The organism is Lysinibacillus sp. NPDC097279 (assembly GCF_044761745.1).
In the GTDB taxonomy this organism is placed as follows: domain Bacteria; phylum Bacillota; class Bacilli; order Bacillales_A; family Planococcaceae; genus Lysinibacillus.
Genome location: NZ_JBIWDA010000003.1, coordinates 117,135 through 174,805, shown reverse-complemented (window position 1 = coordinate 174,805; position 57,671 = coordinate 117,135). Strand labels below are relative to the sequence as shown.

General features: G+C 36.9%; 47 protein-coding genes and 1 riboswitch. Of the genes, 13 read left to right on the top strand and 34 right to left on the bottom strand.

The window, feature by feature from the left end:
- Positions 1–2: 2 nt before the first annotated feature.
- The 4 genes from ACIQ1H_RS14595 to ACIQ1H_RS14580 all read right to left on the bottom strand — a co-directional run bounded on the left by ACIQ1H_RS14595 (position 3) and on the right by ACIQ1H_RS14580 (position 5,837).
- Entirely contained in the window at positions 3–869 is an 867-nt protein-coding gene (locus ACIQ1H_RS14595; protein ID WP_402889701.1) for a GNAT family N-acetyltransferase, read from the bottom strand.
- 444 nt (positions 870–1,313) lie between these two features.
- Positions 1,314–3,146: an ABC transporter ATP-binding protein gene (locus ACIQ1H_RS14590; protein WP_402889699.1), complete on the bottom strand. Its 1,833-nt coding sequence runs from the start codon at positions 3,144–3,146 to the stop codon at positions 1,314–1,316.
- Positions 3,146–4,867, bottom strand: a complete 1,722-nt coding sequence (locus ACIQ1H_RS14585) for an ABC transporter ATP-binding protein (protein WP_402889697.1) — start codon at positions 4,865–4,867, stop codon at positions 3,146–3,148. The genes ACIQ1H_RS14590 and ACIQ1H_RS14585 overlap by 1 nt, the downstream gene beginning before the upstream one ends.
- A gap of 76 nt (positions 4,868–4,943) precedes the next feature.
- Positions 4,944–5,837 (bottom strand): DMT family transporter, encoded by an 894-nt coding sequence (locus tag ACIQ1H_RS14580; RefSeq protein ID WP_173478735.1) that lies wholly within the window; start codon positions 5,835–5,837, stop codon positions 4,944–4,946.
- 186 nt (positions 5,838–6,023) lie between these two features.
- Between ACIQ1H_RS14580 and ACIQ1H_RS14575 the strand changes: the two genes are divergently transcribed.
- Positions 6,024–8,045 (top strand): bifunctional diguanylate cyclase/phosphodiesterase, encoded by a 2,022-nt coding sequence (locus ACIQ1H_RS14575; protein WP_173478736.1) that lies wholly within the window; start codon positions 6,024–6,026, stop codon positions 8,043–8,045.
- An 89-nt stretch (positions 8,046–8,134) separates the two neighbouring features.
- Here the strand turns inward: ACIQ1H_RS14575 and ACIQ1H_RS14570 are convergent, their stop codons facing one another.
- Both ACIQ1H_RS14570 and ACIQ1H_RS14565 read right to left on the bottom strand, forming a co-directional pair.
- Positions 8,135–8,602 (bottom strand): threonine/serine exporter family protein, encoded by a 468-nt coding sequence (locus ACIQ1H_RS14570; protein ID WP_402889695.1) that lies wholly within the window; start codon positions 8,600–8,602, stop codon positions 8,135–8,137.
- A 12-nt stretch (positions 8,603–8,614) separates the two neighbouring features.
- Positions 8,615–9,367 (bottom strand): threonine/serine exporter family protein, encoded by a 753-nt coding sequence (locus ACIQ1H_RS14565; RefSeq protein WP_173478738.1) that lies wholly within the window; start codon positions 9,365–9,367, stop codon positions 8,615–8,617.
- 371 nt (positions 9,368–9,738) lie between these two features.
- On the opposite strand from ACIQ1H_RS14565, the gene ACIQ1H_RS14560 reads away from it, so the two are divergent.
- Entirely contained in the window at positions 9,739–11,145 is a 1,407-nt protein-coding gene (locus tag ACIQ1H_RS14560) for a polysaccharide deacetylase family protein (RefSeq protein WP_217270280.1), read from the top strand.
- A 119-nt stretch (positions 11,146–11,264) separates the two neighbouring features.
- Here ACIQ1H_RS14560 and ACIQ1H_RS14555 read toward each other — a convergent pair whose 3' ends face one another.
- From ACIQ1H_RS14555 to ACIQ1H_RS14530, 6 genes are all read right to left on the bottom strand, one after another.
- Positions 11,265–13,364: a beta-propeller domain-containing protein gene (locus tag ACIQ1H_RS14555; RefSeq protein WP_402889692.1), complete on the bottom strand. Its 2,100-nt coding sequence runs from the start codon at positions 13,362–13,364 to the stop codon at positions 11,265–11,267.
- A 219-nt stretch (positions 13,365–13,583) separates the two neighbouring features.
- A complete protein-coding gene (locus ACIQ1H_RS14550; RefSeq protein WP_402890031.1) occupies positions 13,584–14,042 on the bottom strand; it encodes an SRPBCC domain-containing protein in 459 nt (152 codons plus the stop codon).
- Between the two features lie 70 nt (positions 14,043–14,112).
- On the bottom strand, positions 14,113–15,087 hold the full coding sequence (locus tag ACIQ1H_RS14545) for a helix-turn-helix transcriptional regulator (protein WP_337980024.1): 975 nt from the start codon (positions 15,085–15,087) through the stop codon (positions 14,113–14,115).
- 327 nt (positions 15,088–15,414) lie between these two features.
- Positions 15,415–16,608 carry an acyl-CoA dehydrogenase family protein gene (locus tag ACIQ1H_RS14540; protein WP_402889690.1) on the bottom strand — a complete coding sequence of 398 codons (1,194 nt, stop codon included), beginning with the start codon at positions 16,606–16,608 and terminating at the stop codon, positions 15,415–15,417.
- Between the two features lie 9 nt (positions 16,609–16,617).
- Complete coding sequence (locus ACIQ1H_RS14535) at positions 16,618–17,790, bottom strand: saccharopine dehydrogenase family protein (protein WP_402890029.1); 1,173 nt, start codon at positions 17,788–17,790, stop codon at positions 16,618–16,620.
- 26 nt (positions 17,791–17,816) lie between these two features.
- Positions 17,817–19,295 (bottom strand): aldehyde dehydrogenase family protein, encoded by a 1,479-nt coding sequence (locus ACIQ1H_RS14530; RefSeq protein WP_402889689.1) that lies wholly within the window; start codon positions 19,293–19,295, stop codon positions 17,817–17,819.
- Positions 19,296–19,733: 438 nt separating this feature from the next.
- Here ACIQ1H_RS14530 and ACIQ1H_RS14525 point away from each other — a divergent pair, with 438 nt between their 5' ends.
- Entirely contained in the window at positions 19,734–20,534 is an 801-nt protein-coding gene (locus ACIQ1H_RS14525) for a TIGR00266 family protein (protein ID WP_173478742.1), read from the top strand.
- Between the two features lie 248 nt (positions 20,535–20,782).
- On the opposite strand, the gene ACIQ1H_RS14520 is transcribed toward ACIQ1H_RS14525, so the two are convergent.
- From ACIQ1H_RS14520 to ACIQ1H_RS14490, 7 genes are all read right to left on the bottom strand, one after another.
- Complete coding sequence (locus tag ACIQ1H_RS14520; RefSeq protein WP_402889687.1) at positions 20,783–22,558, bottom strand: aminopeptidase P family protein; 1,776 nt, start codon at positions 22,556–22,558, stop codon at positions 20,783–20,785.
- Positions 22,548–23,663 (bottom strand): ethanolamine utilization protein EutH, encoded by a 1,116-nt coding sequence (eutH, locus tag ACIQ1H_RS14515; RefSeq protein ID WP_402889686.1) that lies wholly within the window; start codon positions 23,661–23,663, stop codon positions 22,548–22,550. Before eutH ends, ACIQ1H_RS14520 begins: the two co-directional genes overlap by 11 nt.
- Positions 23,664–23,700: 37 nt before the next feature.
- Positions 23,701–24,276 (bottom strand): helix-turn-helix domain-containing protein, encoded by a 576-nt coding sequence (locus ACIQ1H_RS14510; protein WP_402889684.1) that lies wholly within the window; start codon positions 24,274–24,276, stop codon positions 23,701–23,703.
- Positions 24,277–24,510: 234 nt separating this feature from the next.
- Positions 24,511–25,473, bottom strand: coding sequence for a 2-hydroxyacid dehydrogenase (locus ACIQ1H_RS14505; protein ID WP_402889682.1), 963 nt, complete (start codon positions 25,471–25,473; stop codon positions 24,511–24,513).
- 389 nt (positions 25,474–25,862) lie between these two features.
- On the bottom strand, positions 25,863–27,155 hold the full coding sequence (locus ACIQ1H_RS14500; protein WP_402889680.1) for a protoglobin domain-containing protein: 1,293 nt from the start codon (positions 27,153–27,155) through the stop codon (positions 25,863–25,865).
- Positions 27,156–27,450: 295 nt separating this feature from the next.
- Complete coding sequence (locus ACIQ1H_RS14495; RefSeq protein WP_139860048.1) at positions 27,451–28,284, bottom strand: undecaprenyl-diphosphate phosphatase; 834 nt, start codon at positions 28,282–28,284, stop codon at positions 27,451–27,453.
- Positions 28,285–28,585: 301 nt separating this feature from the next.
- Positions 28,586–29,665 (bottom strand): metallophosphoesterase, encoded by a 1,080-nt coding sequence (locus ACIQ1H_RS14490; RefSeq protein ID WP_402889678.1) that lies wholly within the window; start codon positions 29,663–29,665, stop codon positions 28,586–28,588.
- Between the two features lie 159 nt (positions 29,666–29,824).
- Here ACIQ1H_RS14490 and ACIQ1H_RS14485 point away from each other — a divergent pair, with 159 nt between their 5' ends.
- A complete protein-coding gene (locus ACIQ1H_RS14485) occupies positions 29,825–30,973 on the top strand; it encodes an acyl-CoA dehydrogenase family protein (RefSeq protein WP_402889677.1) in 1,149 nt (382 codons plus the stop codon).
- 313 nt (positions 30,974–31,286) lie between these two features.
- On the opposite strand, the gene ACIQ1H_RS14480 is transcribed toward ACIQ1H_RS14485, so the two are convergent.
- The 4 genes from ACIQ1H_RS14480 to ACIQ1H_RS14465 all read right to left on the bottom strand — a co-directional run bounded on the left by ACIQ1H_RS14480 (position 31,287) and on the right by ACIQ1H_RS14465 (position 35,275).
- A complete protein-coding gene (locus tag ACIQ1H_RS14480; protein WP_402889676.1) occupies positions 31,287–33,473 on the bottom strand; it encodes a histidine kinase dimerization/phospho-acceptor domain-containing protein in 2,187 nt (728 codons plus the stop codon).
- A gap of 15 nt (positions 33,474–33,488) precedes the next feature.
- Positions 33,489–33,644 (bottom strand): hypothetical protein, encoded by a 156-nt coding sequence (locus ACIQ1H_RS14475; RefSeq protein WP_173478747.1) that lies wholly within the window; start codon positions 33,642–33,644, stop codon positions 33,489–33,491.
- Complete coding sequence (locus ACIQ1H_RS14470) at positions 33,622–34,314, bottom strand: response regulator transcription factor (RefSeq protein WP_139859503.1); 693 nt, start codon at positions 34,312–34,314, stop codon at positions 33,622–33,624. The genes ACIQ1H_RS14475 and ACIQ1H_RS14470 overlap by 23 nt, the downstream gene beginning before the upstream one ends.
- A gap of 103 nt (positions 34,315–34,417) precedes the next feature.
- Entirely contained in the window at positions 34,418–35,275 is an 858-nt protein-coding gene (locus ACIQ1H_RS14465; protein ID WP_402889675.1) for a DMT family transporter, read from the bottom strand.
- Positions 35,276–35,432: 157 nt separating this feature from the next.
- Here ACIQ1H_RS14465 and ACIQ1H_RS14460 point away from each other — a divergent pair, with 157 nt between their 5' ends.
- Complete coding sequence (locus ACIQ1H_RS14460; protein ID WP_337980032.1) at positions 35,433–35,663, top strand: MerR family transcriptional regulator; 231 nt, start codon at positions 35,433–35,435, stop codon at positions 35,661–35,663.
- 62 nt (positions 35,664–35,725) lie between these two features.
- Here the strand turns inward: ACIQ1H_RS14460 and ACIQ1H_RS14455 are convergent, their stop codons facing one another.
- The 3 genes from ACIQ1H_RS14455 to ACIQ1H_RS14445 form a co-directional block, all read right to left on the bottom strand.
- Entirely contained in the window at positions 35,726–36,712 is a 987-nt protein-coding gene (locus ACIQ1H_RS14455) for a homoserine dehydrogenase (protein ID WP_173478748.1), read from the bottom strand.
- 408 nt (positions 36,713–37,120) lie between these two features.
- Positions 37,121–37,507, bottom strand: a complete 387-nt coding sequence (locus ACIQ1H_RS14450) for a hypothetical protein (protein ID WP_402889673.1) — start codon at positions 37,505–37,507, stop codon at positions 37,121–37,123.
- A gap of 407 nt (positions 37,508–37,914) precedes the next feature.
- The gene (locus ACIQ1H_RS14445; RefSeq protein ID WP_402889672.1) at positions 37,915–39,216 is read right to left on the bottom strand and encodes an O-acetylhomoserine aminocarboxypropyltransferase/cysteine synthase family protein; all 1,302 of its coding nucleotides are present in this window, start codon (positions 39,214–39,216) and stop codon (positions 37,915–37,917) included.
- Between the two features lie 113 nt (positions 39,217–39,329).
- Positions 39,330–39,444: riboswitch (SAM riboswitch) on the bottom strand.
- 162 nt (positions 39,445–39,606) lie between these two features.
- Here ACIQ1H_RS14445 and ACIQ1H_RS14440 point away from each other — a divergent pair.
- A complete protein-coding gene (locus tag ACIQ1H_RS14440) occupies positions 39,607–40,248 on the top strand; it encodes a glycerol-3-phosphate acyltransferase (RefSeq protein WP_173478751.1) in 642 nt (213 codons plus the stop codon).
- Between the two features lie 165 nt (positions 40,249–40,413).
- Here the strand turns inward: ACIQ1H_RS14440 and scpC are convergent, their stop codons facing one another.
- Positions 40,414–41,934, bottom strand: coding sequence for a succinyl-CoA:acetate CoA-transferase ScpC (gene scpC, locus ACIQ1H_RS14435; RefSeq protein WP_402889670.1), 1,521 nt, complete (start codon positions 41,932–41,934; stop codon positions 40,414–40,416).
- A 304-nt stretch (positions 41,935–42,238) separates the two neighbouring features.
- Here scpC and chrR point away from each other — a divergent pair, with 304 nt between their 5' ends.
- Both chrR and ACIQ1H_RS14425 read left to right on the top strand, forming a co-directional pair.
- Positions 42,239–42,970 (top strand): class II chromate reductase ChrR, encoded by a 732-nt coding sequence (gene chrR, locus ACIQ1H_RS14430; protein WP_402889668.1) that lies wholly within the window; start codon positions 42,239–42,241, stop codon positions 42,968–42,970.
- A 201-nt stretch (positions 42,971–43,171) separates the two neighbouring features.
- The gene (locus tag ACIQ1H_RS14425) at positions 43,172–43,597 is read left to right on the top strand and encodes a hypothetical protein (RefSeq protein ID WP_402889667.1); all 426 of its coding nucleotides are present in this window, start codon (positions 43,172–43,174) and stop codon (positions 43,595–43,597) included.
- 47 nt (positions 43,598–43,644) lie between these two features.
- Here ACIQ1H_RS14425 and ACIQ1H_RS14420 read toward each other — a convergent pair whose 3' ends face one another.
- Entirely contained in the window at positions 43,645–45,324 is a 1,680-nt protein-coding gene (locus tag ACIQ1H_RS14420; protein WP_173478755.1) for a hypothetical protein, read from the bottom strand.
- Between the two features lie 191 nt (positions 45,325–45,515).
- Between ACIQ1H_RS14420 and ACIQ1H_RS14415 the strand changes: the two genes are divergently transcribed.
- The 3 genes from ACIQ1H_RS14415 to ACIQ1H_RS14405 all read left to right on the top strand — a co-directional run bounded on the left by ACIQ1H_RS14415 (position 45,516) and on the right by ACIQ1H_RS14405 (position 48,761).
- On the top strand, positions 45,516–46,166 hold the full coding sequence (locus ACIQ1H_RS14415; protein WP_402889665.1) for a lysoplasmalogenase: 651 nt from the start codon (positions 45,516–45,518) through the stop codon (positions 46,164–46,166).
- Positions 46,167–46,236: 70 nt separating this feature from the next.
- Positions 46,237–47,466 (top strand): peptidase T, encoded by a 1,230-nt coding sequence (gene pepT / locus ACIQ1H_RS14410; RefSeq protein WP_402889663.1) that lies wholly within the window; start codon positions 46,237–46,239, stop codon positions 47,464–47,466.
- A gap of 320 nt (positions 47,467–47,786) precedes the next feature.
- Positions 47,787–48,761 carry a DMT family transporter gene (locus tag ACIQ1H_RS14405; RefSeq protein WP_173478758.1) on the top strand — a complete coding sequence of 325 codons (975 nt, stop codon included), beginning with the start codon at positions 47,787–47,789 and terminating at the stop codon, positions 48,759–48,761.
- A 253-nt stretch (positions 48,762–49,014) separates the two neighbouring features.
- Here the strand turns inward: ACIQ1H_RS14405 and ACIQ1H_RS14400 are convergent, their stop codons facing one another.
- Positions 49,015–49,446, bottom strand: coding sequence for a DUF4395 domain-containing protein (locus ACIQ1H_RS14400; RefSeq protein WP_173478759.1), 432 nt, complete (start codon positions 49,444–49,446; stop codon positions 49,015–49,017).
- Between the two features lie 117 nt (positions 49,447–49,563).
- On the opposite strand from ACIQ1H_RS14400, the gene ACIQ1H_RS14395 reads away from it, so the two are divergent.
- Positions 49,564–50,274: a Fe-S oxidoreductase gene (locus ACIQ1H_RS14395; RefSeq protein ID WP_402889661.1), complete on the top strand. Its 711-nt coding sequence runs from the start codon at positions 49,564–49,566 to the stop codon at positions 50,272–50,274.
- Between the two features lie 65 nt (positions 50,275–50,339).
- On the opposite strand, the gene ACIQ1H_RS14390 is transcribed toward ACIQ1H_RS14395, so the two are convergent.
- Entirely contained in the window at positions 50,340–51,020 is a 681-nt protein-coding gene (locus ACIQ1H_RS14390) for a GNAT family N-acetyltransferase (RefSeq protein ID WP_402889659.1), read from the bottom strand.
- Positions 51,021–51,032: 12 nt separating this feature from the next.
- Positions 51,033–52,145 carry a mandelate racemase/muconate lactonizing enzyme family protein gene (locus tag ACIQ1H_RS14385; RefSeq protein ID WP_402889657.1) on the bottom strand — a complete coding sequence of 371 codons (1,113 nt, stop codon included), beginning with the start codon at positions 52,143–52,145 and terminating at the stop codon, positions 51,033–51,035.
- Between the two features lie 77 nt (positions 52,146–52,222).
- Here ACIQ1H_RS14385 and ACIQ1H_RS14380 point away from each other — a divergent pair, with 77 nt between their 5' ends.
- Positions 52,223–53,467, top strand: a complete 1,245-nt coding sequence (locus ACIQ1H_RS14380; RefSeq protein WP_402889655.1) for a hypothetical protein — start codon at positions 52,223–52,225, stop codon at positions 53,465–53,467.
- Between the two features lie 175 nt (positions 53,468–53,642).
- Here the strand turns inward: ACIQ1H_RS14380 and nhaC are convergent, their stop codons facing one another.
- The 3 genes from nhaC to ACIQ1H_RS14365 all read right to left on the bottom strand — a co-directional run bounded on the left by nhaC (position 53,643) and on the right by ACIQ1H_RS14365 (position 56,873).
- Positions 53,643–55,091, bottom strand: a complete 1,449-nt coding sequence (nhaC, locus tag ACIQ1H_RS14375) for a Na+/H+ antiporter NhaC (RefSeq protein ID WP_402889653.1) — start codon at positions 55,089–55,091, stop codon at positions 53,643–53,645.
- 278 nt (positions 55,092–55,369) lie between these two features.
- A complete protein-coding gene (locus ACIQ1H_RS14370) occupies positions 55,370–56,485 on the bottom strand; it encodes an amidohydrolase (RefSeq protein WP_402889651.1) in 1,116 nt (371 codons plus the stop codon).
- A 244-nt stretch (positions 56,486–56,729) separates the two neighbouring features.
- Complete coding sequence (locus tag ACIQ1H_RS14365) at positions 56,730–56,873, bottom strand: hypothetical protein (protein WP_173478765.1); 144 nt, start codon at positions 56,871–56,873, stop codon at positions 56,730–56,732.
- Between the last annotated feature and the right edge of the window lie 798 nt (positions 56,874–57,671).

Below are 57,671 nucleotides of genomic sequence, written 5' to 3'. Positions count from 1 at the left end.
ATTTAATTTTTTACATAATAGTCTAGTTGCTGCGCTTTCATAAATCCTGCTTTCTCATAAATCGAAATAGCTTTTCTATTTTCAATTTCTACATCAAGCATGACAAATTTAGCGCTCTGTTTACTTGCATAGTCTTTCGAAAAGGACAATAGAGCTGTACCGATACCTTGTCTTTGATATTGTGGATGAACTGCAAGCGCTGTCACCCATTGAATTTCATTTTCCTTCACTGTAGCTACCGTACCTACAACTTGCCCGTCTTTATGTGCTATCCATAATTTTCGACCATTCGTTGACGTATTAAAGGCAATTAGCTCCTCAGATTCTGATGGCAAATCACCAAACGCCTCACTATAAATAGCAATCAATTCAGTCTGTTCCCCTGCAAATGGGGCAATATGAATATCATTTCGTAGTTCAACTGACTCCGCTTTCGTTTCCAGCGTCGCTTCTGAAAAACTATATGAATAACCACACTGTTCGATAAATCTATGTCCAAAAGGAGATCCATCAATAACTACTGCTAATTGACCTTCTGCACCTCGATCTTGTAGTCCAGCTTGTAATACATTCACTAATGCTGTCCCAACTCCCTTTTGACGATAAGCTGGTGTCACGACTAAAGACCATTCATAAGTATGTAGCCCTATTAAATCAATTGCACTTGCAGCGCCAACTAATTCATCATTGTCATCTTCATATGCAAGCACCATAAAACCTTTCGAGTCGAAAGAGCCTGCTAATGGAATATTCATAATTGTTTCATATACACGATAATCATTTAAGGTTGCTTCTTCGCATAATATTTTTAATTCATTCAGTGTTTCCCTATCTAGTGGGAATGACACTGTAATTACTGAAATGTTCATTGTTTACTCCGTTCTTAAACCAGACTATTGCCCTATTGTAGCAAGAAAGAAAATAAACTGGCAACAAATTATAATATCCGTTTCTAATAATCAGCAATTTTACTTCCAATACAGAAAAAATAGTTAGATTTATACTACTATTGTTGATAAAAGTAAATGAAATTTACTAGAGACCATTAGTTAGAAATCATTATACGGCATGTCTATATTTTAACAAGTAATAAGTAAATTACAATAAATATTATACCATAATTTCTAATAAATTACATTATTTAAAAGATGGAACAATTACATTTGAATCATAAGATTTTTCAATACATTTTCTACTATTATGAGTAGAACGCATCAAATTGCCACATTGTACTTATAATTCAACTGTGTTTTCCTTGAAAAGGATAAAAGGCATCAAGAATAAACTTTCTTGATGCCTTTATATTCCACAGCTTAGTCTTCTAAATGATGTGTCGAAGAGTTTAGCATTTGGGCATAAATGCCCCCAGACTCAATTAACTCATGCTGTAAACCAGCTTCAACGAGCTCACCCTTTTGCATTACTAAAATAACATCCGCATTGTGTACAGTGTTCAATCGATGTGCAATGACAAAGCTTGTTCGTCCTTGCATTAGCCTATCGAGCGCCTCTTGGATTGCTAATTCTGTTACTGTATCAATGCTGCTTGTTGCTTCATCAAGCAATAAAATTTTCGGATTTGCAATGAGGGCACGCGCAATTGAAAGTAATTGTTTTTGTCCTTGGGAAATCTCAACCCCATCTGCTGTAAGAACAGTGTTATAACCATCCTTTAGTTTCATAATAAAATCATGGGCATTGGCAAGCTGCGCTGCTTCAATTATTTCATCATCACTAGCATCTAAACGTCCATAACGGATGTTCTCCATTACTGTTGTTTCGAACAAAAATGGATCCTGTAACACAAAGGCCATTTGTGAACGAAGTGCCTTGCGGTCAATTTGCTGTACATTTACACCATCAAATAGCACATTGCCCTTTGTCACCTCATAAAACCTAGCAATTAGCTGTAAAATAGTTGTTTTCCCAGCACCAGTTGCACCTACCAATGCAACAGTTTGCCCTGGCTCTATCGTAAAATTAATATCCTTTAATGTGTAAGACTCCTGTGCAGTATCATACTTGAAAAACACATGTTGAAATGTTACTTGCCCTAATAATGTATGATTTTTCGCAGCAGGCATTTCCTTTTCAGGCTCTTCATCCAGTAGAGCAAATACGCGTTCAGCCCCTGCTACGGCTGATAATACGGTATTAAATTGATTTGCCAAATCATTTAATGGTCGTGTAAATTGGCGAGCATATTCTGTAAAAATAACAATTACCCCAATTGATACATGACCATATAGCGCCAGTACCCCACCAATACCCGCAACAATTGTAAAGCTCATATTATTTAAAAAGTTCATGACCTTTGGTATATACCCCGAGTAAGTTTGTGCCCAAAAGCCTGTATTTTTTAAACGTAAACTTTTATCACGAAATTCCGCTTTAACTCGTTCTTCCTGTGAAAAAGCTTTTACAATTCGTTGTCCTGATATTGTTTCTTCAATCATGCCGTTTAGCGCTCCAATAGCTGCTTGCTGTTCCTTAAATAACGGAGCCGTTCGACGGGTAATCCAGCGCATTGCCCAAAACATAATTGGAATAATTGTCATCGTTAAGATTGTTAACAACGGACTCAAGCTCAGCATAATGATAATCGTGCCACCAAGTGTTAAAACACTTGAAAATACTTGTATAAAAGAGCTATTCAAAGTCGAGCTCACTGCTTCAATATCATTTGTCATCCGACTCATTAATTCGCCATGTTGCCGTCTATCAAAATATGAGATCGGCAGCTTTTGAAAATGGGCAAAAACACTTGTGCGCAGTCGATAAATCGTTTGTTGGGCAATCCCAATCATCCAAAAGTTTTGCAAAAATAAAGCGACTGCTAAAAGTAAATAAACGCCAATAAGCAACAGCACTTTACTGCCTAACCCGTTAAGCTCACCATGCATAACATATATATCAATGATTTTGCCTATTAAATATGGTCCTAGAAGTGCCAAAATTGAGCTGGCCATTACGAGTAACAGTACAACGATTAAAAGCATCCGTTGTTCATCAACAATCTTCCATAAACGCCACAGTGTACTTTTCCAATCTGCTGCACGTGGTCCTTTCTTTTTCTTTACGACCTGCTTTACATCATCCTTCGATAAAATCGGCTCATAGCCAAAAGGTTTTTGGAAAAACCCCATTATTCCACCTCCTGTTGGGAGATTGCGATTTTTTTATACAGATCAGAAGTTTGCAGAAGCTCTTCATGTGACCCATAACCGACCACTTCACCTGCATCAATTAACAAAATCTGATCTGCACCTTTAGCTGTCCGAATTTTTTGTGTAACAACGAGCATTGTAGCTCTTTCCTCACTAAGTGCATCCCACAGTGCCTGCTCTGTTTTAACATCAAGTGCACTAGTACTATCATCCAGCATCAATATATGTCCTTTTCTTAACAGTGCTCTAGCGATGGATAATCGTTGTTTTTGACCGCCTGATAAATTCACACCCTTTTGCCCTACTCGGGTATCATAACCACTTGGGAAATCTTCCACAGATGCATGGATTTGTGCCTGCATCGCTGCATTTAGCACTTCGTCCATTGCGGCCTCTGTATCGCCCCACCGAACATTGTCAGCAATGCTTCCTGTAAATAATAACGACTGCTGTGGAACGTAACCTATAATGTCACGTAGCTCTTGCAGGTCCCATTGCTGCACATCTTTTCCTTCGACAAAGATCTGTCCTTCCGTCACATCATAAAAGCGAGGAATAAGCTGTAGTAATGTCGATTTACCAGCCCCCGTAGCTCCCATGATGGCTAATTTTTCACCAGATTTCACTTGAAAAGTGACATTGGACAGTACAGCAGTTTCTGTACCTGGGTAGTGGAAGCTAACATTTTTAAATGCTAATTCGCCTAATTTCAGGGCGCTAGATGCACCTTCTTTAGAGGAAGAAGTAATTTCTACTTCATTGTCAACAGCAAGCACCTCTGTCATACGTTCTGCTGATGCTTTTGCACGTGCATAAAAAATTATAATAAAAGCGAACATTGAAAATGAACCTGTAATACGCATTGCATAATTGACGATAGCTACAATATCGCCAAGAGGTGTCGTACCTGCAGCAACTTGCTTTGTGCCGAACCAAAGTACTGCCAATAAACTCATGTTCATGACAAACAATAATACAGGCATAATATACTCCATCGTACGCAGAGCCTTGACAGTATCAATTTTTAATCTTGAAGCAACCTGCTCAAAGCGCGAAGCCTCATACGCCCCACGTAAATAGGCCTTCACTAGACGCATCGCTTGCAAATTTTCTTGAAGTACACGATTTAAACGGTCTACACGCTTTTGGACTCGTCCAAAATATGCCACACCTTTTGCTACCATAAAAATAAGGAATACTAAAATGATTGGTGCACCAATCACTAAAAACAGTGCTAGCTTTGCATTGACAACAAAAGCCATGATAATGCTCCCAATAACAGCTAGTGGTGCGCGGAGCATAATTCGAAGGCTCATAAACAGCACTGTTTGAACTTGCGTTACATCATTTGTTAGACGGGTAATAAGCGAAGCTGTAGAAAACTTTTGATATGTAGCCAATGTAAAGGATTGAATTTTGTCAAACAAAGCATTGCGCAAATCAAAGGCAAAGCTTTGCGCAGTATGCGATGAAAAATAAGAATTGACTACGCCTGATATAAAGGCAATAAAAGATAAAACTAGTAATATGACTCCCCATTGAATAATCATGTCATTGTTTTGACCACGAACACCATCATCAATAATTTTGGCCATAATAAGTGGCTGAACAAGCTCTACAAATAATTCAATTAACATCAAACATAATGCAAAAATCGCAGTCCACTTATAGGGCTTTACATAAGAAAAAATTACTTTCACATTCTCTCCCCCCTTATTTGAGAAGAACTATCATTTACATTTAATGTAGTTATAATAACCTATACAAATAATAATTTTATGCTTTTTCACCAGCAATAGATAGCCACGTTACACATACAAGCATAACGAAAACTCCCACTAATTGCCACAACCCTAACGATGTGCCAAACACAATTACTGAAATCACCATCGCCGTTAACGGTTCAATACTTGATAAGATACTCGTCTCTACAGCTGTAATATACTTCATGCTACTTAAAAATAGAATAAATGCTAAAGTACCTGTAAATATTAATGCCATCATTAGTCCTGTAATTTTTAAATCTGTAAAGACAATCCATTGATTGGATTGCCATACACGACTTATTATACCTAGTGTTATACCACCAATGAACATTCCCCATCCTACAACAAGTAACACATTCCATTCCTTCATAAGACGTGCTGGATATAGGGTGTAAAATGCAAATGTTAATCCAACCGCTACTCCCCATAATAAGGCTTTATTACTAACTAATAAAGAATCAAATGAAGCATTCGTTAGTAGCAGGAACAATCCTATTAATGTGCCAATAATACCTAACACTTGATATTTAGGGGGCCATTTCTTTAAACTAAGAGAGACATAAGCAACAACAAATATCGGGGCTAAAAATTGCAGTAACGTAGCTAATACAGCATTACTTTCATTTATAGCTCCGACAAAGGCATATTGTACTCCGAGCATCCCTACGATACCAAAGATGATGAGCTGCCTACTCCAAAGCTTTTGTTGCCAAATACAAAAAATATCTTTACCTGTTAACAACAAATATGTAAGTAAGAAAATACCTGCTACAGACAATCGAATTGTCAGCATAAAAGAAACTGTCAATGCTGTATGATTAAGTAACCATTCCATTAATGGTCCAGTTGCCCCCCATAGCATCGCTCCAGAGATAATAAAAAGTATACCTTTTAATCGTTCCATCCAATTCCCGCTTCCTATATACGTACTAAAAATTGTTATTTTTCTTCAAAACTTTTCTTTTATCTCACTAGAAAAGTCCTATCTTTTCCGATTATCAAATATTTACAAATATATTCATAATGACTAATTCCCGATAATTCTCTATAATATTAGTATATATTGATTACCCAAGGAGATCGAATAATCATGAGTCTTAAGCACAAATCATTTACGATAGATGAGCATTATATAAATTCACTTCCTTTTCCTGCAATTGTCATAACACAAAATGGACAAGCAACTATTTCGGGAAAACACGCTGAAGAATTATTTGGTTTTTCAGTCAATGACATTACAGGACATACTACTCCATCCATACATGAAAATCTACTAAGAAATCTTTCAAAAGAGACGTTTCAATCGATTTTACAAAATGAAGAAAGTACATATATAGATCAGGTTCAGGTTTACACCCAATCCAATGAAGAAATCACTACGGCCATGCTGGCTAAGCCATACTTTGAACAAGGTGAACATCTTATTCTTATTATGTTTATGTTACCAGAGTTAATGATTAATTCGGTTTCAAACAGCAGTACTTATGTAGACTTAAAGCAAGGTTTAGACTCTACATTTATGACCGTAACACTTGATCGTGACGGATTTATTTTAGAATGTAATGCTGAGTTTTTAAAAATTAGTCAATGGACACCAAAGCGCGTTATCGGTAAAACGTTCTGGCAATTATTCCCCGAAAATGAAGCAAGCGAAAAAATCACAAATACGATTTGGCGTAATTTAAACAATGGCAATACATGGCAAGGTGAAATTGAAAAAGTTACGAAAACAGGTCAGTCATATTGGGTACTTCTTACAGCTATCCCAACGTTTAATTTAGAGGTAAATGAGCAACAATTTATTTTAATTGAAAAGGATATTACAAAGTCTAAGACGATTCAGCATCAGCTTGAGAAAATTGCGTATATAGATACAGAAACAGGCTTAATGAATGCTCATCGACTGGAAAAAGTAATTTCTAAAATGATCGAGGAAGAAAAACACTTCTCCTTCGTCTATTTAAGTATCGATAAATTTTACACATTAAAAGAACTACATGATCAACAAATAAATCAAAGTCTTATTATTGAATTTACAAATCGTATTAAAATGTACTTCCAGGACAGTACAATGGCACGTATAAATGAAAATGATTTCGTTGTCATTACACCTTTAAGTGAATGGTTTATTCAAGGATTCTTGTCCTATTTACAACAGCATCCGATTTATAGCAGCAATATTGCCGTTCCTATTTCCATTAGTGGAGGAATTACACGCTTCCCTGAGGACCAGACGACCTTCTCTCAACTGATGAAAGCGTCTATTGCAACAATTACATCGGTGCGCGAAGCTGGTGGCGACAAAATTGTGTCACTTTCAAAAGCAACACATAAAGCTTTAAATCGTAAAGCCTTAATTGAAAAACGTCTACTACAAGCACTAGATCAGAAAAACTTAAAAGTACTTTATCAACCACAAGTTGATGTATACACGGGTAAAATTACCGCTGTAGAGGCTTTAGTTCGTTGGGAAGATGAAGTCATTGGCGTAGTTTCACCAGATGAGCTTATTCCAATTGCTGAAGAAACAGGGCTTATTAACAATATTGGTTCGTTTATGCTTGAGAAGGCTTGCGAACAAGCGCTTATTTGGAAAAAGGCTGGTCTAAATTTAAAAGTGGCAATTAACTCTTCTGTCCGCGAATTCCGTGATAAAAACATGGCCAAGTCAATTCTTGAAATGCTGGCAAAAACGAATTGTCCAGCAAACCTTATTCAAATTGAAATTACAGAGAAATTTGCATTAGAAGCTGAAGCAGCGACCTTTATTACACAACAAATGCGCAAGCTTGAAAATGAAGGCATCGCTTTTGTCTTAGATGATTTCGGTACAGGTTATGGTTCATTCCGCTATATGCAAATTTTACCGATTGATACATTAAAAATTGATAAAGCATTTACTAGTTCGTTATTAAAATCCGAAAAATCACAAAAGCTTATGCATGGTATGATACAGTTGGGCAAATCCATGGAGCTAAAAGTGGTAGCTGAGGGTGTTGAAACAGCTGAGCAAGCTGATTTGTTAATTACTTACGGTTGCGATACGATTCAAGGCTTTTATATTAGCAAACCTGTTACACCCGAAGAAATTGAAGCATTACTTGTAAAATAAGAGATACGATAAAGAGCTGTTCCTAAGGATATAATCCCTTACGGAGCAGCTCTTTTTTATCGCTTTTTATCATATAAAGTCAATAGCATTTATTTTCTGTAAGTCTTTTGCAACTTTAACTTGCTCGACCGTACAGCCCGAAACACAAATTGCATTAATACTTCTGCAAACACTAGGCCCATAACAATGGCGCCTGTAATTAAAAACGCCTTCAGCCCATACTGTAAGCCTTGTAAATAATCGTCTTCGACTACATTTCGCATTGCATTGTAAGCCATCCCCCCTGGTACAAGAGGAATTATTCCCGCAACAATAAAGATAATCATTGGCATTTTAAAACGTCGGGCATATAAGTGCGCAACAATCGCAATGACAAATGAGCTAAAAAACGAAGCGTCTACAACATCCATTCCGTGCTCTGTTAATAAATAATAAATCATCCAGCCAATGACGCCTACAAAACCACAATGAAACAAGGTTTTTCTAGGAACATTAAAAATAATCGCAATGCCGGCTGTTGAAAAAAAGCTCACGATTAATTGTACGAATATATCCATTTTTTCCGCCTCCTAAAACGATAGGATGACGGCAATTGCAGAGCCGATAGCAAAAGCCGTTAAAAACGCCTCTGCTCCTTTTGCCATCCCTGACATAAAATGACCCGCCATTAAATCCCTTACCGCATTGGTAATTAAAATACCTGGCACTAGTGGCATAACAGAGCTAATGATAATTTTATCAATTTCTGTACCGTAGTGAAATTTCACCGCAAAAAAAGCAATAGTACCAATAATTAACGAAGCTGTGAACTCAGAGAAAAACTTCACTTTTGTTAAATGGTTCATTAAAATAAGAGTAAGAAACCCTAACCCTCCTGCTATAAATGCCGCAGGGAAATCAGACCATCCACCCTTAAACATAATTAGAAAACAGCCACTCGCAAGTGCTGCTGCAAATACTTGTATATACATTGGCAAAAAATAATTTGTTTTTTGTATCGTCTTTAGCTCGTCATAAGCGTCTTCTAATGATATTATGTGAGATGTGAGTCTACGAGATACTGAATTTACCATGGATATTTTTTGTAAATCAGTAACCCTACTGGAAATCGAAGTGATTCTCGTCGGCTGTGTCTTGCCTAACGAAAAAATGATCCCTGTAGGTGTAGCATAACATTGCGCATCTAGCATATTTTGAGATTGTGCCATACGTAACATCGTATCTTCTACACGATATGTTTCTGCACCACTTTCAATCATAATTCGCCCTGCAAGTAACAAGCAGTCAATAGTAAATTCATTATCCACTTCATGTGATAGCATTCCAGTTATCTACCTCCTTCAAAAGGTTCCTTGCATATAGTAACGAACTGCAAATAAAAACTCAACCAAAAATCTTCGATATTATCAATTATATTTTGGAATAATTGTATCTGTCGCTAAATGATACAATGCCTTCACTTCAAAATCCATTTATTAATCGAATTTAATTGAGCTTTAACCTGTAAAATCAGTTTGCAAGATGGACTATTTATAAGTTATTTGCATGGTGGTTATAAAAAACTGTTACATATTCAATTTTTTATTATATTTCTATTTAATTGTAAAAAATATTTGTAGATTTCTATAACTTTTCCTATGACTCGTACGTCTGATTTTATAGAAGAATAATTATAGAAAGGAGCGGGCCCCCATTGATAGAGGAACGCAGAAAAAGACGCCGCCCAATAATTGATTTATTGTTAATTGGGCTCATTGTTACATTAATATCCATCATCCTTGTTATTATACTATCTAAGGATGAATTTAAATTCCAAAAAATCAGTGCCTCGAAAGACACAAATAGTGAATCTAATTTATCCACAGAAAACTCTGCGTTTCCTGGCATACGTATTGTATCTGACGTTTCTAAAGACAAACGTTCACCTTTTGCCGTTCACTATCCACAAACAGAAAATAAAGTTTTTAACGAGACCGTACTACAATATATTACGGAGGCTAAAGACAACTATCTGTCATCTATGAAAAAAAATAAAGATAAAAAGGCGCAAGGTGAACTTACTATAAATTTAGAGACCTTCCCATATCACGAGCATTACTATTCATTTGTCTTGACGAAAATGCTGTATTTAGGCGGAGCAAATCATGTCGTTTCAACAAAAACATTTTTCTATAATAACGAGACAGGTGAGCAAATTAATATACAAACGTTATTACAAAACGATAACAATAACTTATCAACTTTAGCGGCCTATGTTCGCAAAGACTTACAACAAAATCTTCAGTTAAAAGAAATGCTAAATGAAGAAGAGCTACTTAAAGTAACGGAGCCAAAATGGGAAAACTTTAATCGCTTTGCCATTGTCGATGATTCGATACACTTTTACTTTGACGAGTATGAAATCGCAAGTGGATCAGCAGGTGCACCTATAGTGAAACTTTCCCTTTCACTTATCAATCCATTGTTAGCATCTGAATTCCAAATTGCTATGGAGACAATGGAACCGACAAACCCTCCTGTACCCCCAGGAGATCCAAACGTTAAACGTATTGCGTTAACATTTGACGACGGTCCACATCCAAAAGTAACCGAACAAATTTTAAATACGCTCGATAAATACCATGCTAAAGCTACATTCTTTATGCTTGGCAGTCGTGTGAAGCATTATCCTGATATCGCTAGGGATGTTCTCGCACGTGGACATGAAGTTGGCAATCATACATGGAACCATCCTGTATTGACAAAAATGCCGTTAGAACAAGTATTAAAAGAATATACATCTACCGCTAATGAAATTGAATTAGCAATTAATCAGGGCGCAACCGTTTTTAGACCACCATATGGAGCGACTAATGATGAAATTAACGAAAAAATACCAGTTCCTGTAGTACTTTGGAGCATTGATACATTAGACTGGAAACATCGTAACTCACAATTATTATTGACGTACATTAAAAGTAATTTGCACAATAACTCCATCGTTTTAATGCATGATATTCATCAATCGACAGCAGATGGACTGGATGCTGTACTCGCGTATTTACAAGGTGAAGGCTATGAATTTGTGACAGTGTCTGAAATCCTCCCTTATCGTCAATAGCAAGAATAGAAAAAGTGTTAGATTGATTTGGTCAATCTAACACTTTTTGCTATGTCATTCACGTTGATGTCCGCTACGACGGTGCTTTCTGCACGACACCGTATGCCATGCCTTCGCTTTTATTTAATCGTTAACGCATCTAACGGTTTGAAATCTTTTAGTGAGTAACTCTTTACTTCATTGCGTGCAATTGTATACAAAGTGTCCTCGACGTAAACTACACGTTGGACGTTCTGCTCCCAATTTTCATATGGCTCACCAGCGGTTTTATGAATAATATTCCCTTTTAGTGCAATGCCCTTCTCCGCTGTTATTTCATAAATTTGTGCACCTTGGCCTTGGTAAACGACTTCATCGCCCTTCCCTTCCTCATAAAGCACAACAGGGAAGCCGAAATAGTTAAGTTCTTTATTGCGGAATAATGCTTTAGGGTTGTATTGTACGTCTGAATAAGAGCCTTTCCCTCCGATTTTTACAGTAGATTGCTCTTTTGGATTTTTAAAATCTGTTACATCGAATAACGACATTTTCATATTAGTCGTTACCGTGAAATTACGCTTCGTATAAGAATCAAAGCGTTCCTCTGTATCATAACCAATCCCAATTAAGTGTGTATCATCTAACGGATGTAAATAGTTGCTAAACCCTGGAATTTTTAATTCACCTAGCACTGTTGGCTTTTTCGGATTGGCTACATCGATAACAAAAAGTGGATCTACTTGTTTAAATGTTACGACATAAGCTTTCTCTCCCATAAAGCGTGCTGAATACACTTTTTCTCCTGGTGCCAAATCCTTTACTGCACCAATTTCCTTTAAGCTTTTATCTAAAATAAACAGATGATTTCGGGAAATATTTTTCTCATCCCACATATTTCCTTCTGTCGTTACGATGCGGAAATTCCCCTCGTACTCATCCATTGAATATTGATTTAACACAGAACCTTTAACTTCACTTGTACCAACAAAGCTCAAGGCTGTTCCATCTAAGTCCCATTTAAACACCTGTGTATTACTTGATAAAGGCATCCAGATTCTATCCATAATACCGCCAAGTGGCACTGGTTGATTGCCATCATAAATTGGTGTAGTTAAATATAGTGCATCTTCTGACATATAAAGTCCACTGCTACCGCCTAAATATCCTTTTGTGTTAGCAGTAGTTTTGGCCCCATTTTTTAAATCGATTGCCGTAATTAAACTATATGTGCCATCCATTGTATTTGGTAAAATCGAAATCTTATCAAGTGATAAACTTTTGTATTCCTTACTTTCAACACTATCATACATTATTGGCTTTAAATCATGTGTTCCTTCTTCTTGAAGAATCCAATAATTCGGATGCATATTACCGATTAAATACAGCGTATCATTTGTAATACGCATATCCTGTAAATAGCCCTCCTGAGCGACTTCACGTATGAATTTTGGATTTTTCGGATTAGTAATATCATAAAAAATTGCCGTCGACATGCTTGTGCCTGATTTTTCAATATAGTCTTCTCCGATAGCAATTAATACATTATCGTATAATGCTAGCTTCACAATATATTGAGATTCCTTTTGTTTAATTGTCGTTGCTAGCTTCAAGCTTTTAGGATTATTTGCATCCACAACCGTTATACTTTGGTCTTTTACAGCGTAAATAAAGCCATCTTTTACAACGACTATATCGCCCTCTTCGACACCTTCAACTTGGTTGTTTGTCGTAGAAGAATCATTAGCTGAAGATGCGCTATCTTTACTACTTGAAGTACTCTCTTCAAGGATGCCCATTTCTGGCGCCTTACTACCATTTGCAATTATGGCTTCAAAATATTGCTGTAGTTCTTTTTCAGTTTTTACTGCCTCTAGTTTTTCAATAACGGTAAATGCAATATCATGAGATGTTGTTTTAAGCGTACTATAAGCGAATGCTGCTTTATCTACATGTAATCGATAACTGCCTGGAGAAAGTTTACTAACGATCAGTGATTTTTTATCTTCTCCCAACGTAATTGTTGCTGTTACCGTTTGCCCCGCTTCATCGGTAACGTAGACAAATTCATCCGTAATATTTGTTGATTTTAATGCTTGTGTAAAGGATGCTGTCCAACTTTGCGTTGACATAATTGTACTCGTTGCTTTCGCATGCGCTTCTGGGGAAACGATAAATGTGAAGACCCCTGGCAAAACAGCTAAAACGACGATAATCAATATGGCTAGCCATTTACCTCTCATTATTTTCCACTCCTTCATATACTTGTTTTATAATTAGACTACTAAAGTGTTATAAAGTTACATTTAAAGAAAAAATTTTATAAAAAAATAAAAGCGATACATTGAAACAAAACTTCGAGGAGCATGTCGGTAAATAAAAATAATCCATTTTGATAAAAATATTATCAAAATGGATTATTTATTAATGGTTGCTAATAAGGACTGTCCTTCCTTCTCCTCTTATAAACCTTCACCAAAATCTAGCGTGCTACCTGTTTCTACTAAAGTTTTTGTATTACTTAAAATCATCCACCAAGCTATGTCACTGTTGTCATAGGAGGCATCGCCTTCTTTCCATTGGTCATGAATAAGCGTCAATTTTGTGCATGATCCAACAGGCTCTAAAAGATAAGAAATTCTTGATTCCAATGCTTTATTTTCCTTTACATAAGACTTTCCAGGATAGTGAGTAAAACGCAGTAACCGATTTGGTTCATATTCCAATACGTTGCCGTATACATGTATTGTTTTATCTCCATCTACACCTGGACCGACATATTCCAAAAGGTCACCAACTTGAAATGTAGAGTTAATGACAGAACCATAATAAATTTGTTTTGTACCTTCTGGAGAGATAAGTGCTTTCCAAACTTCCTCAGGTGTACCTGCAATAAAAAATTGATATTTTAAATCATTCATCATTTTTATACCTCCTAATAATTTTGTTTTGAACATTTACAGTATAAAAAAACTTCACTGACAACTACGGTCAGTGAAGTGAAGTATTTTGATAATGCTTGAATATCTCAAAGCTAATAGTTGCCAATTGTTCCTGTAATAAAGTTGGCTCCAAAATAGTAAGTGATTTACCATAAGGGAGAAGAAAGTAAGGTACAAAACTATGAATGGACTCTTTATCAACCTTAAAAAGAGCCTGATTATTTTTTCGTTCTATTAAAGCATGATTGAATAACCAATGCTGACATAAATCATCTAGCACATGTGCATTACCTTCGATACGGACTGAAACGAGTTTATCAAGCTGATTCGAATCAGGTAAAAGGTCTTTTAAAAAGTAAGAACGTGCGGAGAATCCAAAAGGCCGATCAAATTTTTGATCTGTTTTGGACAATGATTGAATACGATCCATTCTAAAACTCCTCACTTCTTTCCGCAAATGGCAATAAGCTACTGTGTACCATTTACTTTTCCAATATACAATACCATAAGGGTCGATATAACGAGATTGAGGTTCAATCTCTCTTTCTTTAAGATAAACGATATTTACACTATAACTGTCTGCAACAGCCATTTCTAAATCTTGAAGAATAGATTTCAAAGAAGGTGCAACAGTCGGATGTATAACTTCAAATCCTCTTAAATGATTATTTATATGATTCAGTTGTTCCTCGTTTGTATACATTTTCAATTTAGAAATGGCTTCATCTAAAGTTTCACTAAAAGGATACCCGGCATCTATTGCAAATTTTGCAGCGTGTACAAGCGCTTTCTGCTCATCCTGGTTAAAAAATAAAGGGGCCTTTGTAAATTCATTCAGTAAACTGTACCCACCGTTATGCCCTGCATCTGAAATGATTGGTACCCCACTTGCACATAGAGCATCAATATAACGGTATACTGTGCGGATACTGATTTCTAATTCTTCAGCTAGCTCCTTTGCAGTCAATTGTTTCCTTGTTTTAAGGAGCCATAAAATAGAAAGCATATTAACCATTTTTGACATATACAAAGATTCCTTTCTCCGAAATTCAAATCCACTTAATGCACTTATTCTGGAAGAACATTCTACTTTATTATAAATATCTTACTGTGGCATTTAAATAAAGGTTGGTAAAATATTCATTTTATAGAGTTCAGCTCAGACTGTAGATGGCTACTGCTGTTGATTCTATTACGAACTAGCAATTTCCACAGCAGTCTTCGTAAATTTTTTTCTTCCCATTTCATAAAATTGTGTGAGAATTGTGTGAGTGCCTGACACCTATAAAAAATGACAAAGGGCAACAAGAAAATTACTCTTGATGCCCTTTGTCGATATAATGTCTCTTATTTACTCATCAAATGGCCATTTAGGTAACATTTTGGCTAACGGCTTATCGTTTCGTCGGCCAAGTACATAATCTGCCTGCATTATCGTATGAATTTCTCGTGTACCTTCATAAATTACTGGCGCTTTAGAGTTACGAAGATAACGCGCAACTGGATAATCATCTGAGTAGCCGTACGCGCCATGAATTTGCAGCGCATCATCCGCTGCCTTGTTGGCAAAATCACAAGCTTGCCACTTTGCCAACGAAGTTTCTCTTGTATTGCGAATACCGTTATTTTTCAACTCTCCAACTCGATAAACAAGTAGTCGACTCATTTGATAGCCTGCTTCCATTTTAGCAATCATTTGACCGACAAGTTGATGCTCCCCGATTGGCTTGCCAAATGTCTCACGCTCATGACAATATTTCACACTTGCCTCAATACACGCTTGAATTAGGCCAACTGCACCCGCTGCTACTGTGAAACGACCATTATCCAGTGCGGACATGGCAATTTTAAAGCCTTCTCCCTCTTCACCTAAACGATTTTCTACTGGAATGCGCAAGTCCTCGAAAAAGAGTTCCCCTGTATTCCCTGCCCGAATGCCATACTTCCCTTTAATCGCCTTGGATGAAAAGCCATCCATTGAGCGTTCAACAATAAAGGCGCTAATACCATGATGCTTTTTCGATTTATCTGTATAGGCAAAGACGATAAAGTGGTCAGCTATATCACATAAGGAAATCCATGTTTTTTGGCCATTTAATACATAAAAATCACCATCGCGTACAGCCGTCGTAGTCATTGCCGCCACATCAGAACCTGCACCAGGCTCAGTCAGCCCAAATGCGCCAATACGTTCACCTCTCGCCTGTGGCACAAGGTATTGCTGTTTTTGTGCCTCAGTGCCCCATTGCATTAACGTCATACTATTTAAACCTATATGGACGGATACAGCCGTTCGAAAAGCTGTATCCCCTCGTTCTAGTTCCTCACAAACGATAGCAAGTGCATTATAATCCATGCCACTGCCACCATACTTTTCAGGTACACATACACCCATAAATCCAAGCTCAGCAAGCCTTGACCAAATGGTTGCATCAAAACTCCCCTGTGCATCCCACTTTGCAATATGCGGCATTATTTCATCATCAACAAACTGGCGCACAGTTTTTCTTAGTATTTCCTGCTCTGTTGTAAACTCGAAATTCAAGGCCTTCACCTACCATTTCACAATCATTGCAGACTTATGAGAAGTTTCTTTAATGACAACACCACGTTTTGCCATTTCTTTAATATACGGCTCACCTGGTACAATCGTTTCTGGAGCAAATACACCACGTTCTGTAATAACTCCATCACCAATCATTTGTGCTACTACCGAAATTGTATTCGCTGTTGCACGAGCCATCGCTGTTTCATTAACCGTCATATCTTTACGTACGACCATTTCGTATTCATATGTGACTTGCTGTTGTGCCTTTTCACCTGCAACAATGACACGTAATAGCACCGCATCAGGCTTTGTTCCAAGTTCAAGTTTTTTCTTCAGCGCCTCTCTGACAACCGCTCTTACAGGCACTTCTTGATTTTCCAGCTCTACATTATTACTAGCATCTAAAAATCCTAAGTCTGCTAATAATTTAAATTTCTCTGCATGCCCCTTATAACGAATCGTTTTATATTCTAATGTGTGGACATTTGGGAATGTCTTATAAAGAGTGGAAATACCACCCGATGTATAAAATGCCTCAAGCACACCAAAACCATCGAAATAAATAGGTTCAATTCCTGATAAAGATGGAACTTCTTCAAGTTTACCCTTTTGAATCATTTTAGAAGGCTGAGTATAGTGGTCAAATACACCATCAAGAGAAAAGACGCGCGTATAATGCAAAGGTGGCTTTGGTTCTGTAGGTATACCACCTACATATAGTTTAATAGATTCGACTTCATCTAATTTTGTTGCCCCATAGCCTGCTAATATGTTTACCATACCTGGCGCTACACCTAAATCAGGTATGATTGTCACACCTTTTGCCTTGGCTTCTTCATGTAATGCCAAAATCTTTTCAGTTACACCACCGATATGTCCCCCTAAATCTACGGAATGCACACCTGCCTCTATTGCTGCCCTTGCTACACGTTCATTAAATGAATAGAACAATGCATTTACAACAACATTACCTTTTGCAATTACCGATGTTAATGACTCATCATTTTCCGCATGCAACTCCACTACTTCAACTTTATCTGTATTTAATGTATCTACAAACTGTTGAGCTACATTTACGTCGATATCCCCTAAAAAGACACGTTCAACACTGTTATTTTTTATTAAATCACGAGCTACTTCTTTCCCCATCAATCCTGCACCTAATACAACAACTTTCATCATGAACATCCCCTTTCATAGATCTGTTACTTTGTATCGATTTGTGCTCTTTGTAATTTGCCGCTGTAGTCAACGTAAATACTCTTCCATTCTGTGTAAACATCCAATGCTGCTACTCCAGAATCTCGATGTCCATTTCCTGTTCCTTTCGTTCCCCCGAATGGCAAATGGATTTCTGCACCTGTCGTACCTGCATTGATATAAACAATACCTGTATCTAAATCTCGTTGAGCGCGGAAAATCGTATTAACATTTTGTGAGAAAATAGAGCTTGATAAGCCAAATTTCACACCATTATTGACTTCAATTGCTTCATCTAAGTTTGCAACTTCAATAAGAGAGACGACAGGTCCAAAAATTTCTTCCTGCGCTATAATCATATGTGGCTTTACATTTGTAAACAGTGTCGGCTCATAGTAAAACCCTTTATCATAAGGAGCCTCATTTAAAATTTTGCCTCCTGTTAATAATGTGGCACCTTCCTGTTTACCAATTTGTACATAATGATTAATTTTTTCTAATGCCGCTCTATTAATTACTGGACCAATTTTTACACTTTCATCTAAACCGTCTCCAATAGTTAAAAACTGCATTGCTTCTAGTAGACGGTTTTCTAATTCTTCTCTTACATCTTTATGCACAATGACACGACTACATGCTGTACAACGTTGACCTGCTGTACCAAATGCACTCCATAATATCGCTTCAGTAGCAAGCTGTAAGTCTGCATCGTCCATGACAATTACAGCATTTTTCCCACCCATTTCGAGTGAAACTTTCTTTAAATGCTTTCCTCCAAGTTCCGCCACTTTACTTCCCGTTGTGGTAGAACCAGTGAACGAAATCACTTTAACATCAGGATGCTCAATTAATGCTGTACCAACAGTAGGCCCTGTACCAAAAATAATATTTGCTACCCCTTCTGGTAAGCCCACTTCCTCAAAAATCTTCCCCATTTCATATGCCATCATTGGTGTTTCATTAGATGGCTTCCAAATAAACGTATTGCCCGCCACAAGAGCAGGAAAAGACTTCCACGTAGCGATAGCAACAGGGAAGTTCCACGGTGTTATTAGACCTACTACACCGATGGGTGCGCGAACACTCATGGCGAATTTATTGGCAAGCTCAGACGGTGTTGTCTCCCCAAACAACCTTCGCCCTTCCCCTGCCATATAATAAGCCATATCGATCCCTTCCTGTACTTCTCCTCTTGCTTCTTCAATCACTTTACCCATTTCTTTTGTTAAAACGGTCGCCAAATATTCTTTCTTTTCCTTCATCCGTTGACCGATGGCATATAAATAATCTGCACGCTTTGGTGCTGGCACAAGTGCCCATTGTTTCTGCGCAGCCTTCGCTACATTTACCGCTTCCATCACTTCAGATGCAGTGGAAAGTGGTATTGACGCTAAGTGCTCTCCGTTTGCAGGATTTGTCACTGCTATACTTTGTAAATGCGAATGTGTAACCCATTTACCACCGATATAGTTTTTAATTTCCATTACAAACACCCCCTGATAAATCTATGATGCTTTGGCTTTCAACGTATCTTTTTCTTTCGCTACAGAAAATATCTGCGCTATTGCTTCCTTATGCGCACAGGAATACATTTATGCAGCTAAAAGTGTCAAAATTCCGAATTTTCATTTTAAAGAACCTTCTTGAGCATTAATCTCATCTTGAAGCAATGTTGGTGAAAAAATCGGTGACTTTTGCCAAAGGTTTTATCTTTGTCCAGCAATTATATATATAGTTAGTGCATACTTTCTTCACTATATAGAAACAACTGGCGGAAAGATAAATAATACACATTCTAGTGTTTTATATTCGACATTTTCTATCTTATTCCCTTTATTTCTAAAATTATTAATTACGCAATGAAACTATCCTGCCTAATAATCGTATACAATAACAATAAATGATATTGGAGGAATTACACTATGAATAACCATGAAATCGACTACAAAATATTTGGTGATGACATGCAATATGTGCAGGTGGAGCTTGATCCACAAGAAACGGTAGTTGCAGAAGCAGGTGCCTTAATGATGATGGATGATGCTATTCAGATGGAAACAATTTTTGGTGACGGCTCAAGAGGAAGTTCTCAAAGCGGTTTTATGGGGAAATTACTTGGAGCTGGTAAACGTCTTGTGACAGGCGAAAGCTTGTTTATGACAACATTTACGAACGCTGGTTCAGGAAAACGCCATGTTTATTTTGCATCACCATATCCTGGGAAAATTATCCCTATGGATTTAAGTCAATTAAAGGGAAAAATCATTTGTCAAAAGGATGCTTTTTTAGCTGCTGCTAAAGGCGTTTCAGTTGGTGTTGAATTCCAGAAAAAAATCGGCGTAGGTTTCTTCGGTGGTGAAGGCTTCATTATGCAAAAGCTTGAAGGTGACGGAATGGCTTTCGTACATGCAGGGGGCGCCATTCATCAAAAAACTTTACAGCCTGGCGAAGTATTGCGTGTTGATACAGGTTGTTTAGTAGCAATGACTTCTGATGTTGATTACAATATTGAAATGGTTGGCGGCGTGAAAACTGCACTATTTGGTGGTGAAGGAATCTTCTTCGCAACTTTACGCGGTCCTGGTACTGTTTGGGTCCAATCATTACCATTTAGCCGATTAGCAAGTCGTGTCTTTGCAGCTGCACCGATTTCACAAGGCGGTGGCGGACAATCTGCAGGTGAAGGTGGTATTGGTGGACTATTTGATATGTTCAATAAGTAGCAACTAGACATATCTAGTCACAAAAATGTTTCCTGTTATCTTCAGTACTTCTAACAGATTAAGACGAGCTAAACAAAGCTCGTACTCTTCTCTGTCGTTGCAGTTTTGTTGCATTTCACTTAGCATGGTTATTCAAAATATAGTTGATTTTAGGGTTGCTTGTTCTTTATATGAATCAAGCAACCCTTCTTTTAACTAAAATTGTTTAAAATTGTTTGCGTGCCTGGCACTTCACTTAGGCACTTCACTTATATTTCTTTCGTTTCTTCTCTTAACCAAGCACTTTCTTCTTCATTTAAATATGGAACTAGCTTTGTGTAAACCTCTTGGTGATAATTGTTTAACCATTGTTTTTCACTCTCTGTTAACATATCTTTATTAATCCCTGCCAAATCAATCGGGCAATATGTCACTGCTTCAAACTTCATAAATTGTCCGAATTCTGTTTTCTCGTCTTCAACTACTAACATCATATTTTCAATTCTAATTCCATATTTACCTTCAAGATAGATTCCAGGCTCATTCGTAACAATCATACCTTTTTCTAATGTCACATGATTCGTACTGCGAATGCTTTGTGGTCCTTCATGAACATTTAGGAAAAAACCTACCCCATGTCCTGTTCCACATTTATAATCCAAGCCATACTGCCAAATTGGTTGTCTTGCTAAAACATCTAAGTTAGCGCCTGTTGCTCCGTATAAATATTTTACTGAGCTTAATGCAATAAAGCCTTTTAACACCAAAGTATAATCTCTTTTTTGTTCCTCAGTTAGTTTTCCTAAAACAATCGTTCTTGTAATATCTGTTGTGCCATCATAATATTGTCCGCCTGAATCAATTAAAAATAGACCTTCATTATTAAGCGTATATTGCGATTCTTGGTTAGCTTTATAATGCATCATTGCTGCATGTTCTTTATAACCTGCAATCGTATCAAAGCTAGGCCCAACAAAACCTTCCTGTTCTCTTCTGAAATCTTCTAATTTTTGTTCTGCAGTAATCTCTGAAATTTCTTCCTGTTCCACAGAATCTTTTAGCCATTTCATAAATTTCACCATAGCTAAACCATCTTTTATTTCACACCATTTTAAATTTTTTATTTCCACATCATTTTTAATCGCTTTTAAATGCGTCGTAATGTTAGGACTTTCAAGTTTCTTTGTTTTTTCGTTAATGGCATTATATAATCCGATATTTGTTTTATTTGGATCTAAAAGCACGACATCTTCGGGCGAAAGGTATTTTAAGAATGTTTGTAAGTCATTATTTTCTTTCAACTCAATTCCTTCTGCCTCTAATTCCGATTTTACTATAGCGGGAACCTTGCACGAATCAATAAATAAATAACATTTATGTTGTGCTACAACTACATTCGCTATCGCCACTGGATTATTAGGTACATCGTTACCTCTTATATTCAAAAGCCAGGCAATATCATCAAGGGAAGTTAAAATATAATAATTTGCTCCTTTATTTTTCATTATGGCTCTTACTTCATTTATTTTTTCTACTCGTGACTGCCCCGCGTAGTTCACGTCATGAGTAAAAATCGCCCCTTTAGGAATCTCTGGTCTATTTTCCCACAGACTACCTATTAAATCTTGATCCATTTTTAACGCGATACCTTTACCTTTTAGATCTTCTTCCATCTTTTTAACTAAATCTATTGAAAATACATTTCCATCAAAGCCTACAATGCTTCCTTCATTTAGAACATCTGCTAGCCATTCTGAATAAAACGGTACCCCTGGATCTACCATTCTAAATAATCTTATTCCTGAATTTTCAAGCTGCTTTTCAGCTTGAATATAATATCTGCCATCTGTCCATAATCCAGCATCGTTTAATGTAATTACTACTGTCCCAGCAGACCCTGTGAAACCTGAAATCCATTCTCTACATTTCCAATAGTCAGCTATATATTCGCTCTGATGTGCATCAAAACTTGGAATTATATAAGCATCCATATGATTTTCTTGCATTAGCTTTCTTAACTTTTCAACTCTATCTCTAATAATCATTCCTAGTACCCCCATCATTTTTAATATTACATTTTTTATTTTCTCGATCATATAACCATAAGGCTAGTACTATACTAATTAAACCTGCTGTGAGCTTCGACACAATAAACGCGCCTAACATTTCTGGGGCTACTTCTGATACATATCCAAATTGGCCGCCAAATACAAACGCTCCACTTACCCCAAAAGCAGTACATACAACTTTCCCTTTAGAATTCATCTCCTTGAATGTGCCAAAAATTAATAAATTGCTAGCTAAATTACCGATAATACCTGCTACCGTTGCAGAATTAATGCCAAATTTCTTCCCTATTTTTTCAAACCTATTTTTAAAAAGAAGATTAATCGCTTCTAGCATAGGATATGCACCAGCTAAAATAAAGGCGATTTTCCCTACTATAACCATAGATTCAGATAGAGGTGCTAATTCTGAAACAAGCCTTACTCCAAATATTACCTCTATACCTTGTAAAAGTAATCCTACAGCACTTAAACTCATGATAAGCTTACCAAATAGATTAAATATTTTTATAAACATATGAGGTGCTTTTAATAATCCAACACCTAAAATAATTGCAAACACAAATATAGGTACCAAGTTCCACACTAATAGTTTAATATTTATATTTTGCCATAACCCTGCCGCAAGACACCCTATCGGTATAGTCATAATTCCAACCAAAACACCTTTAGAAAAGAATTTCTCATCTTCTTTTGCAAGCATTCCTAAAGCGACTGGAATGGAAAAACTAATCGTAGCTCCTAAAGTAGAAGCAATGATAATGCCTGAGAAGGCGCCCATCTCCTCAGTTATTGCTAGCTTCTCCGCCATTTGATAGCCCCCCATATCTACAGCAAAGAATGCTGAAGGTATGATTGAAGGATCTAAATGTAATACTTTACATATTGGAATAATCTTAGCGGATAAAAAATTACTTAATATAGGTGCTAAAGATAGTATTCCTATCATCCCGAGCCCTAGAGGCCCCATAGTTTTTATGCCTTCTTCAAATTTCCTACCTAGTTTTATATGATTCCCGGTCATATAATCGATACATCCGATTACAAAAAAGGAGCCAATTACAAGCAATACAAATTTATCCATTTCCATTTTCACTTTCTATTAACTTAAATTAAAGTCTTTATTTAGTAGAAGCGATCGTATTATGCCCATAGAAATTTGGCGTATTAACAGCTATAAGTTTCACCTTTTTATTAGTATAATTCGCCCAATTGTGGGCAATTTTCGAATCCATATGAATACTATCACCAGGATACACGTCATAGCTCTTACCATTTATGTAAACCGTTAAAATCCCCTCTAAAACATAAATGAACTCTTCACCCTCATGTTTATAGGATAATATTTCTTCATTTTTCTTTTGAGGTAGTATTTCGATAAGCCGTGGCACAAGTTGTTTGTTTTCCAAGTCTGTACTTAAACTATACTTAATAAAGCCGCCTTCTACCGCGTCTATTATTTCTTGTTCATAACTTCTTAAAACGATATCTTTTTTGTTATGTGGATAATCAAAAAAATGGGTTAAATGGACTTCCAAAATCGCAGCTAGTTTTTCTAGTGAATCGACTGCTATCGTAGTAAGCCCCCTTTCTAATTGAGACAAAAACCCAACAGAAAGTTCGCTTTTTTCACTTAACTCCTTTAAAGTAATTCCTTTTTCAGTCCTTAATTTCTTTATTTCTATTCCTATATTCACTACTCCACCTCCTATTTTTCATAATTGTGAATAATATAATATATTTAAGCGAAATATTCAATGTATTATGAAATAATTTCACATAAATGAAATTTTATAGTCATACGCTCAATTATCCGTATTCTTTTAGTACAAAAAAACGCATAATCCATTAGATTATGCGTCTACGTTATTCAATCTTGATCTTATTGTGCAAGGTTGTAGCATGCTGAGTATGAGCAAACAATAATTTTGTTAGTCAATTCTATTTGAAATTGGCTTGCCCTCTCCATATGCCATAAGTGCATTGACATTAAGCATTAACATAGCTGTTCTTGTCTTTAACGATGCACTACCGATATGCGGAAGCGCAACAACATTTGGTAAGGTTAAAAGTGGATGGTCCAATGCAACTGGTTCATGTTCAAAAACATCTAGCCCCGCAGCCCATAGCTTGCCATTTTTTAACGTGTCGTAAAGGGCATTTTCATCAATGATTCCTCCGCGAGAAGCATTAATCAATACTGCATCTTCCTGCATTAAGGCAAGTTCCTTCGCGCCTATTAACCCAACTGTATCGCTATTATAAGGGGTCATTATAACAACAAAATCAGATTTTGTTAAAAGCTCCTCTAGAGTAGCATAACGAAAACCATACATTTCTTCTGCTTCATGGCGACGTCTACGGTTATGATATAAAACTTTCATATCGAAGCCCTTCGCACGTCTCGCAACAGCCTGACCGATACGTCCCATGCCGATAATGCCAATCGTTGAACCCGACACATCCTTACCAACTAACTGCATTGGGTACCAGCTTTTCCAATTACCATCACGTAAATAGCGCTCGCTTTCTGGTATTCTACGTGCTGTTGCTAGCAATAAGCCAAATACTAAATCAGCTGTCGTATTCGTTAAGACGCCTGGCGTATTTGTTGCCATAATGCCTCTTTTGCGCAATGCAAGTACATCAATATTATTAAAACCAACTGCTAGATTTGTCACTAGTTTTAAATTGGGGGCGTGTTTTAGTAATTCTTCGTCAACTTGGTCTGCAATCGTTACCCATAATACTTCACAATCTGCTACCGCTGCTAAAAGTTTGTCTCGCGGAATAACGATGTCTTCTTCCTCCCATTGTTCTATATCATAATACTCCTCTAAAGGCTCAACAAACTGAGCCGGAAATTTTCGTGTAATAAATAATTTCTTTTTCATATTCCAACACCCCTTTAAGTCAATTCCCCATTTTGCCTTTAGCGTAACACTAATAAGCTAACGTCACAAGCAAGCTTTTATATTCGATATTTGCACTTCCCACAATAATAAATGATCAGTTTTTACTTTATCTGAATCTATCCCTCATATCCGTAATTTTATCCTTCAATAATGAGATTTTATCCAATTTTTCATAATTCTTTACCCTCCATTCCAACGATTTTTCCATAAAAAAAACTATGCACTGCTTGTATGCATAGTTCACATTGAGAACAGCCGTAATCAAGAAGCACAACTTCTTGCAACTTGCCGTTTTCACCCTTTTTATGGTTGATAAATTCAGAAAGTGTCTATCGAAAACTTTTGAAGTACTCTCTATTGAAATTTACTTAAAAATCTTTAATCGTCGTATCAAGACGACTTGCAACACGCTCTAATTCCTCCGAAGATTCACCAATGGATTCAATTACAGTAGCCAACTCAGCTATTTGACTACCGACATTTTGAAAGTTTACGATAGAGCCCTCAACTGAGCCAGATATCGCATCGAATGCCTTTAATGAGTTCAAATTTTGCTCAATACTATTATTTACGAGCTCTTGTATTTCTTGGATCGCCTGAACAACATGTTTCGTAATCCCGCTAGACATACCGATTAAATCTGCAATTTGTTCCACTGATTCTTTCGTTTGATCTGCGAGCTTACGTACCTCATCGGCTACAACTGCAAAACCTTTTCCATGTTCTCCAGCCCGTGCAGCTTCAATTGCTGAATTCAATGCTAATAAATTTGTTTGTCCAGAAATGCTTTTCACCATCTCGATTACTTTATTAATTTTTGAAGAAGAATGGTTTAACTCCTCCACCATGATCGCCATCTCAGCAGTCTTATCATTAATTTTTCCAGTTTGCTCGTTTAATAAGACAATTTTTGAATAACCTTCGGATGAAACCTTTTGCATCGTCTTCGCTTCATCAAGACTTTCCTTTAAGTAAGTATTTACTTGCTTCGTACTAGAAATAAGCTCCATTACTGATTCATTCGTATCATGAGACTGGGCTTCTAACTGTGTTGAAATTCCACCAACAATATCTTTCACATGTGAACGAATACTATTTCGTTGCTCCTCAACAATAAAATTAGAGTAGTTGTTATACTCCTCCAAAACAATTTGTTGTTCAAAATTACACATTTTGCTAATTGCATCACAGTACTTTTCTTCTTCATCATTTGATAAATGCAAATTATAGACGATTTTCCGTAAAGATTTTTCTAAGTTTTGAAATGCAGCTAAATACCATTTCGGATATAAATTTATCTTTACATGCATTTTCCCTACACTGCGACGCTTTTCTAAAAAGTTGTCATCGATTCGTCCCTCAAACATTTCAATAATATGATGGCGCAGCGTTTGGCGAAGGCGCTCACTCGAACTGTGCTTTTGAATAACTTCTCGTAAAGTTGGTACACTTTCTACAGCTTTATAAAATGTTTCAACCACTTCCACAACATTTTGCTCCACATATGGCTTTAAACTTTTTATTAACTGTAAATCTTGTATTGTTAAATTGACGAGTTGTAGCTGTAGCAAACGTTCCTTATCTTGAATAGATACACCTGTATTTGACACATCATTCATTACAATTGTATTTTGTTTAGGTCTATTCCTAAATTGAAACATTTCTCCACCCCATAAAATAATATATTGTGCCATTCTATTTTCGTATGCAATCTATCTTATAATTAATTATAAAGTGTATTTATTAATAGATACAATAGTTCAGTAAAAATTATCTATTTCACTACCTATTGACACTCATTATCACTAGTTTAATAATCTCTTTTACCTAAAAAATAGAAAAATGTTGCTAAAAATTAGTGAATGATGCTATTTTTATAATCACTAACTGAAGGAATAGTGCTACGTTCACAAAAAAAGCCACTCATTATTGTGACAAATGAGTGACTTTTTACATTTACATGAAAATAATAATACTTAGTATAGCAGCTAATACTAAACGATAAATCGCAAATGGCATCAGTTTTACTTTTGAAATAAGAGCTAAGAAAAACTTAATGGATAGTAATGCAAATACAAAAGAGCTAATAAAACCAACTACATAGAACCCTAAATAATCCATCGAAAGGGTATCCCAGTTTTTCAATACTGAAACAAGACTTGCACCCGCCATTATCGGAACAGCCATAATAAATGTAAAATCAGCAGCTACTCGGTGACTAATCCCGAAAAGGACACCACCTGAAATCGTTGCACCCGAACGAGAAAATCCTGGCCATAATGATAAACACTGTACTAAACCTACTTTAAACGCCATGCCATAAGAAATATCATCTAATGATTCGACTTTAGGCTTTCTTGGTGCAAATTTATCAGCAACAATCATTAAAATTGCCCCTGCTACTAATGCATAAATAACATGCTCTACTTTAAATAAATGGTCATCAATAAAATCTTTGAACGCAAAACCTAATACAACTGCTGGTAGCATACCGACAATGACATGCATTAAGTTAAAGCGACCTTTCATTGATCTTGATTGTCCACTAATATTGTATAGACCCACGAGGCTTAGCATACGCTTCCACATGACCACTACAACCGCTAAAATCGAGCCTAACTGAACAACAATCTTAAAAGTATTCGCTGGATACTTTCCTAAAAACTCCTCTGTCTTTAACCACATATCATCTACAATAATCATATGACCTGTAGAAGATACTGGTGCAAACTCTGTCATCCCTTCGACAAAGCCTAAAATAAGTGCCTTCAATAATTCTAATATATCCACATTGTCACCTTACCTTTTAACTTTATTCTTCTTTTGTGCTTTGTGCGGAAAATGAAGCTACTACAATAGACGCCAATTGTGAGGTAATTACGTAGGCTCCCTAGTACCTCATACTTATAATAGCCTCAGTTGGAAACAGTCAGCCTTTATTGGATACTACACATGTTGAATAAAGCTGCTGTATACTTCTTTCACAATCCGAATACCTTTCCTTATGTCAAAAACATAAATACTTGGCGATAACCGTTTTTTGAACGCACCAACTTATTATAAGCTACTCTTTTTTCATATACTACCTCTTTTACTGAAAAGTAATATCAACTACCCATAGCTCAGAACGACTACCTATACGCATTGGTGGTCCCCAAAATCCAAAGCCTGATGAAACAAGTGTATGCATTTGTCCCTTCATCTTATAACCATGATCCAGTTCAAAAACACGTGCCGTAATATATTGATTTGGCCATAGTTGTCCTTTATGCGTATGACCAGACATATGGAAATCTACCCCTGCTTGCGCTGGTGTTACTAAATCATCTGGTGTATGATTCATCACAAACCAAGGCAATTGATCGTTCAATTTTAAAGCATCGAGTGGTTGCCTTTCTTTATTCGTAATATCTTCTTGGCCTGTTACTATAAACGCATTCTCAACACGAATTGTTTCATCTCGTAAAATTTCCACACCAGCGTTTTTCATTTCTTCTACAAATTCAGGAATTTTCTTTCCATAATATTCGTGATTACCAAGCACACCATATATACCATAAGTCGCCTTAAGCTGTTTCATTACGTCAGCCATTCCATCCTGCACAAACCATTTTGGGTCATCATCAACAATGTCTCCTGCTAAAAAAACAATATCAGGCTTCACTTCATTTGATAAATTTACAAAACGTTGTAAATGCTTTTTATTTGATAACACACCTAAATGAAAATCAGAAGCCATAACAACTCGCAACGACGATAACTCGCTATCTTTTTTATCCATTGTAATCTCCAAATTACGTACAATCGGAGAATATGCCAGATATGTACCAACAGCCCCGAGTACAAAAAATATAACGATAGCCAAACTTCCTATCATGCGAATATTGTTGAATGGCGTTAACCACATAACAATTTGTACTGTTAAACAAAGCAACAAGCCATATTCGAAAATAAACATCCAATAGTTACCTATTACAGAAAATACTCGTAAAGACTCATGTAACCTTCCTATAACAACACTAAAGGAAATAATATAAAGTAATAGCCAATACACAATTGGATAGTAAAACCAATTCATCGCAACTAGCCATTGCTTAATGCCCCACCCCAAATAAAATGTTAAAGCACTATATATACCTATAAAAAGAACGCCCATGCTTATTTTTGCCATATAATGGTCCTCTACTTTCATATATTCATAGTGATTATAGCATTACAGCTAGAAATCGTATTTTTAAAAGCTCTTTTATTTTGAACAATATTTCAGTAACATTAAAGAGTAACTAGAAAATTCATGCAAAAACGAGCAAATAAAGGGGTGTTATCACAAATGGGGAAGTATAAATTTGAATCAACAGAACATAAGTTATTCCGCAAAACGTTCCGTAAGTTTTTAGCTGAAGAAGCTGAGGTACATTATAATCAGTGGGAAAAAGATCGCCTTATCCCGCTTGATTTTTGGCGTAAGCTTGGACAATTAGGTTATTTATGTCCACAAGTAGAAGAACAATATGGTGGCCTCGGGTTAGACTTTAGCTTCGGTGTCATTATTCAAGAAGAACTAGAACGGGTAGGTTCAAGTCTTATCGGTGTCGGCTTGCATAATGATATCGTTGTTCCATACATTGAGGCTTATGGATCAAACCAACAAAAATCACGCTGGCTACCTAAGTGTGTCACAGGTGAAACTATTACAGCAATTGCAATGACAGAACCAGGAACAGGTTCCGATTTAGCGAATATACAAACGAGCGCTCTTCGAGATGGCGATCATTATATTGTGAATGGTCAAAAGACCTTTATTACAAATGGCATTCATGCAAATTTAGTCGTCGTCGCGGTCAAAACGAACCCCCAGGCGGAGAAAAAACATCGCGGAATTAGCCTTCTCATTATTGAGGATGGGACATCTGGCTTTACAAAGGGACGTAAACTCGAAAAAGTAGGCATGCATGCCCAAGATACAGCCGAACTATTTTTTGAGGACTGTCGTGTTCCAGTAGAAAATTTATTAGGTGAGGAAGGAAAAGGCTTCACCTACATGATGGAAAAGCTTCAGCAGGAACGTCTAGCTGTAGCAATCGCAGCCCAATCGGCAGCTGAAGATATGCTTGCTTTAACAATTGATTATGTGAAATCACGTCAAGCTTTCGGAAAATCCATTAGTGACTTCCAAAATACACAATTTAAAATTGCCGAAATGGCAACAAAAGTGGAGCTTGGTAAAACGTTTTTAGAATCTTTAATCGAGGAACATATAGCTGGCAAAGATGTTGTGACAAAGGTTTCGATGGCAAAATATTGGATTACCGAAAATGCTCGAGAGATATCTACCCAGTGCATGCAATTGCACGGTGGCTACGGCTATATGGAGGAATATAAAATAGCACGACGTTATCGTGATATTCCTGTTATGTCTATCTACGCTGGCACAAACGAAGTGATGAAGATGATTATTGCAAAAAATGCAGGGCTTTAAAAGCAATATTGCTCCAGTGTATTGCGCCACTATTAATAAGTAGCAGTGATAAAATTTTAAAGAGTGACAAATGCGTTCCTTTGCAATTAATTCAAAATTAGAAGAGAGCACTAGTTGTTGGTAGCGGAGGCGGCGACTCCTGCGGGAACGCACAAAACGTAAGACGCAACAGACCGTGCGTTAGCGAGGGTTGCGGCTTACCGTGTGCCCGCGGAAAGCGCCCGCCGCAGCGGACAACAACGGCATAGCAAAAAAGTGTTAGATTGATTACAGTCAATCTAACACTTTTCCTCATTTGCCCAGCTATGATCTTTTACACTGCTGGTATTCGAACGATTACTTTAAATAAATCTCCATCCACGTCTATGCTCATACGAGCTCCGTGCAAATCTACGATTGATTGAGCAATCGCTAAGCCTAACCCTGAGCCCTCTGTATGACGTGAAGCATCTGCTCTCTTAAAGCGCTCAAATAATTCATCAGCATTTTCGCTTATTTCATATTTGGCAACATTTTTCACAGTGAATTCTGCATCCCCGTTAGCCGTTCTTTTTAACGTTACATAGACACGTGTACCTTCTAGGGCATATTTCAATACATTGACAATTAGATTATCAATTAATCTCCACCATTTTTGTCCATCAACATAAGCGTAAATAGGGTCGTTAGGCATCGACATGCGCAAATCTAAACGTGCCTTACATAAATCCTCTTCATGCTCCCCTACCGCCTGCTGAACGAGCTGTGTTATATCGACACGGCTTCGATGCAGCTCGATATTGCCACTCGCCATCTTAGATACTTCAAAGAGATCCTCAATTAGTACTTTTAAGCGGTCTGATTTTTTATCGAGAATTTGAATATATTGCTTACGCTCCTCTTCCGTAATATCTGGATTTTTCAGTAAATCCGTATACGTAATAATCGAAGTTAGAGGGGTGCGTAAATCATGGCTAACATTTGTAATTAACTCTGTTTTTAAACGTTCACTCTTTGCCTGCTCATGCATGGAAGTACGAACACCTTCACGTAAATGATTAAGATTTTCTGCATGGGCTGCAAGTGGCGATTTCCCCTTTACTTTCACATCACGATTTAGGCGCCCTTCTGCCATATCTTTTGTATCCTTCATAATGCGATTTAAATAGCCCATTTTAGAGAGGAAGACAATCATTGCTGGGATACCGACAATCGTACATACGCCAAATACGAGGAGTGGGAATCCGCCTGCCACCATAGTAGCAACAAGACTACCACCACCAAAAAAAGCAGCTGCGACTAAGACGATTGAATGTAACGCAATCGATCGATTTAAAAATAAATCAGTCATCGAATCTCCTATTCCCCATAAATAACTATCTTGTACATTTTCACTTAGCTTTTCCACTGTATTTACGCGATCATACAACCAAATAACTTGCACGAAAAACGCTACACTAATAACGATTAAAACTAATACTTTAAATACAAAGTCAATTAAAAATCGGACATAATTGTATTGATACGTATATTCAATTGCTTCGAATGCAATTTGTGAACAAAACCAATATAGGCAACCTGTTATAAATAACAATACAACTTGAATATCAATGCGAAGCTTGGCTAAAGACTCCTTCTCCTTCAAACCACCAATAACTGGTAGCAGTTCCTTGCGTCCTTTCCAGGCAAAGAAAGCCGCAATCAGACTTGTTAACCAAATAACAAAAAACATGTATTGATTCCGTTTAAATTGGTCATAACCATCCATCACTGATGCGTATTGGGCCGCTTTTTTAGAAATAGTAATTGTCCCAGTATATTCACTCGTTTCATTCAATACATCCGATTCAATGTAAACATCCGAACCATATAACAAATGACTTGAATTGTTACTGATACTTCCTGTTCTTAATGGACGGTGTATATATGTTGTTTTGTAGACATTACTGTCATTAATATCTCCTGATTCAAACGTTTCGCCAGTTTCAACATTCGTTAATTCATAAGAAAAATAATTATAGTTTTTCGCAAAATCCTTTGCTTCATCTTTTACAGCTTTTATATATTTATCAATGAGTGCGCCCTTTTGCGCTACAATTTTCTTACGAACATATTCATCATCTTCAAAGTTCTTCGTAATATCTGTTATTTTGGCATCTCGTTCATTTTCAAGCTTTGTTTTTAATTCGTTGGCATTATTATCAGCAGCTTCTTGAATTTTCTCTTCATATTGACTCTTTATATTATCAATTTGCGTGCCTAGTGAGCCATAATAATTGCGGTGTTCCTCAACTTCATTGTCCGAGACTGTAATCTTGCTCTTCAATTCCTCTGCTGTTGGTAAATTTAACACTAACGGTCCTAGCTCTGCTTGGAAATTATCCAGTTCATTTTGAAAATTTCCAGATTGAAAATACGATTTCCCTACATATTGATAGCCGATTTTAGAAAAAGTAAATATACCGAAAATAAACCATGTTAAACAAATAAGTGCAAGAAGAGGCTTCCAAATTTTCGTCATGTTTTCAATTCCCCTCTAAAAAATTTTTTCGAAAAATTGTAGCATTTCGGAGGAGCGGGAATTTACCATTTGATATGCATAAATACCGAAATAAACGAGACCGATAATACCTGCCACGAATCCTGCAATCGTTACATACTTCTCTATTTTATTTTTCCATTTTATAGCCAACGCCCCATACCACCTTTAAATAACGTGGATTTTTCGGATCCGCTTCAATTTTTTCTCGTATTTTTCGAATGTGGACAGCTACAATATTTTCTGCATTATAAGCTTCCTCATTCCAAACACGTTCATAAATTTCTCGAATCGAAAAAACACGTCCTGCATTTTTCATTAGTAATTCAGTAATTTTATATTCAATTGGTGTTAAACGAACAGGTTCGCCTTCCAATACTACTTCCTTAGCATCTTCATCGAGCACTAAGCCATCAATTTCTACCTTTGTCGCGCCATCATTGTACGTCCCAAGTTGTACATAACGACGCAATTGTGATTTCACTCGCGCCAATAGCTCTAATGGATGAAATGGTTTCGTAACATAATCATCTGCTCCAACGGATAAGCCATGAATCTTGTCACCATCTTCAGCTTTCGCACTCAGCATAATAATAGGAATGTTGCGCTCTGCTCTAATTTTAAACGTCGCCGTAATACCATCCATATTGGGCATCATAATATCTAAAATAATTAAATGTACTTCATTATTTTCTAGCTTTTCGAGTGCTTCTACACCATCAGCCGCCTTAATAACATGATAACCTTCATTTTTTAAGTAAATTTCAATACCATCACGAATATCTTGATCATCGTCTGTTACAAGAACTGTTAGCTTCGTCATGATATACACCTCGCTCTCAATTAATAGTCTACATGTAAAATCTTAAAAACCAACAAGGATAAAAATGAAGAATTTCTTAAGCTTTTACCATTTTCCATACATACTATTTTTTTCTCCCTGCAAATGTAAGAACTACAATGCCTCCAAGTAGCATTACAACACCAAGCCATGAGGTTACACTTAAATGTTCACCAACTAGCACTACCCCTAACATTGCCGCAGTTAAAGGCTCTGCAAGTGACAAAGTTACAGCGGATGAAGAGCTAATTTTTTGTAAACCACTTAAAAACAATAAATACGCTATGCTTGTACACATAACGCCCATAAAAAGCATTGTCCATAAGTTTTGAAAATCCGCTAGCCAGCTAAATCCACTGCCAATTGAAAACGGAAGCAATAGAAGTGCACAGATTGAAAATGTCATAGCCACTGCAGGTAATGCGTCCTGCTGTGCCATTAATTTTTTACTCATATTTGTATATACAGCAAAGGATATTCCTGCACAAATAGCTAGCCCTACACCACCCATATGAATTGTTCCATCTCCATTATTGATGAACAATAGAATACACCCTGTAATTGTCATAACCGTTGCGATGCCCCATACTTTTGTTGGGCGCGTTTTCCATAATATCCACTCTAATATGCCTGAAAACATAGGGGCACTACCAATTGTTACGACCGTTCCAATTGCTACGCCTGTTAGACGGATAGATGTGAAAAAAAGACCTTGGAATAATGCAATACTTGCTGCCGCCAATATTGTCCATTTCCACGACCATGTTCGAAAAGTAATTTTACGTAATAACACTACTACAACTAATAATAATCCTCCACCAATTGCTGAGCGAATAGTTGCTATGGCAAATGACGATACACCATTATCTAAAAAAGTTTGTGCTGTCCCTGTCATTCCCCATAATATAGCTGCTAGAAGTACAAAAAAATATGGATAGACCATTGCTGATTCCCTCCTAACCTAAAACACTATCACTACCTACTATACATATTTATCCAAAATCAAACAATTACCAATTTACTTCCTCGATGAACAATCCATCATTATGTTTTCTATAAAAGAGGAGGTATAATAATAACATTAGAAGGAGCGACCGATTATGTATAAAACTATTGAAGAAACAGCCTTGGATCTTGGCATGCCTGAGGAACAAATTCTACGACTTGTTTACGAAGGGCGTATCCGTTCCATTTATGATGGGGATCAAATATTGATTAATAGTGGCCAATTTAGTACCTATTTTGAACAGCTAGAACGGATAAAAGAAGAAATAGAAATTTGGCGGAACACACCTATTCCTGAAGATATTGATGTGAAGGACGAAGACTAAACATTAAAAGTGTCAGGCACCCAAACAATTTTGAATTGTTTGAGTGCCTGACACCTACTCAACTAAATGCTCACGACAAATCCAGCACGTTTACCAATAATCTCAGCATAGTCTTCAACCATTACACTTGCCGTTGGATACATTCCTGCACCTGGACCAACTAATGTTAATGTACCAATATAATTTGTTTCAAGTGCAACCGCATTATTTACGTCATCAACTGGATAAAGTGGATGCTCTTTATCTACTAATTGTGGACCAACCTTTGCTACCACTTTACCATTTGTAAGTTTCTCCACTTCCGCTACGTGGCGATAACGTAATCCCTTTTCACAAGCATCCTTTACTTGTTGTGCTGTGATGCAATCAATACCAATTACTTCTACATCCGCCCAATCGGGTTGTTCACCAAATGCTAATGCACTTAAAATCATTAACTTTTTAAAAGCATCTTGACCAGATACATCATTATATGGGTCAGCTTCTGCGTAGCCTAAGTTTTGCGCCTCTTTTAAAGCTTGCTCAAAGGACCAGCCTTGTGCGCGCATTTTTGTTAAAATATAATTTGATGTTCCATTCAAAACACCTTGAATACGGCTCACATCATTTACAAGCAAAATATTTTTCATCGTTTTAATAACAGGTACACCGCCTGCCGTTGTTGCTTCAAAGCCCACGAATACACCATTTGACTTTGCAAGCTCTTGTAACTCTAAGCCACGTTTTGCAAACATCACTTTGTTTGCTGTAATCACATGACACTTATGTTCAACAGCACGCTTTAAATAACTAAACGCTGGTTCTTCATTAACAATTGCTTCAAATACAACTTGCATGCCAGGCTCCGCTAAAACCTCATCCATACTTGTTGTTAATAAATGAGCAGTACCTGGAACACGTTCACGACTCGTATCTGTTACTAATATTTTGGCTACTTCCAATTCAATGCCTAATTTCCGTTTTAGTTCTTCACGCTTTTCATTCAATATATGATAGATACCTTGACCTACTGTTCCAAATCCTAAGATCGCTGCCTTTATAGTTGCCATACCTGTTATTCCCTCCAACGTACATTTCTCCAGTTTTATATATATATATAAAGTCTGTGCCTACAAGCACATATTCAAATAATTCAAAATTTAACTTAAAGAAAATTGTAACGCAAATAAATACATTGCACAAGAAAAATCTTTCTAGGAAGGACAATTGTTTTCCCTAGGCGTGCAAAAGAAATCGGTTTCATTGCCTTTATTATACGTTTTTTTAATAAAAATATAATTTTTGAACAAATGTTGACTATAATATGAAATGCCTTTCTTCTATTATATATGTACGAAGATACCCTTTATAGAATAAGCTATTTTTGAAAAGTAGTAATTAATTCAACAAGTAAACTGCACAATAAAAAACTCATTCCCTATAGCAGTAGAGAATGAGCTAAAAAATATAAGGGAAAGTTAACTTGCTTGTAAGAATAATCGATAACGATATTGAGCTAAAGCTAATCGCACTAGCTTTACTTCTTCTTGTGTAAAGTTCGGTATCGCATATGTGCGTTCAATTAATTGAAACGATCCGTATTTTAAATAATATTCTGTCGCTGGTAGTGCGATATGGCTTGTACCGTAACCTTCATACTCTTCAAAAACTTCTTTGACTATATAGCCTTCTTCTTTAGCATATACAATTTCTTTAAAAGCACTATGTCCAAAAGTTTGTTGCCATTTTGTTTCAACTGTCGAAAGTATGTTTTGAATGGATTTGTTGTTCACAAAATGATGACTATCATTTAATTCATAAATAATATAAGCTGTTACATTTTGTGCACGATAAACATTTCCCATTTTCAACACTCCTTATCGATCAGTTTTTTAAGTGAGAGTAGCTACTGGCTATGTAGCTACCCTCTTTATATATATTCAAAAGTGGGGGAGCACTTATGAAAACAAATTGATTGTTCTACCACCTAAACATTAACGGCATTTCGAATTACGTAACATCGACACTTTTTAATTTTTGTTCTAGGTTGGTAGCCATTCGAACATGTAACTTAATCCCTAGTATATAACATGGTTTTAATTAAGTCAATAATACTTATAAAAATACTAGGTATTAAATATAGGAAATTTCAGATAACTTACCGAATGAGGTAACGATTGATGTAGCAACGTTATACGCATTACCAAATGAGGCATTTCGAATGAGAAAATACGTTAACGCTACGACAGGAATCTAGTTTTATTAAATTAAGTTATGCTTCTACTTTTTGTGTAGCTGCTGTTACTTGTGCAATTGCTTGCTCTAGGTCTGCGATAATATCCTCAACTGCCTCTAAACCGATTGATAAGCGAATGAGCGACTCGGATACGCCAGTTTGGATCAATTCCTCAGCAGATAGTTGCTGATGTGTTGTTGATGCTGGGTGAATAATTAATGATTTTGCATCTCCAACATTTGCTACGTGTGAGAATAATTTTACGCTGTCTATTAGCTGACGCCCTGCTTCTCGTCCACCTTTTATGCCAAATGTAAGCACTGAACCGAAGCCATTTTTCAAGTATTTTTTTGCTAAATCATGCGAAGCAAAATCCTCTAATCCATTATAATTCACATGTTCCACAGATGGGTGGTTACGTAAATATTCAGCAACTGCTAATGCATTTTCATTATGTTTAGGAATACGCAAATGAAGCGTTTCTAAACCTTGTAGTAAGTTAAAGGCAGCATCCGCACTTAATGTTGGACCAAAATCTCGTAATAATTGCACGCGCAGTTTTGTGGCAAATGCAGCCGCTGCTGTATCAATACCATATCGTAATCCATGATAAGAAGTGTCTGGCTCTGTAAATCTAGGGAATCTTCCTTGTGTCCAATCAAATTTCCCCGCATCTACAACTACGCCACCTAAAGTTGTTCCATGTCCACCAATCCATTTTGTCGCGGAGTGAACAACGATATCTGCACCAAAGTCAATTGGCGTTGCGCCGTATGGTGAGGCAAATGTGCTATCGATAATTAAAGGCAGACCATTTTCATGCGCAATATTTGCTACTGCTTCTACATCTAAAACCTTTAAGCTAGGATTGCCGTAAATTTCAGCGAACACCGCTTTTGTGTTTTCATTGATCGCAGATCGGAAGTTCTCAGGATTTGTTTCATCTACAAAAATTGTTTTAATACCGTAGTTTGGTAGTGTATTTGCTAATAAGTTATATGTTCCTCCGTATAAAGAGCTTGCTGCTACAATTTCATCCCCTGCTCCTGCAAGATTTAAAATTGAAAATGCGATAGCTGCTGCACCTGATGAAAGTGCTACTGCTGCTGTCCCGCCTTCCAATAATGCGATGCGTTTTTCAAAAACATCTACAGTTGGGTTTGTAATACGTGTGTAAATATTGCCCGCTTCTTCTAATGCAAAAAGACGTTGCGCATGAGCAGTGTCTTTAAATACGAAAGCTGTTGAACGATACACTGGTACAGTTCGGGAGCCTGTTACTGGGTCAGGCTCTTGACCACCGTGTAATAGTAATGTTTCTGGTTTGAAATTCGACATATTTTCTTCCTCCTTAATGGTTTTACGATGGTACCGGAGATGAGGAGGATTTATGTGTAGAAAACAAAAACCCTCTTCAGTTAAGAAGAGGGTTGCGGTTGCAAGTTTTCCTCCCCTTATCTGCCAGATCCAAGTAAGAATCTGTAGGAATTAGCACCTTAGTAAGTTCGTCACTCACTGGTTGCCGGGCATCGTAGGGCCTATTCCCTCCGCCGCTCTTGATAAGAGTAGAGTATGTGATTCAATTTCCATCGTTGTTACACAGTATAAACATAGACTTTTTTTCTGTCAACAGTAAAATTTATTTTTTTCTGAAACTTCTGTCTGCTAATTTACGTAATAAGAGCACATACACTATATAAAGAATATAAAATGAAAGGAGCATTTTTTATGGAAAAAGCCATGGTATTTTTTATTATTATAATAATTGGTTATTTCATTGGCTGTATTCACGGCTCTAAAGTGGCACAATTTCTATCAGGTGTAGATTTAAAAAAGACTGGTCATGGCAATGCAGGTGCTTCAAATGCAACGCTGTCTCTTGGCTGGAAATACGGCATATTAGTGGCCCTAATTGATATTGGTAAAGGCGTTGGTGCTATTCTCTGTGCTATTTACTACTTATCTTCTAATGCATCACAATTCACTGAAGTACAAATGTGGCTCTTAATCTATACAATGGCTGCTAGTGTTATTTTAGGGCATAACTTCCCTTTCCATATGGGCTTCAAAGGTGGCAAAGGAACTGCCTCCATTATCGGAATTTTACTTGCCGTCGATTGGAAAATTGCATTATGTGCACTTATCTTATTTGTGATTTTATCTTTAGCAACAAACTATTTAATTGTCGGTGTGTTAGAATTTTATATTGTATTTTGTACAGCTACCTATTTATGGATACCTGGCATCGGCCCAACGATCATTTCCATTCTCCTTTTATGCATAGCGTTCATCTTGCATATCGAAAATATTAAAAGACTATTCAACGGAACGGAACCGAAAGTAACATCTGCCTTTAAAAAAGCAGCATAAAGCAAGTGATTGAGCCTAAGCGATAACTGCTACGTTAGCACAAAACGTAGGCGTAACTGGCGGTGAAACAGCGAGGTAGCGGCTTATGATATCGTAGGGAAAACAATCGCATAGCAAAAAAGTGTTAGATTGATGGCAGTCAATCTAACACTTTTTTAAAATATATTATTTAGCAAATGATGCATCTAGCATTGTACCATTCTTTGCTAAATTCACATGCCAAGAAAGTGCTTTTTCTAAATCATGCGGTGTATGGTGACCACCTGTTGCTTCATTAGCGTCATTAAAGTACGCCCATAATTGCTCTTTATAATCAGGATGCGCACAGTTTTCAATGATTAGGCCAACACGCTCTTTAGGTGCTAAACCTCGTAAGTCTGCAACACCTTGCTCTGTTACAATAATATCTACATCATGTTCTGTATGATCTACATGTGAAACCATAGGAACGATACTAGAAATTTTCCCGCCTTTTGCATACGATTTTGTTACGAAAATACCTAATCGTGCATTACGAGCAAAATCACCAGAGCCTCCAATACCATTCATCATCTTTGTACCAGAAACATGAGTCGAATTCACATTACCGTAAATATCCAATTCAAGCGCTGTATTTACAGATATTAAGCCGAGTCGACGGATAATTTCTGGGTGATTAGAAATTTCCTGTGGTCGTAATACTAATTTATCTGCATATTTTTCAAAATTCCCGTAAACCTGGTTTCCTACTTTCTCAGATAGGGTAATAGAAGTAGCAGATGCAAAGCTTACTTTTCCAGCATCCATTAATTCAAACACTGCATCCTGTAGTACTTCCGAATAAACTTCTAAATTTTCAAACTCGGAATCTTTGAAACCCAATAAAACAGCATTCGCCACTGAACCTACACCTGATTGTAGTGGACGTAAACTTGTTGTTAAACGACCTACTTTTATTTCTTCTCTTAAGAAATTCAGTAGATGATTTGCCATAATATCGGTTTCTTCATCAGCAGGAACAATCATTGATGGCGCATCTAAAATATCTGAAATAACAATACCTTTAACTTTATCTAAATTTAGTGGAATCCCTATTGTACCAAGACGATCTGACACATTTAGCATTGGAATAGGATCACGTTTTCCTTGTGGTCCAGGTACAAAAATATCATGCACACCTTCTAATGCATCCAGCTGTGCTACGTTCAGCTCGATGATAATTTGATCTGCTTCTTGTACGAAAATCGGAGAGTTACCAACTGAAGTTGTAGGAATTAATAAGCCATCTTCTGTAATAGCAGCAGCTTCAATAATAGCAAAGTCTATAGGACCAATGATGCCCTGACGTACTAATTCAGCATTGTGTGATAGGTGGGCATCAACATACGTCACTTCTCCACTATTAATCATGTTTCGAATGCCTGCGTCTCCTTGGAAAGGTCCACGCTTGCGAATAACACCCGCTTCTGCTAAGTATTGGTCAACTTCTGGTCCAAGTGATGCACCTGTATATACATCCACCTTGAAACTTTCTGTTTTTGCTTTCTCAACAAGTGCAAGCGGTACCACTTTTACGTCACCTGCACGTGTAAATCCACTCATGCCAAGTACCATGCCATCCTTAATCCAAGATGCTGCTTCTTCTGCTGTTACAACTTTGTTTCGTAATTGTTCATTACGAAGCTTTTTTGCTAACTTTTCATCCATTCCTTATTCCTCCATCCCACATATATTTACTTCAACTCGATTATTTTCCTTTACATCGATACACCCAACCAATGTAAAAAAACAGGAGATAAATAACCTGTCGTCATACATAATTTTACACTATTCAGAACATTTAAGCTATATCTAACAAAATATTTTACTTAACGAGCGTATTTATAATTTGTCTTAATTATTTGAAAATAGTTTTATTTTAATAGTTACTCCATATTGGATTTGATTCGATTTTAGTCAAAAATCATGATATGCTCTTGGTATATATAATTGGGAAAAGGGGACTTTTTAGATGGTTAAAGAATTATTACGTAACCACTCTTCGGTTCGTATTTATGATGGAAATCCTATATCTAAGGAAATCGTTGAAGATTTAATTGCTACTGCCCAGATGGCAGCAACTTCTCACTTTGTACAAGCATATAGCGTAATTTGGGTTACAGACGAGGAGAAAAAAGAAAAACTAGGTTTACTTTCAGGAAATCCACGTCAATACGAAACCTCTGGTGGTGCTTTTGTATTTTGTGTAGACTTTAAACGACTACAAATGGCTGGCAAATTAGAGGGCGTTGATATCGTTGCAGATTCGGCTGAAAACGTTCTAGTAGGTGTCGCAGATGTCGCATTATTTGCGCAAAATTTTGTTATTGCAGCTGAATCTATGGGATATGGTATTTGTTATATAGGCGGTGTACGTAATAAGCCAGAAGAAATAAGTGAATTATTTAATCTACCTGATTATGTCTTCCCATTGTTCGGTTTAACAATTGGCGTTCCAGCTCGACGCAATGAGGTGAAGCCTCGTTTACCAGTTGCTGCTATACTCCATGAAAATGGATATGATACAGCAAAATATGAGGAACTGTTACCTGCTTACAATGAAACTATGGAAGCATATTACAATAGTCGCTCCTCAAATCGTAAAATTGACAATTGGACAAAGCAAATGGCTGATTTTTTAGTAGAACAGCGTCGTCCACACATCAATAGCTTCTTAGCACAAAAAGGATTTAATTGGAAATAGCATTACTAAAGTGGGGTTACTATCGTCTGATAATAACTCCACTTTTTTCATAATTTCGCCCTTTTTTTATTGCCAATCTAGTATATTTGTCTTGATGGGTATGTTAATTTTAGGTATAAATTAAACGAAAAGACTCTTCCCTTTTCCAACATTTCCATTAATACTATTAGAAGGACCCTATCTCGAAAGGAGTTATGTAAAATGTCCTTTGTTAATAAGCATCTTGCCCGTACCCTAGAACAACAACATAAGAGGAGCGTAAGAGGTTTATTTTTAAAAATTCAAGACTTAAATAATGAGTGCTTACTTTTAAGAAAGCGACTTGAACAACATATCGATCTCACTCACTACAAAGATGCCGTTGCATATGTCGATCAATTTGTTTCCTATACATCCATTTTAAATTTAAAATTTGTGACAAATACTCAAAACTTAGAAGTGGTTGTACTGCATGCACTTTTATTGGAGCATATTATAGCAAATGAAAAAGCTCATTCTTTGGAGTATGAAAGTAATTTGTTACAAGGCTATATTCAAGAGATTTTCGCTTTAAACGATCACGCCGCAACACTCTTTTCCAATCATAAAGAAAAGCTGCTACGCTACATTGAGAATCAAACTATATAAAAAAGACGATCAAGACAACAAAATTCATTGTGCTGATCGTCTTTTGTTTATTGAATACCTTTAATCATTAAAGAGCGCACTGGTAAAAATTGCTCTCCTGTATCGCCATAAGTTATTACTACTTCGTCACCTTCTTGTAAATAAATTGCAAGGGGTTCCGTTTCTGCACTTACTAAATAGTTCTCACCATTACTCAGTAAAAACGATACGATAGTAAAGTCACCAAGTCGTTCTTTATAAACGCGTAGTACTGTTCCACTTGCATTTTTCTCTTCTGCATTAGAACTACCATCAACCGTACTTCCACCGCGGCTAAGTGCAGTTTTATATAATTTCAACGCTTCTTTCGGTGTAGTTGCATAGGCTGAAATTTCAGGATTTGCTGCAGACACGATGAAATAATTTTGTAAGAAGCCATTCGCATCCAGCACTGCAGTTAACCAACTTGCCTCACCATAAAAGTTATACAATACAGGCATTTCTCCTGCCCACTTTTTCTCTATAAATTTCTTTTCAATAATTTGCAAATTCCCTTGTGAATCCATATAAGATTCATTCTGATTTCCTGTATAATATGTCGCTTCCCCAGTTCGAGCATTCGTTAATGAGTATCCGAGCATTGAATCGACGCCCTCTTTTGGACTTGTGAAGTCAGTGAAATAATACATATCGCCTGCCTCATCAAATATCGGGCTGACATTGGACTCAGTGCCTTCGTCTGAAGGTAGCTTAACATCCTTCTTACCAAACATACTGTTCCAGTAACCATGAACGTATTTTCCATAATAGCTATTTTGTAAACTTACTGTCTCAGGTGAAACAGCACCATCTATAAATGCAGGAACATCATCCAATTTTACAAGCTCAGATTTACCTGTCAATGCATCTACAAGTACAATGCCCTGTACATCAAAGCCATTTCGTGCAGATATAAATTCCCCATAAGAACGGATATAGTATGGTTTACCCTCATCATCAATTTCTAGCTGAACATCTCCATAGAAAATAAGGAATGGATGTTGCAAGCGTATATGACGCTCTAAATTAGCATTTAAATAAGCAGAAGGAACATATTTCATTTCCTGTGGGACAAATTTAGGATTATCAGCTGAGTCCGTGGCACTCATTGTAAAATAACCTGGTGTTGTCTTACCGTTCATCCATTTAAAGAAACCTGAAAATTCAACTGGTGCGATATAAACGTACTCACCATTCACCTTTTGAATTTGTAATCGTCCTAGCTCATAATAACTTGTATTTGGAACTTGCCCAAATGCTTTTTTCATTTTATTTCGGACAAATTTAGGCGGGACACTCGCTGGTGTTTGCGTCTCATCAAACGGCTTAATCTCCACCTCTTCTTTCATTTCCGCTGATTTGAATTTATCATTTGCGTTCCACAGTGGAGCGGACAATACATAAACCCCTACAACTAAGCTCGCTAAAAACAAAACACCTTTAATCTTTCTCTCAATACCACTTGCAAGAAATGCTCCACCTAAAGTTAGTAGTATAATTACTGGCCAGAAGACAAGCCAGTTCACGTCAATTTTTGTAACATATAGCGTAATACCCGACGCTATAAATCCTATAACAAAGACACCAATAAAAAAGTAACCGACTACTTTTTTCGATTCCCCATCTTCACGCTTCTTCGTTATTAGCGGTGTTAATAGTACACTCGCAATTAATGCAATGACTGCAGAAGCTATTAATAACTTCGTCATATCGTTCACCCTCTCCTCACTTACTGTCTACTTATTTACGGTTACATATTAAAAAAGTTTCAAACATAAATTGAAGTTGAACGGACTCCCTCCCTCTTAATAGCAGAACATTACAAGGTATAAAGAGCTTTTGCTGGAAAAAGGAAATTTAAACAACGATAAAGAATTGTAATGTAAAGGAGCTGAAAAATTTGGCTAGAAAAATTTTGTTAACGTTTACCGTACTTTTTGGTCTTTATTACATTTTTTTCTTTTCTCATATTGACCAAAGTTTGAAACTACTATTCAAAGTTATCCCTATGATTTTGATTATAGTAATGGCTGCAACCCAGAAAACAAAATCTATAAAAAAATATCAACTATTAATAGTTATTGGGCTAATATTTTGTATGGTAGGTGACTACACATTACAATGGTTTCTTATTGGTCTTACAAGCTTCTTAATTGGCCATATTTTTTATATTTTTGCCTTTTCAAGTACTAATGAACAACCTGTGCCAACTTGGGCAAAGGTTGTATTACTTCTATATGGAGTAGCGATGGCAAGCTGGATTGCCACTACAGTCTTTAAGTCTGGTGAAACAGTTCTTACTTTTGCAGTGTTAGCGTATATTTCAATTATTTTAACAATGGGCTGGACTGCCATTCGAACTGGTTCCGCTTTCGCTATTATCGGTGCAATATTATTTATCGCATCAGATTCCTATTTAGCGATAAATAAATTTGTTTTGCCCTTACCTTTTTCACATGAGGTTATTATGATGACATATTATAGTGCTCAAATACTTATTGCATTGAGTATCCTTCAATATTCCGAAATCCGAAGTAAAGTGGTACAATGAAAGTGCCTGGCACTCAAACAATTCTGAATTGTTTGAGTGCCAGACACCTACAAAGGAGGCCATATATTCTATGAAAGAACAAGTAATCGAGCGATTAATTCGCTACGCAAAAATCGATACACAATCAGACTTCACAAGTGAAACAACTCCTTCCACTCAAAAGCAATTTGACTTATTGCATGTATTGAAGGATGAGCTTGCCGCAATTGGCTTAACAGACATTACATTAGATGACAATGGCTATTTATTTGCAACACTTGAAGCGAATACAGATAAAGAAGTACCAACAATCGGCTTTTTAGCGCATGTGGATACAGCAACAGACTACACTGGTAAAAATGTACAACCACAACGAATTGACAATTACGATGGCGGTGACATTCAATTAAACGAGAATTTAATCATGTCTCCCTCTGAATTCCCTGAGCTAAAAAACTACATTGGGCAAACGTTAATTACAACAGATGGTACGACACTTTTAGGTGCGGACGATAAAGCGGGCATTGCTGAAATTATGACTGCTATGGAATACTTAATAAATAATCCTTCAATTAAGCACGGGAAATTACGTGTAGCGTTCACTCCTGATGAGGAAATTGGTCGTGGACCTCATAAATTTGATGTTGCTGCATTCGGAGCTGATTACGCCTATACAATGGATGGCGGACCACTAGGCGAGCTACAATACGAAAGCTTTAATGCTGCGGGTGTTAAAGTGATAACAAAAGGAACAAGCGTACACCCAGGCTCAGCAAAAAATAAAATGGTCAACTCTATCACGATGGCTATTGCCTTCCAAAATGAAATGCCTACAGATGCAGTACCTGAAAAAACAGAAGGCTATGAAGGATTTATCCATTTAATGGGCTTTAAAGGCGCTATTGAACATACAGAGCTTTCTTATATTGTACGTGACCATGATCGTCATAAATTTGAAGCGAAAAAGCAATTAATGCGTGATGCTGCTGCCAAAATACAAGCTCAGTTTGGGAAGGATGCACTGACAATTTCTATTGAGGACCAATACTATAACATGGGTGAAAAAATTGAACCTGTAAAAGAAATTGTTGACATTGCACGTCAAGCAATGGAAAAATTAGATATTACACCGAATACATTACCGATTCGTGGTGGTACTGATGGCTCTCAACTTTCCTATATGGGCTTACCAACGCCAAATATTTTTGCAGGTGGCGAGAACATGCATGGTAAATACGAATATGTATCTGCCGAAACAATGGAAAAAGCTACTCAAGTTATTATTGAAATCGTGCAATTATTTGAACAACAAGGCAAATAAGTCATTTTTACATTCGAGCGATAAGAAACAATTGAAAGCGAGGACTCTTTAAAAAGTCTTCAAGATACTAAAATCCGCTTCGCTCCCGATGGGTAAGGTACGACTAGTAAAGCAACTAGGCCCGTGCGTTTACTTTTTATTAGGAGTCAACGCGGATTTTTTCATCATTTATTACACCTCGGCTTACTACGTCCAGATATTTTTAATGTCCGCGCAAAAATATGTGAAGTCTGCTGAAGCAAGTTAAAGATGACTCCTTGTTAATTTCTCGATAATAATAACTGAATTTTCAAATTACATAAAAGTTAGGATGATGAATTTTGAAAGAAATTGCATTAGGCATTTTAGCTTCACTATTTTTTGCAGTGACATTTATTTTAAATCACTCGATGGAAATGCAAGGAGGCAGTTGGCTCTGGAGTGCATCACTTCGTTACTTTTTCATGTTGCCCTTTTTACTAGCTATCGTCTTTTATCGTAAAGGCTTTTCGCAACTAACAAATGAAATGAAAAGTAGACCTGTAGCATGGCTACTGTGGAGCTTCGTTGGCTTCGTGCTATTTTATGCACCAATTACCTTTGCAGCTGCGTTCGGTCCAGGGTGGCTCGTTTCTGGAACATGGCAATTTACAATTGTTGCGGGTGTTCTACTCGCCCCCTTCTTTATCACAGTAATTGCTGGAAAAACAGTACGACAAAAAATCCCGTTAATATCTTTACTTATTTCCTGTGTTATTTTAGTAGGAATTTTATTAATTCAAGTACCACAAGCACAATCTGTTCCAACAAAAAATCTTTTGTTAGGCATTTTACCTGTCGTTGTTGCTGCATTTGCTTACCCTCTCGGTAATCGTAAAATGATGGAAGTATGCGGAGGACGTGTGGATACATTTCAGCGAGTGCTTGGCATGACAGTTGCTTCAATGCCTGCATGGATTGTAATGGCCATTTACGCCATTTTAACAGTTGGACTGCCTTCATTAAGCCAAGTGCTTCAATCGCTACTAGTTGGGATTAGCTCTGGCGTTATTGCAACGATTCTATTTTTTATTGCCACTGATCGTGTTCGTGAACATCAAGGCAAATTAGCCGCTGTTGAAGCGACACAATCGACTGAAATACTATTTGTCATTATTGGAGAGGCGTTACTACTCGGAATTGCGTTTCCAGAGCCTATTGCGCTCGCTGGACTTGGTATTATTATTGTTGGCATGTTGCTGCACAGCTACTATACGATGGTGCTTGGAAAGAAAAGTGTTTCCCAACAATCTACCCCTTCTGAGCAGTCAACCTAACATAGGCTAATCAACTTTTACACATAAAAATGACGGCTCATTCCGTTATGAATAAGCCGTCTAGAGATTTTACGTTCCCAAAAAATGAGGGGGGTTTTAGGAGCGCTTTATGAACTAGCAAACTTCTGGAGAAAAGTAGCTAAAGTTCATCCTCTCTACACTTGTTTTGCAGAGAAGGAATAATCTTTACAATGATAATGATAATCATTATCAGTTAAATTGTCAACTACTATCTTAAAACTTTTTTTAATGATTACATGGCTTTCTTAAGTGAACGTCGATATTGCCATTGCTTTAGCTGAAAATGCAAAAAGCAACCAATACAAAACCCTGCAATTGCAACTGATGAAGCAATCGCTACCATCGTTGTAAAGACATAGCCTACTGCTTGCCAATTAAACATAAAAGCGACAAGACCACCAGCTAAACATATGCTTGCAATACTTGAATTAAACTTTTGCTGCTGTGCGTCCTCTGGGATATACGCAGCAGGTGCTTTTTTCAAAAATAGCTTTCCAAAACGAATGATGGGATTAAAATTACACAAAACACCGAGTAAATTTGCACTTAAAGGAATCGCTAATATCCATTCAACCCCTGTTACCCACGTCAGTATAACACTTAATAATATCGTCCACTGATTGAGTCGTACGAGCGGTCTTGGAATTGCAGTTGGCAATGCCATATAAAAACCTACCTTTCAGATATGTTTAATGTATTTTACTATACTGCATACCATTTGTGAAGTAAAAATGAATAACTTATAATTGAGGTTAATGATTGAAAAGAAAAGGTGATGACAATGCCCGCTTTAACGATGGATCAAGTCAGACAACTGAATTCCTACAGTATTTATACAACGGAGCCAAAACGAACGTTATTTACATTGGCTGATATACATAAAGACTTTTACCATCCTGATTTTTTAAATCTAATGATGGGCATTACAGATGCTGCAACAGAAACAGCAGCTATTTCCCATTTTGCACGTCGCTATGGGATGTTTTTCGCTATGCAGCTTTATATGCTTGCTGCCTACGATGAAGTATGGGATGGAAAACCAATTGAAATTCGCTTTGATGCAGCTAAAGAATTCAATAGCTTTACTGTCGCAATGTTCGTTAATCCTAACGATTGGCGTTATGTGGATGAAGAAGAGCGACAAGCTGTTATTGAAAAAATTTTATATGACGGGCATGTTATCGTTCAGCAACTGCGTAAAGTAACATCAATTTCACCATTAACAATTTGGGAAAATTTCTTTGGCTACCTTCTTTGGCATTACCATATACTGTTGTCTAATCCAGGCTTGGCTGATCAGGCAATGGAGGATATCGAGATTTTAGAAAACCCAAAAACATGGGCTCGCTTTTCACAAAAATCGTGGTGGGCAGAATATACTGGCGGTCAGAGCCCTACTAATTTAGTGAATGTGCCTGTCCGTAAATCATGTTGCTTTTCAAAGGATATTCCCGGCCTACTTGCATGCGGCTTTTGTCCACTAAAGAAATAACAAAAAGCCTTACTTCTCACATTCATGTGAAAAAGTAAGGCTTACTTTTTAAGTTAACATTCGGTTTATCTTTCAAAGACTACGAACCAATCATTTTGCTCTTCATACATGGCCGTTCCCGTATAGCCCTCTTTTAAAAGTTGTTGCTGTAAGGTTGTATCGCGCATTAAAACAGCTTTTTTTTCAGTATATACTGGCTGCTCTTGTTGTAAATTTTTATAAAAAATATAACGCAATTTATCAACATACTTAATCTTCAAGCCCTTAATTACTAGTCCCTGAGAAAATTTATCCTTTAAGCTTGGTATATTAAACGGTTTAACCGTAGAGCAAACATAGTCATAGCTATCTACATCAATTTCATTCATCACAATTGTTGCTAACGTTTTTTGTAGTCCGTAGCCCCGATAGTGTGGCGAAACATTGGATATCTCTTGATATAGCACGCGATGGAATTGGTCCTCCGCAATACCGCAATCATATCCAAGGTGCTCGTTATCAATAGGTGGATTCAGTAATGCACGAAAACCAATCAACGCTTTATCAACGTATGCCCCAATCATTAAACCATTTCCCTGTAAGATGAATTCAAATTCTTCTGTAGTTAATGGCTGTAAAATACTTTGGTCGGGCAATGCTGCATATACCTCTTGCTGTAATGTTTCTATCGCTAGTAAATGCTGCATCTGTAATTTCGTAACATAAAAAGGCGTTTCTCCGAGTATTCCTTCATAAATTCTTTCCATGTCGAAGCCCCCTTAAGCTGTTACCGTTGTTGAAAATTTACATAGTTCCTTTAGGATTTCTTCATCTACATCTACACCTAAGCCTGGTTTTTCTGTTAAGCAAATGAACGGAACATCATAGTATAAATTGCCGATGTCCTTCGAGAATTTAAGTGGACCTGTTAACTCGACACTTGTCATAATTTTTTTAGAAAATGCTACATGGAAACCAGCGGCAGAACCAACAGAAGACTCAACCATTGAACCAATTTGACATTCAATACCTGCCATTTCTGCCATTACAGCTAATTTCATAGCAGGGTAAATTCCACCGCATTTCATTAACTTAATATTCACTTTGTCTGCAGCGCGCTTCAGAATGATTTCACGCATTTCACGTACTCCACGAAGTCCCTCATCAATCATTAATGGTACATCTGATTTTGATTTAATTTCGACCATTCCATCAATATCTTCACTATCAACAGGCTGTTCTAACCAATCGATATTTAAATCCTTTAATGCACGTAAACCTTGTAAAGTTGTAGAAGCATTTCCCCATCCTTGGTTTACATCAACACGTATCGCAATATCCTCACCTACGCGCTCACGCACTGCTTTTATGCGCGCAACATCACGTCTAACTTCAGTGCCCACCTTCATCTTAAATGATTGGTAGCCCATTTCCACGCGTTTCGCTGCTTCATTTGCCATTTCTTCAGGTGTTCCGATACTCAATACATGGGTAATTGGGAATTTCTCATGATAGCGACCGCCAAGTAGCTGATATACAGGTACCTGTAATGATTTACCAGCTATATCAAAGCATGCAATATCAATTGCGGCTTTGGCAGCTGGTACATCCTTTACGATATGATTCATTTTATCGTGAAGCTTTTCAAAAGCCATTGGATTTTCTCCGATAATGGCAGGTACAAGTTGGTTTTTTAATAGTGCATACGTGCTTTCCCATGACTCGCCTGTAACATGTTCATCGGGTACTGCTTCTCCATATCCTACAATGCCAGTATCAGTTGTGATTTTCAAAATAATAGAAGGCATTGTATCATATGTAGCATAGCTAATAATAAAAGGATCAATAAGCGGTAATTGAATCGCAAAAATTTCGACTTGTTGGATTTTCATTTTTATCATACTCCTATATAATTTATAGTTGTCGTTAATACGTCGCTAATTATTTAAAAAATAATAGAAAAGGACAGATGCCTTTGTCTACTAAAATAGCAATTATATGTTCGAAAGCTTTTCAGAATCGTATACTTAGTATCGCACAAAACATAGAGAATATTCAATTAGAATTTTATCTTTATAACCAGCCTTCTGATGCACCGTCTTTGTTAAAACAAATTAAGCCATGTGATGCGCTATTATTTGGTGGAACATTGCCGTATTTACATGCGCAAACATCTTTAGCGTCATTTCCGATTCCCTGGAATTATTTAAAGCAGGATGAAATGACAATTTCTACGACTTTATTATCACTGATAGCGAACCAAGCAATTCCTTTACAAAGATTATCTATCGATGTCATGCACCCTATATTTGTCGATAATGTTCTAACGGAGATAGAATATACTGGTATAAAACCATATGTTCATTCTATTTCAATTACAGAAACAGCTGATGATGTTTTGCAAAAGCATATCGCCCTATGGGAGACCAAACAAATTGATTATATTATTACAAGCATTCACAAAGTATTTGATGAATTGCAGCTACGAAAAATTCCTGCTATGCGGATGCTCGATGCAACGAGTTCTATTATTCAATGTCTAGAAGAAACGAAAGCACAATCAATTCTTACTAAATCCGAATATGCAAAGGCAGCCGTTGGATTTTTAGATATTCCTGAAACTAGTCCTTGCGAAGATATTTTACAGCAAATAACTACAACGACACATTCAACCTATAAGCAAATTAGCTCTAACTATTTTGAGCTTTATACAACAGCGGGTCATTTACAAAACGCACTCGAAAAGGAAAATTTACAGCAACTTATACAACATATAGATGTGCCCTTTAGGCTTGCTTTTGGCTATGGACATTCAATATTTGAGGCAGCCGAAAATGCTACACACGCATTAAAGTTTGCCAAACCTTATGAAATTTATATATTGGATGAACATAAAAATTTATCTGGCCCATTTCCGAAATCAGAAAGCAAACTTTCTTTAAAAACAAAGGATCCTTTTGTTTTACAAATGGCTAAACAGACAAGCTTAAGCCCATTAAACATATCTAAAATTATGCAATTTAGTATTGAACGACAAGCATCACAATTTACAGCGCAAAATCTCTCAGAATACTTACAAGTTACGCGTCGTACTACGGAACGTATTATTAAAAAATTAGTTGATCATGGCTATGCTAAAGTTGTTGGCGAAGAAATGACCCACCAACAAGGTCGACCCCGTACAATTTATGAATTGGACTTTGCAACCTACTAATAAATAATGACAAGCCCCCACATAGCGCTCTACACTGGCAAGCGAAGAACTCTATCCGACCGCATCAAACATGCGCCGAGCGTCTCTTCACTTTTCAATAGCAATCTATGTGATGGGGCTTGTCTTGTTTTAGATGTACAGAGAACTTTTCCTACTTACGTAAGAATCCTTTGTGTTAGTCTGCCACAACCATATTATTCATCTCTTGTTCTTGCGCTTCCTTTTTCCGTTGCTTTGCTTCTTCAATCTCTTCTGGTGTCATTTTTATTATGGCAAAACCGATGTAACCATAAATGATTGAAATAATTGGCACAGCAAAGTTAAGAATTGCATAAGGTGCGTATTCCATAGCGCTTACACCCAATGTCGCTAATATAAATACACCACAAGTGTTCCAAGGGAAGAATACGGATGTTAATGTTCCTCCGTCCTCTAGAGCACGCGATAAATTTTTTGAATGCAAGCCTCGTTTTTGATAAACGTCAGCAAACATTCGAGAAGGTACAACAATTGATATGTACTGCTCAGAACATGTTGCATTTGTCGTAATACATGCAGCAATTGTTGATGCGATAAGGCTACCTGTAGATTTAGCAAACCTAACAACAACATCCATAAGCGCCTTTAACATGCCCGAATATTCTAAAACCCCACCAAATGTCATGGCAACAATTGTCATTGAAACCGTATACATCATTGAATCTAAGCCACCACGATTAAAGAGCTCGTCTACCATTTCATTGCCAGTAGAAATCACAAACCCTTCTTGTAATGCATGGACAGCCATAGTTGGTGTTCCACCTTGTACAAAAATCTGTAATAAGAAACCTGAAATAATACCAATAACTAATGCGGGAATTGCCGGAACCTTTTTTGCCACCATGACAATAACGCCAACTGGGACAAGTAATAGCCATGGAGAAATTACAAAGCTTTTTTCCATAACATCAAGCGTTGTCATAATTTTTTCGGAATCCATTGATACATCAGCGAAACGTCTTCCCATTAAACCAAATGCAACAAGTGTAATGATTAATGCAGGAATTGTCGTATAAAGCATATGTTTTATATGATCAAACAAGTCTGTATTCGTTAGACCTGCTGCTAGATTTGTAGTATCAGATAATGGTGACATTTTATCACCAAAATAAGAACCTGAAATAACTGCTCCTGCAATCATCGGTGCAGGAATACCCATACTTAAACCGATTCCCATACCTGCAACACCGATTGTTGCCATTGTGGACCATGAGCTACCAATCGCTAGCGACACGATTGAACATAATAGCAAAATCGTTACTAAAAACCAGGCTGGAGAAATTAATTTTAATCCGTAGAAAATCATTGTGGCAACAACTCCACCACCAATCCATGCTCCTATTGTCAAACCGACTAAAATGATAATGACAATGGCTGGAAGAGCTAGGCGAATACCTTTATACATCATTTCTTCGATTTCCATCCACTTAAAGCCATGCATTTTGGCAACAATCGCTGCTACAATTGTTCCAACAATTAATGGCACGTGAGGACTCTGCTCTAACACAACTACTGTAACAAGCATTGTAGTAATCATTATTGCGAAAGTTAGAAGTGCCCATTTAGCACTAATTTCCTTTTTCATTGTCCCATCCCCTTTTTTTGCACCCCATTACAATTTGCTATCTCACAGGCGCAAATATATTTTTACGATTTTTAGCTTAATATTCAAAAAATATAAAGTCAACGCAAAAATTTTATGCTTCTATAGCAATTATGACTGTTAAAGGGAAAAAAAACGCTTCCAAATAGCTTTTAAAAACCATTCAAAACGGCGTATCTTTATGCATTTCTTCGAAATAAGGCAACTAAAAAAGGCTCTATCCAAAGTAAATCATTGGATAAAACCTTTTTCAAAATAATTTATTTATGTTCTGGCTTTTTTTCTAATACACACGCAAGTACTTTCGATGCATCGATTAACGCACTTCGTTCAAAAGTCATTTTCGGATGATGTAACCCTGGAACTAAATTTGCACCAATTCCTATCATCGTCGCTTTAAGCTCTGGTTTTTTAACTGTATAAAAATGAAAATCGTCACTACCAGGTGTTGTAATTTCCTCTGCTAAAAATTGCTCGCCAAGTGTTTCTACTATAGCATTTTTAGCCATACGAGCAGCTATAGGAGAAACTTCTGCACCAGGTGTAAAATCGAGCCATTTCCATTTCAGTTCAATGTCAAATTGCTGCTGAACTGATGTCAAACCAGCTTCAATACGGTTTCGAAGCAACTCAAGCTGATCATTATGCTGGGCACGAATATCCATTGCAAAGCTAGCAGTACCTGGGATAATATTCGTGCTACCACCATCTGCAATAATTTTTGTTAATTTTGCAGAATGCGGCTCGAACGGAGACAAATGGATGCTATTTAGCATTAATTGAATAGCCATAATAACATCAATCGCATTTTTCCCTTGGTGTGGTCTTGCACCATGTGCATCAGTGCCATGAATAGTACCATCTAAAAAATACGCTGCACCATGATGAATTGCAGGTGAAACCTTACCTAAAGGGAGCTCTTCAATCGGTCTTAAATGGACACCAAATAAATGTGAAACACCATCTACAGCGCCACGATCAAATGTTGCACAAGCACCATTCCCTACTTCCTCAGCAGGTTGGAAAATAAATCGTACACGATGTTGTAACGGTCTGTCTTTTAGTAACAATAATGCACCTAATACCATTGTAATATTGGCATCATGACCACATGAATGGTTTGCTTGCCATTTACCATCTACCTCTTGCCATAGTGCGTCAATATCTGCACGTACTGCAACAATCTCATCGCCTGTACCAATTTCTGCAATCAGTCCTGGTACATCACCTAACAAACGGTAAGAAACATTTAAATCATCTAATATAGATGCAATTTTCTTAGTTGTTTCATACTCCTTCCAGCTTACTTCTGGATAATTATGAAAATGTTCAAACCATTGATACATTGTTTCTTCTAACATTGCTGCACTCGTCATAACTACACCTCGATATACCTTTTTTCTCCCCCATTATACATGAAAGCTTTTTAGAAAAGTATATATGAAATTAGTACTATATTCATTTAAATATCATATAACTTAATAATATGAAAATGTTTAAATCCTTCTTCCTATTTTATGTAAACTTCTAAAAATTGTGTCTGTACAATTCTTTTCCATGATAAAGGGCTGTGTTAAAAGTCATTATTCCACTTTTAACACAGCCCTTTTAAAAACTGATTTATAAACTTGTAAAAAACCCCTCTGGATATTCTTCATAATGTATTTGCATTGGTTGCTCCTCAATTTTTTGGTCAGCAGTTTGTAGTTCTGACTCTTGATCCATCAAATACGTCTCGAATTTCGAGTTGAAAAGGTGCTCCATTTTGTTACCTCCTTTATTAATAGAATTTTCTGATAAAAGAATTATATACTAGCTTTTTATGAAAAATCAACAAATAATACTTATTATGCATAATTAATATTAATTCCATCTCTTTTTGAGATAATAAATCGTTAAATTTATTGCAACTCCACAAAAAATCATGGCATTTCACTTTTAAAATGTAAAATAGATAGAGGAAAAGGAAAAAGTGTTAGATTGACCGTAATCAATCTAACACTTTTTGCTGCATCGTTAATGTCCGCTACGGCGCGGGCTTTCCGCGGGCACATCGTAAGCCACAACCGTCGCTGTCGCGCCGCCTGTTGCGTCTTACGTTTTGTGCTGTTCCCGCAGGAGTCACTCGCCTCCGCTACCATCATTCACTTCTAATTTTTCACTGCAAAGGTTTTGCCCACTCAGTCTTCATTTTTATTACATTAGCGAAAAAATGCCATCAATCTAACACTTTTTGCTGCATCGTTAATGTCCGCTACGGCGCGGGCTTTCCGCGGGCACATCGTAAGCCTCAACCGTCGCTGTCGCGCCGCCTGTTGCGTCTTACGTTTTGTGCTGTTCCCGCAGGAGTCACTCGCCTCCGCTACCATCATTTACTTCTAATTTTTCACTGCAAAGGTTTTACCTATTCAGGTTTCGTTTTTATTACATAGCGGAACAATGCCGTCAATCTAACACTTTTTGCCGCATCGTTAATGTCCGCTACGGCGCGGGCTTTCCGCGGGCACATCGTAAGCCTCAACCGTCGCTGTCGCGCCGCCTGTTGCGTCTTACGTTTTGTGC

Coding starts and splice junctions, on each gene's coding strand:
- ACIQ1H_RS14595 (WP_402889701.1), bottom strand. CDS start 869: ATGAACATTTCAGTAATTACAGTGTCATTCCCACTAGATAGGGAAACA.
- ACIQ1H_RS14590 (WP_402889699.1), bottom strand. CDS start 3,146: ATGGGGTTTTTCCAAAAACCTTTTGGCTATGAGCCGATTTTATCGAAG.
- ACIQ1H_RS14580 (WP_173478735.1), bottom strand. CDS start 5,837: ATGGAACGATTAAAAGGTATACTTTTTATTATCTCTGGAGCGATGCTA.
- ACIQ1H_RS14575 (WP_173478736.1), top strand. CDS start 6,024: ATGAGTCTTAAGCACAAATCATTTACGATAGATGAGCATTATATAAAT.
- ACIQ1H_RS14570 (WP_402889695.1), bottom strand. CDS start 8,602: ATGGATATATTCGTACAATTAATCGTGAGCTTTTTTTCAACAGCCGGC.
- ACIQ1H_RS14565 (WP_173478738.1), bottom strand. CDS start 9,367: ATGCTATCACATGAAGTGGATAATGAATTTACTATTGACTGCTTGTTA.
- ACIQ1H_RS14555 (WP_402889692.1), bottom strand. CDS start 13,364: ATGAGAGGTAAATGGCTAGCCATATTGATTATCGTCGTTTTAGCTGTT.
- ACIQ1H_RS14550 (WP_402890031.1), bottom strand. CDS start 14,042: ATGAATGATTTAAAATATCAATTTTTTATTGCAGGTACACCTGAGGAA.
- ACIQ1H_RS14545 (WP_337980024.1), bottom strand. CDS start 15,087: ATGTCAAAAATGGTTAATATGCTTTCTATTTTATGGCTCCTTAAAACA.
- ACIQ1H_RS14535 (WP_402890029.1), bottom strand. CDS start 17,790: ATGAAAGTTGTTGTATTAGGTGCAGGATTGATGGGGAAAGAAGTAGCT.
- ACIQ1H_RS14530 (WP_402889689.1), bottom strand. CDS start 19,295: ATGGAAATTAAAAACTATATCGGTGGTAAATGGGTTACACATTCGCAT.
- ACIQ1H_RS14525 (WP_173478742.1), top strand. CDS start 19,734: ATGAATAACCATGAAATCGACTACAAAATATTTGGTGATGACATGCAA.
- ACIQ1H_RS14520 (WP_402889687.1), bottom strand. CDS start 22,558: ATGATTATTAGAGATAGAGTTGAAAAGTTAAGAAAGCTAATGCAAGAA.
- eutH (WP_402889686.1), bottom strand. CDS start 23,663: ATGGATAAATTTGTATTGCTTGTAATTGGCTCCTTTTTTGTAATCGGA.
- ACIQ1H_RS14505 (WP_402889682.1), bottom strand. CDS start 25,473: ATGAAAAAGAAATTATTTATTACACGAAAATTTCCGGCTCAGTTTGTT.
- ACIQ1H_RS14500 (WP_402889680.1), bottom strand. CDS start 27,155: ATGTTTCAATTTAGGAATAGACCTAAACAAAATACAATTGTAATGAAT.
- ACIQ1H_RS14490 (WP_402889678.1), bottom strand. CDS start 29,665: ATGGCAAAAATAAGCATGGGCGTTCTTTTTATAGGTATATATAGTGCT.
- ACIQ1H_RS14485 (WP_402889677.1), top strand. CDS start 29,825: ATGGGGAAGTATAAATTTGAATCAACAGAACATAAGTTATTCCGCAAA.
- ACIQ1H_RS14480 (WP_402889676.1), bottom strand. CDS start 33,473: ATGACGAAAATTTGGAAGCCTCTTCTTGCACTTATTTGTTTAACATGG.
- ACIQ1H_RS14470 (WP_139859503.1), bottom strand. CDS start 34,314: ATGACGAAGCTAACAGTTCTTGTAACAGACGATGATCAAGATATTCGT.
- ACIQ1H_RS14465 (WP_402889675.1), bottom strand. CDS start 35,275: ATGGTCTATCCATATTTTTTTGTACTTCTAGCAGCTATATTATGGGGA.
- ACIQ1H_RS14460 (WP_337980032.1), top strand. CDS start 35,433: ATGTATAAAACTATTGAAGAAACAGCCTTGGATCTTGGCATGCCTGAG.
- ACIQ1H_RS14455 (WP_173478748.1), bottom strand. CDS start 36,712: ATGGCAACTATAAAGGCAGCGATCTTAGGATTTGGAACAGTAGGTCAA.
- ACIQ1H_RS14450 (WP_402889673.1), bottom strand. CDS start 37,507: ATGGGAAATGTTTATCGTGCACAAAATGTAACAGCTTATATTATTTAT.
- ACIQ1H_RS14445 (WP_402889672.1), bottom strand. CDS start 39,216: ATGTCGAATTTCAAACCAGAAACATTACTATTACACGGTGGTCAAGAG.
- ACIQ1H_RS14440 (WP_173478751.1), top strand. CDS start 39,607: ATGGAAAAAGCCATGGTATTTTTTATTATTATAATAATTGGTTATTTC.
- scpC (WP_402889670.1), bottom strand. CDS start 41,934: ATGGATGAAAAGTTAGCAAAAAAGCTTCGTAATGAACAATTACGAAAC.
- chrR (WP_402889668.1), top strand. CDS start 42,239: ATGGTTAAAGAATTATTACGTAACCACTCTTCGGTTCGTATTTATGAT.
- ACIQ1H_RS14425 (WP_402889667.1), top strand. CDS start 43,172: ATGTCCTTTGTTAATAAGCATCTTGCCCGTACCCTAGAACAACAACAT.
- ACIQ1H_RS14420 (WP_173478755.1), bottom strand. CDS start 45,324: ATGACGAAGTTATTAATAGCTTCTGCAGTCATTGCATTAATTGCGAGT.
- pepT (WP_402889663.1), top strand. CDS start 46,237: ATGAAAGAACAAGTAATCGAGCGATTAATTCGCTACGCAAAAATCGAT.
- ACIQ1H_RS14400 (WP_173478759.1), bottom strand. CDS start 49,446: ATGGCATTGCCAACTGCAATTCCAAGACCGCTCGTACGACTCAATCAG.
- ACIQ1H_RS14395 (WP_402889661.1), top strand. CDS start 49,564: ATGCCCGCTTTAACGATGGATCAAGTCAGACAACTGAATTCCTACAGT.
- ACIQ1H_RS14390 (WP_402889659.1), bottom strand. CDS start 51,020: ATGGAAAGAATTTATGAAGGAATACTCGGAGAAACGCCTTTTTATGTT.
- ACIQ1H_RS14385 (WP_402889657.1), bottom strand. CDS start 52,145: ATGAAAATCCAACAAGTCGAAATTTTTGCGATTCAATTACCGCTTATT.
- ACIQ1H_RS14380 (WP_402889655.1), top strand. CDS start 52,223: ATGCCTTTGTCTACTAAAATAGCAATTATATGTTCGAAAGCTTTTCAG.
- nhaC (WP_402889653.1), bottom strand. CDS start 55,091: ATGAAAAAGGAAATTAGTGCTAAATGGGCACTTCTAACTTTCGCAATA.
- ACIQ1H_RS14370 (WP_402889651.1), bottom strand. CDS start 56,485: ATGACGAGTGCAGCAATGTTAGAAGAAACAATGTATCAATGGTTTGAA.
- ACIQ1H_RS14365 (WP_173478765.1), bottom strand. CDS start 56,873: ATGGAGCACCTTTTCAACTCGAAATTCGAGACGTATTTGATGGATCAA.